A 56059-nucleotide genomic window follows, 5' to 3' on the forward strand; every position below is an offset into this window, starting at 1 on the left:
CTGGATGGACGTGTGCGCGGCTTTCCGCCATCGTCAGACAAACAAAAGATAGCTATCGTCTAATGCCTTCCATCTAATATTACGTGCACAAAGGAGAAAAGTTTCATTCCCGTAAAAAACAATCACCCACAACTTAGCACTCGTAAATGCGGAAAGGGGCGATCACGCCATAAAGGCCTCTCTCCGCATGCCAACAGCCGTTTCCGTTGATCACCCAAAACGGAGTGAACCGACGGTTTCGTCCTCAACTGCTCGGCAGCCGTCACATTTTCCTTGCCATCCGCAACACTTTTTGCTTGTTTTAGTCTTCAAAAAAGAGGCTGTATCGGCCTCTCTCCTTACTTCCGTTCAGCGGGAACAGAAAAACCTTCTTTGTTGAGAATAAACAATTGTTATCTCAAGGGCGATCTTGCCATGCGAATGTACGTATGGCGTTTGCCGCGAATAGCGATGGAATATGCCATAATGTTCTCTGGAACGGCGATGCCATGATAGCCAGCGTCGCCGATATGGTGCATATCCGCTCCGGCCATTTTGCTCGCAAGCGCGATTTGGCGAATCGTATGCTCATCCGCTCCTTCCTGACTTGTGCCAATCGTCAGCATGACAAGCGCTCCATGTTCATGCGCCACCCGAACAAGCTTCTCCGTTTTGTCTAATGTTACCCCTGGCACGGTTCCTGGAGCTGGCATCAAAACGATGTCAGCGCCAGCGCGAATAAATCGCACCACCACTTTTTCCGATACGATACCGCTTCCCGCTTCGTCGGCAACGCCTGCTGCGTGCATTTTCCCGGCAATAATTAGAGCGTCTTCGCCTAAAACAGCCCGCGCCGTTTCGATGGCTTTCACAATCTCATCATTCGTCACGCCTGTTTTCGGGTTTCCGGTCAGACAAATAAAGTCAACTCCTAACCGCTTCGCTTGTTGCAGTGACTCTGCCGTTGCCATTCTCCCTTTTGGCAATGACGCCAACGCCTCGAGCTGCTTCGCGTTCGGGTCAACAGGTTCCAAATTGACGCCAACCGGGCGCCCTGTCAACTGTTTTAACCGCTCCACCATATGATCGGGCTCATTCACGTCCAAACCGTTCACAACTGGACGGAACACATCGAACCAATTCAATAACAGCAAATCCGCCCCAAACGCCGCCGCCAGTTCGGCGTTGGTGATCGCTGGATAAAGCGGCGCAAATTCTCCGATGACTTCGGCAACGATCACTCTACCTTCTGACGCCTGAATCGCTTGTTTCAACTGCTTCCCTTCCATCTTGCGGAAATCGGAGGCGCTGCAATCTAACAATCGTTTCATAAGCGCTCTTCCTTCCTAACGTTCGCATACAAGAACGATCTGTCCATTTCACTTTTGATTATTTTCTCATCGCATTGGCTAAAAATTCGACATCCGTGCCAATGATCACTTGCAAATCCGTTTGGTTGAGACGAAGCACCCCTTTCGCCCCTAAGCGCTTCAATTCAGCTTCGTTGACTTTTGACATGTCTTTTACTTTTAAGCGCAAGCGTGTGACACAATTATCAATTTGTGTGAGGTTTTCTTTTCCTCCCAATGCCTCTATATATTTTACCGCTAGCTCTTCATATTTTACGCCCGACTGCGCCGCTTTGCTGTCGGTAAACTCTCCCCTCTACGTCATCTTCACGTCCCGGCGTTTTTAAATTGAGCTTCGTAATCAGGAAATAGAAAACAACGAAATAGATCACAGCATAGATGAGTCCTTGAACAATTAATAAATACGGTTTTTGTGCAATTCCATAGTTTAAGAAAAAGTCAATCGCACCGGCCGAGAACGTAAACCCGTGATGAATATCAAATGCCGTCGCCACCGCCAGCGATAAGCCGGTTAACACGGCATGAACGACATACAAGAGCGGCGATAAAAACATAAACAAAAATTCGATCGGCTCTGTAATACCGGTTAAAAACGATGTCAACGCTACGCCAAGGAGCGCACCGGCAATCGCTTTGCGCCGTTCCTTCTTCGCCGCGATGATCATCGCCAATGCCGCCGCCGGGAGACCGAACATCATGACCGGGAAGAAGCCAGCCATAAAAATCCCTGCATCCGGGTCACCGGCAAAAAATCGGCTTAAATCACCGGTTTTACCGTCATACTCACCAAACACAAACCAGACGAAACTGTTTAACACATGGTGCAGCCCAACAGGAATGAGCAACCGGTTTAAGAACCCAAAAATCCCAACGCCAACAGCCCCGGCGCCCACGATCCAATGACCGATCGCATTAATGCCGTCTTGAATCGGCGGCCAAATGTATCCGAAAACGAGAGCAAGCACGATCATAACAAGCGATGTTACGATCGGCACAAACCGCCGGCCACCGAAAAAACCGAGCCAGTCCGGCAACTTGATATCATGATAACGATTGTATAAAAGCCCGGCGATCACCCCGGAGATGATACCGCCTAATACAGACATATTGATGTCTTCATCAATCGCGGCTGCGCCTTTCGTCAAAACAAAATAGCCGATCGCCCCAGCGAGCGCGGCAGCACCATTGCCATCTTTTAAAAGCCGATGGCGACACCAATGGCGAAAATCAACGCCAAGTTGGAAAACACCGCATCACCCGCAGCAGCGATAAATGGAATATCTAATAAGTCGTCTTGACCAAGCCGGAGCAACAGTCCAGCCGCCGGCAAAACGGCAATCGGCAGCATAAACGCCTTTCCTAGACGCTGTAAAAATCCTAACATAAACATTCCCCCTTTTTATTTTCTTCGTTCCATTTCAACGATGAATTTGTATCGGTCACCGCGATACACTGATTTCACAACTTCCAGTGGCCGTCCGTCGGTAAGGTATGTGCGGCGTTCGAGCAACAGCACCGGAGCTCCTTCTTTCACTTGCAAGTGTTCGGCTTCCAGCTTACGGGCGACGGACGCTTCAATCACTTGAACGGCAGTGCCGATGGCTAATCCAACTTCCTTTTCCATAAATTCATACACGGAACCGTTTACAATCTCGCGCGTCAAATGAGGCGCCAATGCGCACGGAATATAGAGCGTCTCGAGCGCCATCGGCGAGCCGTCGGCTAAGCGGAGACGGCGAATTTCGTAAAGGGCGTCCCCTTCCTTAACAGCGAGCCATTCGGCCAGTTTCTTTGAAGCCGGCACCGTTTCAAAGCCAAGAACAACGGTGTCCGGCTCCATGCCACGCGCCCGCATATCTTCGGAAAAGCTCGTCAGTCCTTTAAGCGGCTGCTCAATTTTTTTCGCTGCGACAAACGTACCTTTTCCACGCCGGCGAACAAGGTAGCCGTCGTTGACCAAATTGTTGACCGCCTGCCGAACGGTCATCCGGCTAATATCGTACATTTCCGCCAACTCACGCTCAGACGGAATCATCTCCCCTGGCTGCCACTCTCCTTTTTCAATTTTCTCCTTCATATATTGCTCAAGCTGGTAATAAATTGGAACAGGAGATTGTTTATCAATCACGGGATTCCACCTGCCGCTGTTCGTTTGGAATAAGTGACAGCGCCTCTTGGTCGGCGATGATCGTGACATCCGGATGGAGATGAAGCGCCGAAGCCGGCAGCTCAGGTGAAACGATCCCTTCGAACAGCCGGGCGAGCGCCGAAGCTTTTTCCGCTCCTGATGCGAGCAACACGATGCGTCGGCTTCGTAAAATGGTCGCGATCCCCATCGTAATGGCGTGGTGCGGCACGTCATCCAATGACGGGAAAAAGCGAGCGTTCGCCTCACGCGTTGATGCGGCAAGCTCAACGACATGGGTCATCGACGAAAACGGGGTCCCTGGCTCGTTAAAGCCGATATGGCCGTTGCGCCCGATGCCTAAGAGCTGTAAATCAACGCCTCCTAGCCCTTCAATCAGCTGCTCATAGCGGCGGCACTCCTCACCTAAATCAGCGGCCAAGCCGTCCGGCACGTGCGTCTCGTCAAGCGGAATGTCCAGATTCGAAAACAAATGCTCATTCATATAATAGCGATAGCTGTTCGGATGATCCGGACCAAGCCCGACATACTCATCCAAATTGACCGTGCGCACAAACTGGTACGATGTTCCGTGCTGCCGATGGTCGGCAACGAGTTCACGGTACACACCGAGCACCGTCGAACCGGTTGCTAACCCGAGAACGGCATTCGGTTTTTCTTTAACTTGTTGGATGATCATTCTCGCTGCTTGGCGACTCATATCTGCATAGTCCATAGCCTCAATGACTTTCATGACCATCCCTCCCTGCCCCTTGTGGTTCGCTTTGTTGACAGTAAGCAAGTGCGCCGCGGCAAAACGTCATCGCCACCTTGTATTGTTCATCAAGCACGACAACATCGGCGTCTTTCCCCGGACGCAAACTCCCCTTTCGATCAAGGACGCGAAGCTGTTTCGCCGGATTCCAGCTCGCCATACGGATCACTTCTTCAAGGGTGCAGCCAGTGCAATCGAGTACACGGCGAAGAGCATCAGCAAGCTTTAACACGCTTCCTGCCAGCGTGCCGTCGGCAAGACGCGCCTCTCCACCGCGAACAGTCACCTCCTGGCCACCGAGATCGTATTGCCCATCGCCGAGACATTTAGCGCGCATAGCGTCAGTGATTAAGATGAGCCCATCACTCCTTTTGTTCCGGTAAGCAAAACGAACCATCGGCGGCGCAACGTGCAGCCCATCAGCAATCAATTCGCACATCACTTCATCATGCATGAGCACCGCACCAGCAACCCCCGGTTCACGGTGGTGAATGCCGCGCATCCCGTTAAATAAGTGGGTGGCATGCGTCACCCCCGCAGCGACCGCCGCTTTCACCTCCTCGTAAACAGCGTCGGAATGGCCGATCGAGGCGACGACCCCCGTTTTCTTTAAATAAGCGATAAGATCAAGCCCCCCGTCCCGCTCTGGAGCGAGCGTCACAAGGCGGATATTGCCGCCGGCAACTTCTTGCCAACGCTGAAACAGTGAAATGTCCGGGTCAGCGAGGTGGCGTGGGTGCTGTGCCCCAGCGCGCTTCGGCGACAAAAACGGCCCTTCCAAATGAACACCGAGCACTTCAGCCGCCCCAGGATCGTTCTCCCGCTCCATATAACGCGCTACATTCACAAGTGCTGCTTCGATTTGTTCACTCGGCGCCGTCATGGTCGTCGCTAGGAAGCTTGTTGTTCCTTCCGCCGGTAAAGCGTTGGCCATCGCCTGGATCGCCACTGGCGTCGCATCCATCACATCAGCTCCGGCTGCCCCATGAATATGAACATCAATAAATCCGGGCACGATAGCAAATCGCGAGGACAGTTCGATCACTTCCGCCCCGGCATCGGCCGGGCATAACGACATCGGACCGACATCGGCCACTTTCTCTCCTTCGATCAACACATATCCTTGGTCAATTTTCCCTGTTTCTGCATACACGACAGCGTTTTTTAACAGCCACCGTTTCATGTCGATCCCTCTCTTTCTATCACAATCATAACATCATATATTCTAGTTGTCTATACCACTAAACCAAAAAAGAGGCGGCCATCCGCCTCCTTTCACGACGTTACATCTCTTTTGGGCCGTGAGCCGGCAAATAAAATGAAAACGTCGTTCCTTCGTTCAGTTTGCTATGGACGGTAATGCGCCCTTTATGCGTTTCCACGATGTTTTTGGCGATAGCCAAGCCGAGTCCGGTGCCCGAACGGCCGCGCGTCCGCGCTTTATCAGCTTTATAAAACCGTTCAAACACAAACGGCAAATCTTCCTCCGGAATGCCGGAGCCCGAGTCTTGGACGTGGATGGTCACGCCGTCGCCGCTTCGCTCGATAATTAGACGGACCGTACCGCCCGCTTCCGTATGGCGAATGGCATTATCGATTAAGTTGGTTAACACTTGCTCGATCCGGTCTGGATCGAATGCGATTTCGATGTTCTCGTCGCGAAACTCGGCTGTCAGCTCGATCTGCTTTTCTTTCGCCAGCCCGTAAAACTTGCGGATCACCCGTTCCACGTAAGGGACGAGCTCCACTTGCTCATATTGCAGCTCGATATGGCCAGCCTCCATACGCGCGAGATCAAGCAAATCGTTAACAAGGCGGCCCATGCGCAGCGACTCGTCATAAATGACTTTTGCCATCTCTTTCTTCTCTTCCTCACTCGCAGCAATATCATCGATAATCGCCTCGCTGTATCCTTGCAACATAGCAATCGGCGTACGCAGTTCGTGCGAGACGTTGGCGATAAAATCTTTGCGCAGCTTATCAAGCCTCCGCTCCTCAGTCATGTCACGCAAAACAGCGACCGCACCACGCACCATCGTTTTGCCGTATAACGGCGTCATTAAAATGACCCATGTCCGCCCTTGTATCGTCACCTCGGTGGATTGCTCCTTTTCCTCCCGGACGACGCGAGCGAACAGCTCTTTCACTTGCGGCGGCAGCGGCGCCATCGTTTCCGCATCATTTCCTTGTTCGAAATACCATGCCTGTAAAAACCGCTCCGCCGGCGGGTTCGTAATTAATATTTCCCCCTCACGGCTAAATGTAATGACGCCGTCGGCCATGCTGCTTAAAATGCTGGCCAGTTGTTCTTTTTCCTGGTTTAATGCGTTAATGTTAAATTGAAGCCGCCGTCCCATTTGGTTAAACGCCATCGCCAGCCCGCCGATTTCATCATTCGTTAAAATCGGCACTTTAGTGTCAAAATGGCCGCGCGCCACTTCAAACGCGGCTTGGCGCATCTTCCTGAGCGGAGCGGTAATGCGCGTCGACAAGAAAAAGGCAAAAAACGTCGTCATCACAATGGCGATAAAGGCGGCGAGAAAAATGAGCTCTTTTGTATGTTCGGTTGCATCAGCGATCGCCTCGAGCGACTGGTAAATGAAAACGGCACCGCGGCTGCCGTCCGGCATCGACATCGGCACGCCGACGATGATCATATCGTGCTGCGGCTTTCCATTTTGTTCCCACTCCGTCGCATACAGACGCTTTTTCACCGTTTCTTGGTCAGTCAGCACGCGGCGCAAGTCTGAGTCTTCACGGATGGACGACAGTGGCATGTCTTTCAAGTCTGCCTCGCCAGGCGAATACCAATAATGCGACTCATCGGCGACAATGATCGCTTTTGAACGATTGTCGACAAGCGTCCAAGCAATCGAACGGGCAAGCTGCTCGTCACGATAATCGTGCATCACCTCTGCTACTTTCGTCGCCAGACGGGTTAAATCGTTTTCCGCTTCTTGTACATAGTACTCCTCGAAAAATTTAATAAGCAAAATGGTTAAAATAAACAACACGCATGAGACGAGCAGCAAAATGGTAAACCATAGTTTCCCAACGACACTGCGAAACAGCCACATCATTCGCTCACTGCCTCAAACTTGTAGCCGACGCCCCAAACGGTGACGATCATTTTTCCGGCTTGCGGCGACGCCTTATTGAGCTTTTCGCGCAACCGCTTAATATGAGTGTCGACGGTGCGCAAATCGCCAAAAAACTCGTAATGCCATACTTCTTTTAGCAGCTGCTCACGATCAAACACTTTATCTGGCGAGCGCGCTAAAAAGAGAAGCAACTCGTATTCTTTCGGCGTCAAGCTCACTTCTTTTCCATCGACCGTCACCCGATGGGCATCATTGTCAATCGTTAAGTGTGGAAACACCAACACATCTTTCGTCGTCGTCTCCACCGGTGCGTAGGTGGCATTCGCCGCACGGCGCAACAATGCTTTAACGCGCAAGACGACTTCGCGTGGACTGAACGGCTTGACGATGTAATCATCGGTGCCAACTTCAAACCCTTGAACGCGGTTCGATTCTTCTCCTTTCGCCGTCAGCATAATAATCGGTGTCGTTTTGTGCTCGCGAATTTCTTTGCACACCTCAATTCCATCTTTGCCCGGCAGCATTAAATCGAGCAAAATGACGTCATAGTCGTTCGCCAGCGCTTTCTCAAGCGCTACATTGCCGTCGCCAGCTTCATCGATCACATAGTTTTCCCGCTCTAAATACATTTTCAACAGCCGGCGAATCCGTTCTTCATCATCGACAACTAAAATGTGGATTGGTTTTTCTTGTTTTTCCATGTCAAACACCCTTCCTCACAAGATGGAAACAATCCCCACTTTCTAGTTTACTGAAAAAACGGATGCTCGCCAATAGAGCATCCGTTTGCCTTGCGATCAGGTCCCGGCGTACGAGTGCAGCCCGGCGATGACAAGGTTAACCGCCACTAAGTTAAACATGATAATAGCAAAACCGATGACGGCCAGCCACGCGGACTTTTCTCCATGCCAACCTTTTGAAAGCCGGAGATGCAAAAAGGCGGCGTAAAACAACCATGTGATGAGCGCCCACACTTCTTTCGGATCCCAACCCCAAAAGCGTGTCCACGCGATTTGCGCCCAAATCATAGCGAAAATGAGCGCCCCGAGTGTAAACACCGGAAATCCGATCGCTACGGCCCGATAGCCAATTTCGTCGGCCAAATCCAAATTGACGTTTTTCACAAGCGGCTGCAACGCCGCTGCAATACGTTTACGCAATACGAGGCGGAGCGCGATGTACAACACCGCCCCAGCCATCAGTGACCAAATGACGGTGTTCAACTTTTTTGCGTTAATGATCGCCGGCATCTCGACAAGCGGATCCAACCGGTCAGCACTTTCTTTGGCAAGCTCCCCCTTATGCGGTCCGACGAGCGCTGGCATATGATACTCAACTTCCGATGATTGGTTGTTTTTGTCAATCCACGTAAATTTCGCCTCATATCCGGAAAGCCCAAACGCCGTTGAAACGATGACAAAGCCGAGTGTCGTCACTAAGCCAAACATGACGACTTCAAGCCAAAACGTACGCTTGGACGGTTTCGACTGATCAACAACCCGGATTAAATAAATGAGCCCAGCGACAAAGCTGATGGCCAAAATCGCCTCCCCCGCCGCTGCGGTCGTGACGTGAATGTGCAGCCAATCGCTTTGCAAAGCGGGAATCAGCGGCGAGATTTCGCGCGGAAACATACTCGCATAGGCGATAATAAGCAACGCAATCGGAAGCGCAAACAATCCAAGCACGCTCAACCGATAAATGAAATACACGATAATGAAAGCACCAACAAGCATCATGCCAAAAAACGTCGTAAACTCAAACAAATTGCTCACCGGAGCGTGCCCAGCGGCAATCCAGCGCGTCACAAAATAGCCGACTTGGGCAAGAAAGCCAATGATCGTCACGGCAATGCCAAACTGTGACCAGCGGTCTTTTCCTTGCTGCTCCTTCCGCTTATCGCGAATGGCGCCGCCAAAAAGAAACGTGCCGATTAAATATAAAACAAACGAAATATATAGCAATGTGCTGCTAAGCTGTACCATGCGCTTGTCCTCCCTGTCCGGCTTGTTTTCTTTCTTCGAGCCGATCGGCCGGCATCGTTAAGCCGGTGCCATCGAGCAGGCGATGCAGCTCCTTTTTTAAGCCGAACCAGTTTTTGTTCGTATGTGCGGCAATCCATAACTCGCCATTCACTCGTTGCACCCAAATACGGCGATGGTTCCAATACATTCCTTGAACCAACCCGAACATGAAAATCGCGCCACCCACTCCTAAAATCCAAAGCGTGAAATCGCGGCGGACGGTCAAACCAGAGACGTTGCGCGTTTCAAGTTCTGCAAACGCCATTTTATATTTGTTATCGCCAAACGGTTCAAGCGTTTGTTGAATGGCGACGAAACTGACCTCCCCTTCCGGTCGGTCAGGTGCATACATTTTAAAGACGAATGCCGGATTATTCGGCACGCGTGATTTCGTCGACGGATTCCCATCTTCATCAAATTCAAAGTCAGGAAAATAGCTTAATAGCTCAACACGGTATCCGTTCCCAAGATTGTATGTTTCTTTTGGGTCATACAAGTCGATCGCTACCGTGCCCAACGTTTTTCCCGACTGCTTATCCGTCAGCTGGAACGACATCGTTTTCGGCTCGTTCAGCCGAAAATCAACTTGATAAAGCGCGTAATGGTCGAACTTCAGCGGTTCGTTGACGCGAATCGGATATTCTTTCACTTTTTCCAGTTCCGGTTTGGCACCGGCGACCGTTGGGCCGACGCGCTTATACAAGACGACATTCGTCTGATAGTTTTCTGCGATCATTCCATCGCCGACACGGTCGATGGCAGCGTTAAACACTTCATTATCTTCGCCTTTTTTGTACGTATCAAAAATAAACTTTTCGCTTTTTAAAAAATATTGACCGTTAGTTCCGGGGATTTCTTTCGTTTCCCCTTCGCGAACCCACATCACTTCATCAATGTACATGCCCGGCACTGAGCGGAGCATCGCCCCGATTAAGAAAATGATCAGGCCGACATGATTCACATACGGCCCCCAGCGGGAAAAGCGCCCTTTTTCGGCCAACAGATGACCGTCTTCTTCCCGGACGCGGTAGCGCTGCTTAGCCAGCCGCTCTTTTAACAGAGCAACCGCTTGGTCCATATCACTAATGCGCGAGACGCCAAACAGCCGTTGCCGCTCCAAAAAGTGTGGATGTCGTTTCACTCCTTGCCGTTTCAAGGCGCGGTAAAGCGGCACGACGCGGTCTAAGCTGCAAATGACGAGTGAAACGCCGATCAAGGCGATGAGCAAAATGTACCACCATGAGCCGTACAAATTGTTAAAACCGAGCTCGTAATATAGTTTTCCCGCCCAGCCATACTGCTCTTCGTAATAATCAGCCGGATTAACGTTTGGCGGAATATACATTTCTTGCGGAAAAATGGTGCCGATCACCGAAGCGATGAGCGTGATGACGATGAGCGCCACCCCGACTTTGACCGACGAGAAAAACGCCCAAATTTGATCGACAATCGTTCGTTTGTATGTTTGTGACCGGCGCGCGCTTCCTTCGTAGCGCATATCTAAAAGCGATTTTTCTCCCTGTTCCTCAAGCGGCTTACCGCACGATTCGCAAAACACCGTGCCGTGCGGGTTAACGTGGCCGCATTCACATTTCACTTGTTCCATGGCGCAAAACTCCTCACGGTTTAATGCTTTCTAGATGCTGCTTAATATCTTCTTTTGTCATTGTGCCGGTAATGATTTTTTTCACTTTACCGTTTTTGTCAATCAAAAACGTCGTCGGCAGCGGCCCGACGCCATATGCGTTCAACACTTGATCTTGGCGGTCGATGACGATTGGAAACGTTAATCCGAACCGTTCTGCAAACTTTTCGACGTTTAGCTTCGGCTCACCGACATTGACAGCTAAAATTTCGACTCCTTGCTTTTGATAAATCGGGTACAACTCGTTCATGTACGGCATTTCCCGTTCGCACGGTTTGCACCACGTTCCCCAAAAGTTTAAAAAGACGCCTTTGCCTCGATAGTCTGAGAGGCGATGTTCACGCCCTTCAAGGTCAGACAGCACAAAATCGGGCGCTGTTGAACCGACAGCGACCGCCGTTTTCTCAGTGAAAAAGTTGGCGTAAATCGTATAACCGAGTGCGGCCAACAGCAAGAGCAAAATGACTGTTCTCATCACTAAGCGCTGTTGTTTTTTCATCGCTCAAACTCCTTCAGTTTCTCACTCCCCTTACGGTCGATGCCGTAGGGGGTCTACGTGACAGTTCATAATCTTCCATTTTCCATTATAGCAAAGTCTATTTTTACCCTATCCATGAGGATATGAACGTTGTGTGACAAAGTTTGTCACTATTTCTTTCCCCCGGATTGGGCCATCGTCCGCAACAGCTTCACTTCATGCGGTGACAGTTCACGATATTCGCCGGGGCGAAGCCCTTTTAAATCAAGAAACGCATACCGTTCCCGCTTCAGCTTCAGCACTTCACAGCCGATCGCCTCAAACATGCGGCGCACTTGCCGATTCCGTCCTTCATGAATGCTAATCTCGACAATCGCTGTCCGCTTTTTCCGATCAGCTGAGAGCAGCTTCACTTTTGCTGGCGCCGTTATGCCGTCTTCCAACAGCACCCCTTTCTCAAGCTGTTTCAGCTGCTCGCGTGTCGGGATGCCTTTCACTTTAGCGACGTACACCTTCTCAATCTCATAGCGCGGATGCATCAGCAAATTAGCAAAATCGCCGTCATTCGTCAACAAGAGCAGACCGGACGTATCGTAGTCAAGCCGTCCGATCGGGTAAATGCGCTGGTGGATGTCTTTAAAAAAGTCGGTCACCACTTTGCGCCCCTTCTCATCTTTAACGCTCGAGATGACGCCGCGCGGCTTGTAAAGCAAATAATAGACCGGCTCCTCGCGCTCGACCGGAATGCCGTCAACTTCCACATCGTCACGCGGTCCGACTTTGACACCAAGTTCGGTGACGACGCGGCCATTGACCTTCACCCGCCCTTGCAAAATCATTTCTTCCGCCTTGCGCCTTGACGCAATACCGGCGCGGGCAATCACTTTTTGTAACCGTTCCATTTCCTTCTCACCTCTTTCATCATCTTACCCTTTCCGTTCGACAGATACAAGCATGTCGCTTTTATTTTTATCATCCCAAACTGAGAATCCTCGCTTCCAAGCGTGAACACAGATGCGAGAGCGTTCGACAAGATCAGTAGCTCCTTCTCTCCCGGTTGGCAGGAAAACAAAAAAATGAGCGCTGTCAGCGCCCAAATACAAACAAGACGATGAAAAAGGAGACAATAAAGCTAAGAATGTCCGCCAAAATGCCGACTTTTAACGCGTCACCCATTTTTTTGACGCCGACGGCGCCAAAATAGACGGTAAGCACATAAAGCGTCGTCTCGGTGCTGCCTTGGATAGTCGAAGCGAGGCGCCCGATAAACGAGTCAGGGCCGTACGTGGCAATTAAATCGGTCGTCATGCCGAGTGCCGCCGTTCCAGAAATGGTGCGAATCGCGGCAAGCGGAACGACTTCAGCCGGCAATCCAATCGCCTCAACGAGCGGCTTGATCACCTCCATGAGCGCCTCAAGTGCTCCCGACGCACGAAAAATGGCGACCGACACTAACATGCCGACTAAATACGGAATGAGCGAAAACGCAATTTCAATCCCTTCTTTGCCCCCCTCGACAAACGCCTCATATGTAGGCACTTTTTTCGCCGTGCCATAGAGCAAAATAAAGGCGATGAGCCCCGGAATAAGCCAAACTGAAAGAAGTTGGACGATAGCCATTATGGCTTCCTGCCTTTCCGCGTTCGTTTCCAATAATAATACCGATCAATCAACACCGCCCCGATCGTCGAAATCGTTGAAGCGACGACCGTCGTGCCGATAATTTCGCCTGGTGATGCTGAACCGTACGTCATGCGAATCGAAATGACGGTCGCCGGAATAAGCGTAATGCTTGACGTATTAATGGCTAAAAACGTCACCATTGACCGGCTTGCTTCGTCGCCACCGCCGTTGAGTTGCTTCAGCTGCTCCATCGCTTTAATCCCCATCGGCGTCGCCGCATTGCCAAGACCGAACATATTGGCGACCATGTTTGAGACGATATAGCCGAGCGCCGGATGGCCGGGCGGCACTTCCGGGAACAGGCGACGCACAAGCGGCATAAACAGGCGCGCGACTTTATGAAGCAAACCGGCCTGCTCAGCGATGGCCATCAGTCCGAGCCAAAACACTAAAATGCTGATCATACCGATGCTGATCGTCACCGCTTCTTTGGCGCTTTCGAACACCGCCTTATTCACTTCCTCCATCGTGCCATTGGCCGCAGCAAAGACGATACCGATAAGCGCCATCATCACCCAAATGAGGTTAACCATCGCTTCTCACACCTAAAAATCGAAATGCTTGCGAAAAGAGCCCCCGGCTGCGTTCGTCCTTCTCCGGCTCATAGAAAAGCGGCACCGCATCGACCGCCTGTTTGCGCAAATAAAGCACCGCTTTCCCGACTGCCGTCGGAGCGCGGTTTGGGTTTTCCTTCCATTCATCGCGCGGCTTCAGCAAATACACTTTCACCCGCAGCTCTCCCATCTCCTTTTCAGTCACCGGATATCGCAAATCGCGGGCTGCCTGCAACCGCCCCTTGTAAAACGGGTCGGAAATTCTCTTCACGATGCGCTTGCCGCTGACTTTGGCAATACGGTAGTTGGAAAAGCCATACTCATACATGGCGATATGATCGTTCCAGTCATCCGAAGCGTCCAATGTCACAGCGACCAAATCAATCCCGTCTTTCGACGCTGTCGTCACAAGTGTGCGGTGTGCCCGTTTCGTATAGCCGGTTTTGCCGCCGGTGCAATATTCATAAAGGCTTGTCAGCAACTTATTTTTATTCCGCCATACACGCGCTCCGTCTTCGCCCGGCGGGGCAGGGGCGCGGTATACTTTCGTTCCGGAAATGCGGCGAAACTCTTTATTTTTCATTGCATATTGCATCAACAACGCCATGTCGTAAGCGGTCGAATAATGGCTTTCCGCATCGTCCAAGCCGTGCGGATTGGCAAATTCCGTATCGCGCATCCCGATCTCGGCCGCCTTTTCGTTCATTAAAAACACAAACCCCTCGACACTGCCGCCGACATGTTCGGCGATGGCGACTGCGGCGTCATTGCCGGAACGAAGCATCAGTCCGTATACAAGATCGCGCAGTTTCATTTTCTCCCCTTGGCGTAAGTAAATCGATGACCCCTCCGTCCGGACGGCGCGGGCACTAACTGTCACCGTATCATCAAGCTTCCCGGACTCAATCGCCAAAATGGCGGTCATAATTTTCGTAATGCTGGCGATGCGCCGTTTTGTATGAGCATCTTTAGCAAACAAAATCCGTCCGGAATGTTGCTCTATTAAAATCGCGCTTTTTGCGCTCACCCCGTTCATGGCGTGCAGCTTTCCTGGAAGACATGACATGATCCCTGCAGTGAGCGCAATGAGCCAAACGAGTCGCTTCCACCTCTTCATCCGATATCGGCGAGGATCCCCCTCCTTCCGTAAGCAGGGAGGAATCGCCTGTTCCTCCTTTCCAATTAGGCTGAAATGAGCGCAACAGAGGGAACATCGCGACGGAAACAGGCTGGACATGGAGGCCATGCTTTGTACAAGTGTATGCGTCGATCGGACAAATATGATGAAAAATATGGCTACAGAAGCTAGCATAGGCCCCCTATCAATTGCATTATGTTTTCAGCGAAACCTCTCTAGGCAAGGGAGGCGGCTTTTGCCCGCTCAAAAAAAACAGGCGGGGAGACCCCTGCCTGTTTAAAATGGTTGCCAACGCAGCTTTCGTGCCTCGGCGAAGCGCGCTTCGACATTGCGCCAGTTGACGACGTTCCACCAATGTTCGATATACGCTCCCCGATCGTTTTTATATTGCAAGTAGTACGCATGCTCCCACACATCAAGCACAAGAAGTGGAATCGTATCCCATTGCGTCATGAGCTGGTGCTTTTCCGTCTGCAAAATTTCAAGCCGATGAGCCCGCGGCACCCAAACGAGCAACGCCCAGCCAACCCCTTCGACGCTTTTCGCCGCTTCGGTAAAGTGGCGTCGGAATGCAGCAAAGCTGCCGAAGTCGCGTTCAATTTGCGCCCGCAGCTCCCCGCGCGGCTCGCCGCCGCCTTGCGGATGCATGTTATGCCAAAAAATTGTATGCAAATAGTGGCCTGAACCGTTGAACGCCGCCTCTCGCTCCCAATGTTTCAGCAGTTCAAAATTGTTCGTACGGCGCGCCTCTGCCATCATGCGCTCCGCCTTGTTCAGACCGTCGACATAGCTTTGATGATGCTTCGTATGATGGAGACGCATAATTTCTTCGGAAATATGGGGCTCAAGCGCGTCATAGCTGTACGGCAGCGGCGGCAGCACATGCTTGCCAGGCGAAACCGCCCGTTGCCGCTCACCATCGGTCACACCTTCCTCCGTCAGCCGCTCCTTATCTGTCATGTCTGCATTGTGCCGCCATTCTTCGTCCATCGTATCTCCCTCATGCAGCTGTTCGCCATCAGGAGAATCCGTTGATGAGGCTATGAACGGCTCCGCCCGTTCAGCTGCAACGACCGGCTCTTGTTCGCTATCCCCCTTGTGTTCGCCTGACCGTTCAGTTCCCTCGCTCATTTGCTCTCCGTTGCCGCCTTCCTGTTCAGGCAAAGCCGAGACTTCTTCCTGCCGCGTCAAGTCTTCCTCCTGCCCGTCGGATAACGGTTCGACAAGGCGGATGGCTCGAGCGTACACGTCGTCGACAAGGAGTTGCAGTTCATGAATTTCTTCCTCCGTCCACTCGTCGCCGTGTTCTTCAATGCGCGCCAATAAAGAAGAAAGCCCGATATCCTCCGCTGCTCCGCGCATGGATAGAGCGTGTTCTACTTGTTTCCCCCACTCAGCCGCTTCGATGGCATAGTGACGAAGCGCAGCAGCGTACACGTCATCAACAAGGCGCGTGAGCTCACGGACTGCCTCTTCCGTCCACTCCCCGTCATGTTCGGCGATAAACTGCAACAGTGTAGAAGCGCCATCAATGCTTGCCCCGCGCAGTTCCAGCACCTGCTTGACTTGTTCTCCCCATTCGTTCACTTCAGCCGCATACTGGGCAAACAACGTTTGGTCGTCCATTTGGTAAAAACCTCCTCCTGCGCTTTTTTCGCCATATCGTATGCCAGCCTAGGAAAATCGTTCTTGTCCGCATTCACCTAAATTCCCAGCCGCACATACATATAGGAGCGAGGCGCCCAACACGTGTAAAATCGCCGCATTCCTTCACGGGGAGCATTCTGCAAAAAACGAACGGTTGGACCACTTGAGCAAAAAGCGCTTGTTGAACTCCGCTTTTGAATGCAACATTCTTAGCGGCCATTGCCGGTTCATTGTTGAAGCGTTCGCTGAAATGCGCCAAGTGGAAACCGCCACGTGTCCATCCGATCCGCCGCGACTTGCTTTGGCTGCTTGGCGCTGCCGACCCCGCCGAGGCCATTCATAATCGGCTCGACCATTCTGAAAAGCAGCTGAAGTCGCAAAATCGCACGTTTACGAAAAAAACGGGAAGCCACATTTAGTGAAAAGCAATGAAAATGGCCAGCTGCTTGCAGACCAACCTTTACAAGGTTTTATCGCTTCCTTCCTCAAATCGAGTTGGAAATGGCTGTTTTCCAAAGCTTTTTGCACGTGCTTGAGGGAAATGGAATGAAACCGTAAAGTGCTCGATGTGCTGTCTCCCATAGCCGACCATATGGCGCACACGGAATGTTACGATTTACAAAAGCTAACGGAGACAATCGGACAAGTGAAGCCGCCGGCGTGCAATCCAATGAAGACGCGAACGGAATAAACGCCATGAGAAAAAGCGGTTCGTCCAACGGAACCGCTTTAACGGTCGTGCCCGGTAGATGGCGAACAACACCTGTGGACCGCTCTAAAACGGTCTTGTTGAGCGATGCCAGTTTCCTGCCGACATGTAAAAAACGCTATACCTTATGGACGTTTTCTTGTTACGATGGCAACGGAAGGCGGCAAGCACCATTGGCCGCCCATTCGCTAACTACCGATTGCAACATCTTTCCGTCAATAGCAGCGAAATAGCGGCGCAATTCCTCCTCATCATGAATATAGACGCGGCGGCGCTGCCGATAGGCCGGGTTTTGCCATAAACAGACGAGGGCAACGATGTCGCGCAAATGAATGTCACGCCCAGCAACCGTAAATAGCGGGTCGCCTTCATACGGCAGCAGGTCGAATAGCGCCGCCTCAAAGTAGCGCAAATACAAAACAGACAGTGTTCGCTCTTCACCCCCGTCACGATAGGTGACTTCCGAGCGGTTAAAATAGTCTTCAAACGTGTTGGAACGTGATTTTTGCAGCTCTTCACCGTACAAGCGGCAAACGTCCATGAGCGCACCCCTTCCCGATCAGCCGTTTTTTCTTTAGTTTACCATATTACGGCTTCTCGTCGCTCAAATTTTCTGCCAATTTCTCAAAAAACAAATCTGCTTCCCGTTCGAGCTCGCCATCATCCGCCCACTCCGGCAATGGAGGTAGCTCCTCGAGTGTTTTTAGCCCGAAATAGTCAAGAAATTCCGCCGTCGTGCCGTACAAAATCGGCCGCCCAGTTCCTTCGGCGCGCCCGACCTCTTTAATGAGCGCCCGAGCCATCAGCGTTTGCAGCGGCTTGTCGCTTTTCACACCGCGAATTTCCTCGATTTCCGCACGCGTAATCGGCTGACGATAAGCGATGATGGCCAACGTCTCAAGCGCCGCCTGCGACAGTGATGACGCTCCAGGTGCCTCAACGAGCTTTTTTAAATACGAAGCATGCTCTTTTTTTGTTGCCAGCAAAAACACACCCGCCAGCTCCATAAGCTGAATGCCGCGTTCTTCCCGGCTATAATCTTCTTGCAGCGCTGCGATTACCGCTTTCGCCTCCGATTCATCGACATCGAGTACGGCAGCGATTTGAGCGAGCGACAGCCCCTCATCACCAGCAGCAAACAGCAACGCTTCAACGATCGCCTTCGCTGGACGTGCTGAGCTGGCATCATCTTTTTTTACTGTTTCCTGTTGTTCCATCGCGCTTTGCCGCACCAAGCGTTTCTAGCTGGCGCAACCGTTCCTCCTTTCTATCCGTTTCCACCGGCCGCCGGAGCAGCATCGTTCCCCACAACGTCGCGCACCGCCCACCAGATATCCGAAACGGGACATGCGGCGTGCCCTTTACCCAGTTAGCGACGCAACCGGCTCATCACTGCAAAAGGAAAGCGGCTCGCCGCTGCGAACCGCTGCAGCCAAACCGGCGCTGCTTTAGACGGCCGGATGTTTGGCCGCAATAAACAAATCGCTGAAATTTCGCTCTTGTTCAATGATAATTTCATTTTGCTTCATCAATTCCAAAATCGCTAAAAAGGTGACAACAATATACGAACGGTCATAAGAAGGAAATAGCTCATAAAAGTTTTTCCGCTCGTTCGTTTGCCTTAGCTCATGCAAAATTTCCGCCATCCGCTTTTCAACAGAAATGTCTTGGCGAGTGATTTTCGTCCGCATCGGTTTTTGCAGCTTTTTGCGGCGCAACAGTTTCGACAAGGCGCCCAACATATCGTATACGTTGACGTCAAGCGGCGCTGCCTTTTTTTCATCGGCATAGGCACTTAAATCGCTCGGCGGCTTTGTAAATAAAAGCGCCCGCTCTTCTTCACGCCGTTTCAGCTCGCGCGCCGCTTCTTTAAACTTTTTATATTCAAGCAGCCGCTGCATCAACTCTTCGCGCGGATCATCCACCTCGTCAAACTCCATGTCGCCGTCGTCCTCTTCCTCCGGCGCCGGCAACAGCATTTTACTTTTTATGGCCAACAAGGTGGCCGCCATGACCAAGTACTCACTGGCAATATCGAGCTCGAGCTCCTGCATGGCGTGAATGTACGCCATATACTGTTCTGTAATTTGCGCTACCGGAATATCGTAAATATCAATCTCATAGCGATTAATTAAATGCAAAAGCAAATCAAGCGGTCCTTCAAACGCTTCAATTTTCACACTGTATGGCAATTGCACATCCATCCCACCATTTTTTCCACAGCCATCGTCCATGCGTCCCGTCCTCGGTTGCGGTACATTTATTGTACCATAATCAAGCGATGAAGCGAACGGAAACCGGCTGCTTTTTGTCCTCAGAACCACCGCGGCGTATAATGAAGAAGAAGTCCCTCCCCTTCACCGCGACAACCGTTGCCGTCAGACAGAAGGAAGGATAGCAGTCTCCACTTCGCACCGCCGGCAAGGCTGCTTTCCAACCGGTTAGGCCTTTACGAAAGGAACGATGGTCGATGTATCCGAAAGCATATATTGATTATTTAGTTCATTTCCATGGGGACCGTGACTATTTCGAATGCCATGAAGTTTTAGAAGAACAATGGAAACGAGACGGCCGAAAAATAGAATGGCTTGTACTCATCCAAATTGCGGTCGCCTTCTACCATTACCGACGCAACAACACCTCAGGAGCACTGCGGCTTATGAAACGGGCGCGTGTGCTGCTTGAAGAAGCGCGCGGGATGATCCGCCGGCTCGGCCTCGATGATCGAGCGCTCGCTGCCTTGCTTGATGAGACGGCTAGGCGCATCGCCCAAGGTAAGCCATACGAAAGCATCGAACTGCCGATCGCTGACCGCTCACTCTATGCGCAATGCCGAGCCGCCTGCGCCGCCCGACAGCTCGTTTGGGGACAGGCAAGCGATACCACTGATATTGACCTCGTCGACAAACACCGGCGGCGCGACCGCACCGATGTCATCGCCGCCCGCGAACAAAAAAAGCGGGCCAGAGCGGAGGGGAAGTAACCTCCCCCCTCCGCCGCCCGCAAAAGCACGGCGCCGTGCCGATTTTCTTATTCAGCTAGCATGTTTGACATTTATCGAAAAATGAGGCAGTCCACTCATTGGCGCACAACCGACGGTCAGGATACGTCTCTTTTAACGCCTTGACCATCTGTTTTCCAATCCCTTGGTGGCGGTGTGACGGGTTGACGCTAATGTGCTGGATTTGCACAACATCGGGAGCACGCAGCAGGACGCCGATAATGCCGACGATGTCATCCCCTTCTTTCCATAAAAACAGTTGCCAATCGTTGTCGGTTTCGTATTGTTTGATCGTCTGCTGCAGCCGTTTCAAATCTTTTTCCATCGGCATAAACGACAACAGCCCCATGGCAATTTTTTCATAGTTTTTTCGGTAACGGATTAACATAAAAATCCCTCATTATCGACAAGCGCTTTTCCGAAATGGAAAAGTTTTTGTCATTTTCTCTATACGTATTATAAACATTCTCACCGATATTGTGAACCATTTCATGCCTTTTTACACAAATTACGCAAGCCCCCGTAAAACGTTCGCCATTTCGATCGCGGAAACAGCCGCCTCCCATCCTTTATTGCCCGCTTTTGTGCCGGCCCGCTCGATCGCCTGCTCGATCGTATCGGTTGTCAAAACGCCGAAAATAACCGGGACGCCGCTTGTAAGCGCGGCATGGGAGACGCCTTTGGCTGCCTCGCTGCACACGTAGTCAAAATGGCTCGTCGCACCGCGAATGACGGCGCCAAGCGTAATGATAGCGTCAAATTGCTTTGATTCAGCCATTTTTTTCGCCACAAGCGGAATTTCAAACGCCCCCGGCACCCATGTGACGGTGATATCGTTGTCGCTGACGCCATGGCGCGTCAACCCGTCGATTGCACCAGATAAGAGCTTGCTCGTAATAAATTCGTTAAAGCGCGAGACGACGATGCCAATTTTCAACCCGGTGCCGACTAAATTTCCTTCGATGACGTTCATGTTTCTTTCCCCTTTCATTAAAAATGAAGCATATGTCCTAATTTTTCATATTTCGTGCGCAAATATTTTTCGTTTTCCTTCGTCGGTGGCATTTGAAGCGGCACCCGTTCGACGACTTCGAGCCCATGCCCTTTTAAACCCGCGATTTTGCGCGGATTATTCGTTAACAGGCGCATTTTCGTCACGCCAAGATCTTTTAAAATTTGCGCCCCGATGCCATAGTCGCGCAAATCGGCCGGAAAGCCGAGTTTTTCGTTCGCCTCAACGGTATCATACCCTTGCTCCTGCAGCTTGTAGGCGCGCAGTTTGTTCATGAGACCAATGCCGCGCCCTTCTTGGCGCATGTAAAGCAGCACCCCGTTTCCTTCCGCTTCAATTTGCCGCAACGCCGCATGCAACTGCGGACCGCAATCACACCGGTACGAACCGAACACATCACCGGTTAAACATTCGGAATGGACGCGCACGAGTATCGCTTTGCCCGGAACGATCTCACCTTTCACAAGCGCGACATGCTCTTTTCCGTCAAGAATGTTCGTATAGCCGATAGCACGAAACTCACCGAACTCAGTCGGCAGCGAAATTTCCACTTCGCGTTTCACGAGTTTTTCTCTTTGACTTCGGTACGCGATTAAATCTTTAATCGTAATCATTTTTAGTCCGAACTGATCGGCAATGTGCCGTAAATCAGGAACACGCGCCATCGTCCCGTCTTCTTTAATAATCTCACAGATGACGCCAGCCGGCTTCGCCCCGCATAAGCGGGCCAAATCGACTGCCGCCTCCGTATGGCCAGCACGTCGCAAGACACCGCCTTTTTTAGCAATCAATGGAAAAATATGCCCTGGCCGTTTGAAATCGCTCGCTTTTACGTTCGGATCAAGCAGCGCCTGAATGGTCGCTGCTCGCTCGTAAGCACTGATTCCCGTCGTCGTTGTTTTGTAGTCGACGCTTACCGTAAACGCCGTGCCATGCGCATCGGTGTTATGGGCGACCATCGGCTCAAGCTCGAGACGCGCCGCCAATTCTTCTGTAATCGGGACGCAGACGAGCCCGCGGCCATGCGTAATCATAAAATTAATGACATCCGGTGTCGCTTTTTCAGCCAGCGCGACAAAATCCCCCTCATTTTCCCGGTCTTCGTCATCGCAAACGATGATCACTTCTCCGTTTTTCAGTGCGGCCAACGCCGCTTCAATCGTATCAAACATGGCCACTTGCCCCCTTTTCTCGCTTATTTATAGCCGTGTTGCTCCAAAAATTCCATTGTCAATCCCGAAGGCGTCGTTTCCTTTCCTGCGAGAAAGGCAGCGACGTATTTGCCGATCATATCACATTCAATATTGACAAAGTCGCCAGGCCGTTTTTCGCCTAAAATCGTCGCCGCCCGCGTATGCGGGATGAGCGAAACGGTGAACGTGCGCTCGCTCAAGCCGAAAATCGTCAAGCTTGTCCCATCGACGGCTACCGACCCTTTCTCAATCATATACGAACGCAGCGGGGCCGGCACTTCGATTTCATAATAGACAGCGTTCGCTTTCGGCCATTGCCGGACAATGCGTCCGACGCCATCGACGTGTCCGGTAACGAAATGCCCGCCAAACCGCCCGCCAGCCGCCATCGCTCGCTCCAAGTTCACCTTTGTCCCCGGCTTGAGTGTACGCAACGCTGTTGCCTTCACTGTTTCCGGCATGACATCGACCGTAAACTGCCGATCCGTAAATGAAGTAACGGTCAAGCAGACACCGTTAACGGCGATGCTATCACCGAGCTGGACGTCTTCAAGCACCCGCTTGGCGCCAATCGTCATCACAATGGCGCTGCCTGTTTGCCTCATTTGTTCAACCGTGCCGATCTCTTCAATAATACCGGTGAACATCACGACTCCTCCTTCTTGATCGGTTTAGCGACGATCTTGATATCCGGACCGATTTTCTCAATCTGCCGGATGTCAAGCTCCATCGCTTCAGCGAGACGCGAGAAACCGAGACCGCCGACCGGCGTCGGCGCTTCGCGGCCGCCGATTAGTTTCGGAGCCATATAGGCAACGACTTCATTGACCATCCCGGAGCGAAGGAAGCTGTCATGAATTCGCGAGCCTCCCTCAACAAACAATGACGTGATACGCTGCTCACCAAGCAGGCGGAGCACCTCGCGCACATCAATGTGTGCGCTTGTCATCGGCACGATGCGCACCCCAAGGCGCTCATACATCTTCGCTTTTTCCCGGCTGACACCGCTGCCAGTGATGATCCACGTTTCTGCTTCCTTGTCGACGACAACATGGGCGTCGAGCGGTGTATGCAAGTTGGTATCCAAAATGACCCGAAGGGGGTTTTTCCGCTGTTGCCCAATGCGGACCGTCAGCTTCGGGTTATCCGCCATCACGGTGTTAACGCCAACTAAAATAGCGTCATGTTGCGCACGGAGACGATGAACATCCTCACGCGCTGCACTGGATGTGATCCATTTGCTCTCCCCTGTCGCCGTGGCGATTTTGCCGTCGAGGCTGCACGCATATTTGATCGTTACAAACGGCGTTTTCGTCGCAATATAATGGAAAAACATGCGGTTTAACTCATCCGCTTCTTCTTTTAATATTCCAACCTCCACGTCAATGCCCGCCCGACGCAGCTTATTAATTCCTTTCCCAGCAACAAGCGGATTCGGATCGGTCGTCGCAACGACGACACGGCGGACGCCGGCTTCAATGAGCAAATCAGCGCATGGTGGCGTTTTGCCATAATGGCTGCATGGCTCAAGCGTCACATATACCGTTGCCCCGCGCGCCTTTTCACCGGCCATGCGGATCGCATGCACCTCGGCGTGCGGCTCTCCTGCTTTTAAGTGGGCGCCAATTCCGACAATCGTACCGTCGTTGACGACGACGGCACCGACAGCAGGATTGGGGGACGTTTGCCCAACTCCGGCCTTGGCTACATCAAGCGCTAACCGCATGTAATGTTCATCATTGTACACGGTATCCACCTTTTTCCTACAAAATAAAAACCCCGGAAATATTCCGGGGCTCTAAGACGTGAGAGAATGGGTCAGGATGCGCATAACGACAAACAAGAACACTTGTTCGCTAAACAAGGTTATTCCTGTCGTGCGAAACCGAAAACCGTCGCCATACCGAGACGGACGACAGACGCCGCCCGCGCTGATACAGCCCGGCTCAAAACAGTCATGCGCACATCTTCATCCTTCTCCCATCCAGACTATACTGTCGGCTCCGGAATCGCACCGGATCGTGCCTATACGGCTCGCGGGCTGAGAGGCTTCGGCCTCATCACCGCCGGTCGGGAATTTCACCCTGCCCCGAAGGATGTACAGCTATATCATGATATTCCATTATACCACATTGACGGCTTTACATCATCACTTGGCGATCCAAAGCCAATACACGGCTCCCCATATGAAACTAGCCGCCAACAAGATGAAAAACAAAAGCCAATTCGTTCGGCTTGTCCGTTCTCCATCTTCCGTCCGCTGCTTACGGTTCGTCAACCACTTTCACTTCCTTCATCACATCACCGTTTTTCATCGCTTTGACGACATCCATTCCGGACGTGACTTGTCCGAAGACGGTGTGCACCCCGTCTAGATGCGGCTGCGGTTCATGGACGATGAAAAACTGGCAGCTGCCAGTATCGCGGCCGCGGTGCGCCATCGAAATCGCTCCGGTGACATGCCGGTGCGGATTATTGTCTGTCTCGCATGGGATTGTGTAACCAGCATCGCCCGTTCCATTGCCGCGCGGACAACCGCCTTGGCTGACAAAACCAGGGATGACACGGTGAAACGTCAGTCCATTATAAAACCCTTCGTTCGCTAATTTTTCAAAGTTGGCCACCGTCACCGGCGCCTCATTTGGAAACAGTTCAAATTCAATCTTTCCGCCATTTTCCATCAAAATATAGCCTTTTTTCGCCATCGCGCTTCCCCTCCTTTTTCACGCATAAACTGTCTTTATCATACCATGATTGACCAACAGAAAGAAAGCCAAAATGCCTTTTCATCCAAATGTTCCATGTTTTAAACATCATATATTGATATGAAATACCAATGGGCACGCCAGCAATGATCGGCGAAGTGAAACGGTAGAAAGGGGATGATCGTCTTTATTTATGATCATACTAAAATAGCTTTCGGCTCTTGAAATATCCACTACCTCGCTGTTTGCCATTTGCTTGGCCTCTCAACCGATGTATTTCTCGATCGCAATGAGCAGCGGAAGGCAGAACGCCGTTTCGATAGAAAAACAGGAGAGCGTACGGTATAATGATAGTGCATTTTTTATGAACAGGAGGCGAACTGCGTGAAACGAACGATCGCTTCATCGCTGCTAGCAGTCATGCTGCTGGCGTTTCCGGCCATGGTGGCGGCCGATGCTGCACCGGGCGACGTCATTGTAACACTCGGGGAAAACTTAACAAACGAACAAAAACAAAAAGTGCTCGAGGAAATGAAAGCGCCGGACGGAGCTCAGACGGTTACCGTCTCAAACGCTGAAGAGCATAAATATTTGGGTGGGCTCATCCCAAAAGCGCAAATTGGTACGCGCGCCATCTCATCGTCAATGATTACGATCGGCGAACCGGGATCCGGACTGAATGTTGAGACGCATAACATCACATGGGTGACGAAAGAAATGTACACGAACGCCTTAATTACCGCTGGAGTGAAAGATGCCGACATTTATGTCACCGCTCCGTTTCCGGTTTCCGGCACCGCCGCGCTGACCGGATTGATGAAGGCATATGAAATTTCATCTGACCAATCCATCCCGGACGATGTGAAAAAAGTAGCGAACGAAGAAATGGTGCAAACAGCGAAACTTGCTGACTCGATCGGTGCGGATAAGGCGGTCGCCTTGGTGGCAAAAGTCAAAGAAGAAATTGCCAACAATCCGCCGAAAACGGACGCCGATTTGCGCGCCTTGATTGAACGAATCGCCAACGACCTTGGCATTACGCTGAGCGAAGACGAAATCAATAGTCTCATTTCCCTCTTCCATAAAATGCAAAATGCGAATATTAACTGGGATCAAGTGAACGACCAACTCAGCAAAGCAAAAGAACGATTATCAGCCTTTTTGCAGTCAGAAGAAGGAAAAACGTTTATCCAAAACATTATCGACATCTTGAAAGAGATTTGGAATGCCATCAAGTCGGCACTCTCCTCGAATCAATAAAAAAACCCGCTTTATGCGGGCTTTTTTATTTTCTCACCTTCGTCTTAAACGGCAAATCATGCTGGATTAAATCTTCATATGTTTCGCGTTTGACAACGAGCTGAGCGTCGCCGTTTTCAACGAAAACGATCGCCGGACGCGGCAGGCGGTTGTAATTGTTCGCCATTGAATAACCGTAAGCGCCGGTGCAAAAAACAGCCAAATAATCGCCCGGCTTCGTCTCGGGCAGCGCAAGATCCCAAATGAGCATATCGCCCGACTCGCAGCATTTCCCAGCGATCGATACGGTTTCTGTTCGCTCACCTAGCACCCGATTGGCAAGCACTGCTTCATATTTTGCCCCGTACAACGCCGGACGGATGTTGTCGCTCATGCCACCATCAACCGCGAGATACGTACGAATGTTTGGCACGTCTTTGCGCGAACCGATCGTATAAATCGTCGTCCCCGCGTCACCAACGAGCGAACGCCCCGGCTCGATCCAAATTTCCGGCAACGGAAGCTGACACGCTTTAGCCTGCTTTTTCACTTCTTCAACAATGCAATCGACGTATGCGGACACCGGAATCGGATCGTCTTCCTCTGTATAGCGGATGCCAAAGCCTCCGCCAAGATTGATGACTGAAGGGATAAATCCATATGCCTTGTTCCATTCCGCCATCTTTGTAAATACTTTTTGTGCGGCAAGCACAAAGCCGGTCGTTTCAAAAATTTGCGAACCGATATGGCAATGAACGCCAAGCAACTGAAACGCCGACGATGCCATAACACGGCGAAACGCCTCATCTGCTTGGCCGTTGTTTAAGTCAAAGCCAAACTTGGAGTCTTCCTGTCCCGTTAAAATATAATCGTGCGTATGCGCCTCGACGCCCGGTGTGACGCGAAGCAACACCGGAACCACTCGACCGGAAGCGGCCGCCAGTTGTTCAATCAACTCCAGTTCGTAAAAGTTGTCGGCAACAATGCAGCCGATGCCATGTTCGAGCGCCATCGCCAGCTCATCCCGACTTTTGTTGTTGCCGTGAAAATGGATGCGCTCTGGCGGAAATCCAGCAGCAATCGCCGTATACAGTTCCCCGCCCGACACGACGTCAAGCGACAGCCCTTCCTCAGCGGCGAGCTGCACCATGGCAATCGAGGAAAACGCCTTGCTGGCGTAAGCTACTTGCGCCCTCACACCTTGAAGATGGAATGCTTCCTTAAACGCGCGCGCCCGCGCGCGAATCAACGCAACATCATAAATATAAAGCGGCGTTCCGTACATCTTCGCCAACTCGACCGTATCAACGCCGCCGATTTCCAAATGCCCTTTTTCGTTGACGCGGCTCGTCCCATGAAAAAACATGAAAATCCCTCATTCCTCATCAAAATGGCGCAGAAAAAGCAAAAAGACAGTTCGCAACCGGTAACTGCCTTAAAAAACAAAGCCGCAGAGCGAACGGCTCTGCCGCGCAACAGGCTGTCATACAGCCATGCATCCGGGCGCGCCCAAACGGAGCGGACGACCCGCCAATCCTGCACTTTCAACGGTTTGAAGTATCAAGTATAACTTATCACAATTATGCAAAAGTTGCAATAGCGCCATCACGAGAAAAGCGGCCGTCAATATGTGCCATCGGAAACGACCGCTTAAACCGTGATGGAGAAAATAGACGCGATGGACGTCATGACGGCTGCTTTTGCTGGTCTTGTGGATGGACGATGCTCGGCCGCACTTTCGCTCCAGCGGTCGAACGGCGGACGATAATTTGCATAAATGCCGCCGGATCAAAGGGAATGAACGGCCATAAGTACGGTGTGTTCAGCGAGCGGATGCTGGCTAACCAAAGGAAATAAACGGTCGTACCGATAACGAGCCCAGGCACTTTAAATAAGGCAACCAATATAACAAGCGCTAAGCGGCAAATTTTATTGGCTATACTCAGCTCATAGCTTGGCGTTGCAAATGAGCCGATCGCCGCTACTGCGACGTACAAAATGACTTCCGGCACAAACAACCCAACATCGATGGCGATTTGCCCGATTAGGACGGCAGCGATTAAGCCCATTGCCGTCGACAGCGGCGTCGGTGTATGAATAGCTGCCATCCGCAAGAACTCAATCCCGAAATCAGCGATCAAAATTTGGATGACAACTGGAATGTTTGTCTGTTTGTTTGGACCGATAAACGCCCACGAGTCCGGCAAGAGCGACGGCTCGAGCACAAACAGCATCCAAAGCGGCAGCAAAAACAGCGACGACAAAATGCCTAAAAACCGCACCCAACGGACGAACGTCCCGACCCCTGGTGACTGCCGGTACTCTTCCGCATGCTGGACATGGTGGAAGAACGTTGTCGGTGTAATAATGACGCTCGGCGACGTATCAACCATAATAAGTACATGCCCTTCAAGCAAATGCGTCGCCGCGACGTCCGGCCGCTCCGTGTAGCGGACGAGCGGATACGGGTTATACCCTTGCTTGACTAAAAATTCCTCTACCGTTTTGTCGCCCATCGTCAACCCATCAATATTAATCTGTTTCAATTCGTTTTTGACGAGCTCAACAAGCCCTGGGTCGGCGACATCTTGAATATACGCGATGCATATATCGGTTTTCGACCGTTCGCCAACTTGCAAAATTTCAAAGCGAAGCCGTTCATCGCGAATGCGGCGCCGCGTCAATGCTGTATTGACGATAATGTTTTCAACATACCCGTCACGGGCGCCGCGCACGACTTTTTCCGTGTCCGGCTCTTGCGGCTGGCGGCCTGGATAGCTGCGGACGTCAACAGCAAATCCAGTTGATTCTCCTTCAATGAAGATGATGATCAATCCAGACAGCAGCTGATCGACTGCTTCATCAAGACTCGTCACCGGGCTCACTTGCTGATGGACGAGCCGGTTCTCGATAATTTGCCGCGCTTGGGCGGCTTGGCGCTCATCGTCGTTGACGCGCACGATTTGTTTTAACAATTCAATAATGTATTGCGTGTCACATAAACCGTTGCAGTAATAAATATGTACCTCCCGGTTTAGCACATGAATTTTTCGCACGCCCAAGTCAAAGCTTGTGCCGACACCGATTCGGTTTTGCAAAAACTTGGCGTTATCAACGAGTTTCTCCGCGATCGGCACTTTTCCCTTCTTCTCTTTTTCCGGCATAGCCACCACTCCTTTCCAGAATCAACTCGACCGCCTTGCGCGTAATGGGCGCTCCGTTTTTCGCATTGTCGCGATACCCCATTTTGCCGATATCGCCGATGCCGACGACAAGCGGAATATTCAGTTGGTCAAGACAGTAGACGGTATCGCCGTTAATCCGCCCGACATCGAGATCGCGAATGCCTTCTTTATCGACCCCGTATTCCGTAATCAAGCCGTCGCGGTCGATGCTGACGTGCACTTTTGTCCATTCGCGCCGGTGCGTATTGGAAGCGACCGCCAGCGCCCCAAGCACCTCGATTTGCTCGTGCGTCGCTACGTAGCGGAGCGCCTCTTCTCCGGCTCCCTCTCCGATGGCGCCGCAATCATCAAACATAACAAACACCGGATCATGCGGCGTTTTCAAAATGAGTTCCACGAGCTGTTCGCCGCTTAGTTTCGTCGGATTTCCTTGCGAACACGAGATGCAGCGACCGCCGAGATCGGCAGCCACCCGCTCGATCGCTTGGCAGGCGAATTCATCCCCATCTGTCACTAAAATCACCCGTCGTTTTTTCATGATCTCTACCCTTTCGGTTTGCAAATGAGCGAGGCGAAAAACGAGCCAGCCACGATAAAGGCGAACAGAGCACCGGCAAAGCGGAACACTGCCGCTCCGGTTTCGACTAAGCCGTCCGGCCGCGGTTCAACCATCACGCCTTTCGCCAAAAAATAGCCAAATCCGCTTAGCGGCATCGTTGCCCCGGCGCCAGCCCAAGCAACAAACCGGTCGTATACGCCGCTAAACCCAAGAAGAACGCCTAGAATGACAAAGGCGCTGGCGACGTCCGCCGGCGTCCATTTGCCGCGGTCGAGAGCAAGCTGGGCGAGGGCGCATAGCAGCCCACCGGCCAAAAAAGCACGGACGTATTCCATCATTGCATTCCCCCTTGACCAGACCTGAAAGCCCCGTTATGGAAGCGAATCCGGCTCTTGTTTGGCCGCTTCAATGACGACGCCGTGGGCGACGGCCGGAATCGACTGTTTTTGCTGCACCATCGTTTGGCTAAGGAGCGCTCCGGTGGCAACGACAAACAGACGGTGAAACGTGCCACGATCAAGCTCGTGAAACAAATAGCCGTACGTGACGACTGCAGAACAGGCACAGCCGCTGCCGCCGGCAAACACTTTTTGATCGGGGCGGTAAATCATCAGTCCACAGTCGTTATAGACATCGCTAATATCATAGCCCGATTCGGCGAGCAGCTCGCGGACGATGACGCTACCGACGCGCGATAGGTCGCCGGTGACAATCAAGTCATAATCGCTTGGTGATGTACCTAAATCGCGGAAATGCTGCTCGATCGTATCCGCTGCCGCTGGAGCCATCGCCGCCCCCATATCGAGCGGATTCGTGAGCCCTGCATCGATGACTTTGCCGATCGTCGCCGCCCGGATGCGCCAGCGCCCTGGGGTGCGGCCAACGAGCGCGGCGCCAGCGCCCGTGACGGTAAATGTCGCCGTTTTCGGCTTTTGCACGCCAAGTTCAGTCGGATAACGAAACTGCCGTTCCGCAGTCGCGTTATGGCTGCTCGTCGCCACAAGCGCCGTATCGGCGAGCCCACCAGCAACAAAAGCGGCGGCTGCCGCCAGCGTCTGCATCGAGGTAGAACAGGCGCCGAACAAGCATAAAAACGGAATGGGCAGCTCGCGCGCAACATAGTTGGACGTCGCATTTTGGTTCAATAAATCGCCGGCTAAAAACAAATCAACATCGTGGGCAGAAACGCCGGCCTTTTGCAGACAACGTGCCACCGCCTCGCTCATCAACCGCCGCTCGGCCAACTCCCACGTCTCTTCCCCGCAATATAAGTCGCGATGCCAAATGTCAAAATAGCCACCAAGCGGGCCATCGGCCTCAAGCGGACCGACAGCGGTGGCAGCAGCTCTAATATAAATGTCCTCATCAAACACCCACGTCTGTTTTCCGACACGCTTCATGTCCTTCCCTCTTTTCGTCATGGCCAAAAGAGGCCGAGCACATAGGCAACAATGATGCCGTAAAGAATCGTTGCCCCGCCGGCTTTCAACATCTGCCCAGCCACCCCGGCCGTCCATCCTTCGCTCCGATGCTCGATCGCCGCGCTGGCGAGGGCGTTGGCCAGTCCCGTCATGAGCATCATCGCCCCCGCACCGGCAAACTGGCTGAAATCGTCATATTTTCCGGCAGCCGTCAACACGATCGCCAACCCGGACATCACCGTCACCGCCCATAGTTGAGCGGCAAACGGCGAAACAGCAAACAGGCGGCTATGCCACTCAGCAAGCCATTGCGCCAACGTGCAAAGCGCTCCGCCGACAAGAAACGCCTTGATCGCGTTGGCGGCGTATGGGGGAGAAGGCTGAAACGCCTTCACTTCACGGAGGTAATTCGCCTTTAATCCCACGTTTTCTCCCCCCTTTTTCAATGAAAGTAATCGACAAAATAAACCCAATGGAATAATGAACCTGCCACTTTTCCGAAGGCGAGCGCCATCAATAAAATGACAATTTTATCATCAACACCAATGCGCTTCGCTAAAATCGGCCAAACGTTCAATACTTCCGTCAGTGCCGCAGCGAGCATCCCGATAAATATGCCATGTAGCAATCCGATCGGCGCCAGCCAATACTTCGACAACTGCCAGACAGGATGACGCAAACTTATCCAGCCGCCGACGATGGCACCAGCAATGGCGCTCCACTCATACGCGTGGATGCGCTTGACCGTTTTCGTTAGCTGCGTCAGACGCGGAATGACGCCAAGCACGACTAAAAAAGCGACAAATCCCGTTCCAACCGCCAGCCCTCCAGCGAAGCCGACGAACACTACCAGCAAAATCTCAAGCGTCGTCAAGCTGTCTCATACTTTCTTTGTTTTCATGCAAAATGACGTATTGATCAATGGCTTGCTGGTAGTTGAACATTTCGACTTCAAGAGGGCTAGGCTCTTCATTAATCCGCTTGCGGAACCAATGGTTGAAAAATAACACCATTCCAATGCCAAGCCCGAACGAATACGGAATTTGCAAAAGCAACGGTTTGTCGACCGATTGGCCGGTCATGACTTCATACAGATAGCGATGCACTTTTTGCATGCTCACATCTTCGTGAAAGTTCATAATGGCCATCGCTGAACCAACAAATAAAAGAAGCCAAACAAGAATAAAAGCAACCGTCGAAAACCGCCGTTTTTCATACAAGACTTCCACGATCGTCTGCGACGGGCCGACCATCTGCACATCGAGCGAATCGTCGACATCGAGGACAGCACGAACGACTTGCATCATATCGATAATGACGATATTTTTATCGCTCGGTTGAACGCGATAGAGTGGAATCGCCTTCAACCGCCGAATGAGCCCGCCATCTGTCGCGGCAATTTGTGCCACCTGCCCCAAGGTGACGAGCGCCTCCGGTTTCACTTGCACACGATGGCGCAGTTTAATAAACACGGTATTTGCCATCTGTCCCACACCTTTATCCCCATTTTGTTTTTCTTTAGTTTGTTTGGATGAAAAAAGGATCATGCAGCTTGCTGATATTCACCATCGATTTCATAAAAATAGAAAAGAATGGGCCTCACAATACCCATTCTTTTAAAAAAAATGTTTTCAGTTGTTCCGTGACGCGAAAAAGCGGGCTATCTGCCCGCTTTTTCCCGCCTAGGTGCGGAAAAATGGACTACCCATCCATTTTTTCCTTTATGTGCTGCAATATTTTCTTTTCCAGCCGGGATACTTGCACTTGAGAGATGCCGAGTCTTGCTGCCACTTCGGACTGGGTTTGGTCTTTGTAATAACGCAAATAGACGATGAGCCTTTCGCGCTCATCGAGCTCTTCAATCGCTTTTTTTAAGGCAATTTTCTCAAACCATGATGCCTCGTCAGCATCGGCGATTTGATCGAGCAGCGTGATCGGATCGCCGTCGTTTTCATACACTGTTTCATGGATCGACGCCGGCGAGCGAACCGCCTCTTGGGCGAGAACGACTTCTTCCGGCGAAACACCCAAATGGTCGGCGATTTCGGTGATCGTCGGGGCCCGCCCGCGCGTCTTGGACAGTTCGTCCTTCGCTTTGCGGATTTTATTGCCCATCTCTTTCAGCGAGCGGCTGACTTTCACCGTGCCGTCATCGCGGAGAAATCGCTGAATCTCCCCGATGATCATCGGCACGGCGTACGTCGAAAACTTGACGTCATACGATAAGTCAAACTTATCGACTGATTTTAACAAGCCGATGCAGCCGATTTGGAACAAATCATCCGCTTCATAGCCACGATTTAAGAAACGCTGGACGACCGACCAGACGAGGCGCATATTTTTTTCAATAATTTCATCGCGGGCTTCTTGGTCGCCTTCCTGACTGCGGCGGATCAGCTCCTTCATCTCCTGGTCTTTGATTGGCGACTGATCTTGCTTGACATCGACATCCATAGGCATGTCTCCCTTAGTTACATAACGCTTTGCTTTTGGCAATATGCTTTTTCAAATAAACGGTCGTCCCTTTGTTCACTTCCGACTCGACAACGACTTCATCCATGAAGTTTTCCATAATGGTAAAGCCCATCCCTGACCGTTCGAGCTCCGGCTTTGTTGTAAACAGCGGCTGGCGTGCCTCGTCGATGTTAGCGATGCCGACTCCTTCGTCTCTCACCGTCAAGTGGACGATACCGTCTTCAATGACGACGGAAATGAAGACGATGCCGTTCGGGTCGTTGTTGTAGCCGTGAATGATAGCGTTTGTCACCGCCTCCGAGACGACCGTTTTAATTTCCGTCAGCTCATCTATCGTCGGGTCGAGCTGGGCGACAAACGCCGCCACCGTCACACGGGCAAACGACTCGTTTTCGCTGCGGGCGGAAAATTGGAGGTGCATTTCATTGCGCATTTATGCCACCCCCAGTGCCTGCAAAGCAAATTGTTCATCTGCTTCAAAGCGGATGATTTTAAACAGCCCTGACATGTCAAACAGACGCTTGACCGTCGGTGACACAGCGCAAACGACCATTTGCCCGCCGACGTTTTTAATTTGTTTATAGCGCCCCAAAATGACGCCGAGACCGGAACTGTCCATAAATGTCAATTGCCCTAAATTAAGTACAATATGGCGCACAGTCCGGTTTTCAAGCACGTCCGTCACTTTCTCGCGCAATTCCTCCGCTGTATGGTGGTCAAGCTCTCCAGAGAGGCGAACGATGAGCACGTCTTGCTTCACTTCCAAGTTGATCGCGAGACTCACAGCGCGTTCCTCCTTGTCCATTTCAGGATACGGAGAAGTTTCGCTGTCGCCCTCCGGAAATCCTGCCGCCCGACAAAACTAGTGACCGTTCGCCAAAGAGAGTGAAAAGATCACAAAAATTGACATTACCCAGCCTGAACGAAACGGCCGAACACTCGCTTAAACAAATCCCAAAAGCTGGCCTCTGCCACCGTTTGTTTGGCAACAAGCGGGCTGCGCAAAATCTCTTTTCCATCCTGCTTCAAAATAAGGACGCCAAGCTCATCGCCTTTTCGAACCGGCGCTTTCACGCCATCTTTCACTTTAACCACTTTCTCGATTTGCTCGACTGACTGCCCTTTTTTCGTCAGCACCGACACCGGCTCCGACGTTACGGCTGCGACCGACTTTTGTTTCCCCTTGCTGACATCGACACGGGCGACTGTTTCATTGCGCTTGTATACCGGATGGGCTTGATAGTGATGAAACGCGTAATCGAGCATTTTGGTAATTTGCGCGTTGCGCGATTTTGGTGTCGGCGCTCCAAACACAACGGCAATGACGCGCATGCCGTTCTTTTTCGCCGTCGCCGTCAAACAATATCCTGCTTCGCTTGTAAAGCCGGTTTTCAGCCCGTCAACGCCTGGATAAAACTTGACAAGCCGGTTAGTATTCACAAGCCAAAACTTTTTATCGGTGTTTTCGCGCAAATAGTCTTCGTACTTGCTTGTATATTTTGTAATTCCCTCGTATTTCAACAGTTCGCGCGCCATGATGGCCATGTCATAGGCGCTGCTGTAATGCCCTTCAGCCGGCAGGCCGGTCGTATTGGCGAATTTCGTTTCCTTTAAACCAAGTTCTTTCGCCTTTTCGTTCATCATTTCAACAAACGCTTCTTCCGATCCGGCAATCCGCTCAGCCATGGCGACAGAAGCGTCATTCGCTGAACCGATGGCGATGGCACGCAGCAATTCATCAACCGTCATTTCCTCGCCTGGCTCGAGAAAAATTTGCGATCCGCCCATCGAAGCAGCGTATTCGCTTGTCCGTACTTTCTCATCGTAGGAGAGCTTTCCTTCGTCGATCGCCTCCATGATCAACAACATCGTCATAATTTTTGTCATGCTCGCCGGCGGCAGTTTTTCATGAGGATTTTTTTCATATAGAACCTTGCCGGTGTCGCGTTCAATCAAGATGGCCGACTTCGCCTCATCAGCCAACTCAGTCTTTGTCCCCTTTGTTTCTTTCTCCTCAGCATATACAGAAAGGGGAAGGAAAAGAAGAAGCGGCAATAAAAGCAGACGGATGACTGTCGTTTTCATCTCCCAAACCTCCATTCTTTATACATGCCATTTTTTCCAATGGAGATATTTTTATACAAATGAACCAAAATAAAAAACGCTCGAAACGAATGTTTCGAGCGTTTTTCCTTGAACGACGCCTTCTTTAATTTGTACATCAGCCACGGTCTTGTCTTTATACAATCGTCTCATAAATGAGCGGCGGCGGAGCGACTGGCTGCGGTGAGATCCGAATGGCAGTTGCAAGTTTTTCTTCCACTGTGCGCACATCTTGCCGGTTGCTGTGGATGGTAGCAAGCGCCTCCCCTTTCCGCACACGGTCGCCAACCTTCTTATGGAGCACGATTCCGACCGCCAAGTCAATCTCGTCCTCTTTTTTTGCTCGTCCGGCACCAAGCCACATGGCAGCAGTACCGATTTCATCTGCAACAATCTCAGCAACATAACCGTCCTCGCTAGCTGCAACGTCAAACGTATACGCTGCTTGCGGCAGTTTGTCCGGGTCATCGACGACCGACGGATCGCCACCTTGGGCCGCCAAAAACGTTTTGAACGCTGCGATGGCGGATCCATCATGCATCGCCTCTTCAAGCAGGCGGCGCGCCTCATCAAGCGACGACGCCTTCTTCGCCAAGTAAACCATATGGCTGCCAAGCGTCAAACAAAGTTCTGTCAAATCGCGCGGGCCGTTTCCTTTCAGCGTAGCGATCGCCTCTTTCACTTCCAAAGCGTTGCCGACCGCATAGCCGAGCGGCTGGCTCATATCGGAAATAACGGCCATCGTCTGTCGGCCAACACGCTTGCCGATATCGACCATCGCCCGGGCCAGTTCGCGTGCCCTGTCGAGTTCCTTCATAAACGCCCCGGCGCCGGTTTTCACATCTAAGACGATGGCATCAGCCCCGGCAGCGATTTTTTTGCTCATGATTGAGGAAGCGATAAGCGGAATGCTGTTGACAGTCGCTGTCACGTCGCGGAGCGCATACAGCTTTTTGTCAGCTGGTGTCAAGTCGCCAGTTTGGCCAATAATGGCGATCTTATTCTCATTGACGAGCCGGAGAAATTCATCTTTGCTGATTTCTACGTGAAATCCAGGCACGGACTCGAGCTTGTCAATCGTTCCGCCCGTATGACCGAGGCCGCGCCCAGACATTTTCGCCACCGGCACGCCAACGGAGGCGACAAGCGGGCCTAAAACGAGCGTCGTCGTATCGCCGACCCCGCCTGTTGAATGTTTGTCAACTTTCATGCCACGAATGCCTGACAAATCGATGACTTCGCCGGAGTGCACCATGGCCATCGTCAACACCGCCGTTTCTTCGTCCGTCATGCCGCGAAAATATACCGCCATCGCCAGTGCGCTCATTTGGTAATCTGGAATGTCTCCGTTTGTATAACCGCGGATGATCCATTCAATTTCTTCTTTCGTCAGCGCCTGCCCATCTCGTTTTTTGGCAATCAAATCGACCATTCTCATCCCGATCACCTTTTCTCCTTATTTCGCCAGCTCGGCGACAACCGCTTTAATAAGCCGCAAAAAGTCGGCTTTCACCCGTTCGGCTGTTTCGACGACTTCGTCATGATGAAGCGGGGCGTCGGTCATACCGGCCGCTAGATTGGAAATGCACGAAATGCCAAGCACTTCGATGCCGGCATGGCGAGCAACAATGACTTCCGGAACGGTGGACATGCCAACCGCATCACCGCCAAGCACACGGATCATACGAATTTCCGCCGGCGTTTCGTACGAAGGCCCCGTGTTGGCGACGTACACTCCTTCACGCACACAAACGCCGAGCTTTGCCGCCGCTTCCTTGGCGAGCTGACGCAGGCGTCGGCTGTACGCTTCGGTCATGTCCGGAAAACGAGGGCCGATCTCCGGGTCGTTCGGACCGATGAGCGGGTTCGTACCAAGCAAATTGATATGATCGGAAATAATCATCAAATCGCCAGGGCGAAACTGTTCATTCACACCGCCGGCAGCGTTTGTCACGATCAATTGGCGGATGCCAAGCTCCTTCATCACCTGAACAGGGAACGTCACTTCGCGAAGTGAGTATCCTTCATAATAATGAAACCGTCCTTGCATAGCGACGACTGTCGCCCCTTCAAGCTGGCCATACACGAGCCGACCGGCGTGCCCTTCAACTGTTGACACTGGAAATCCAGGAATATCTTCATACGGAATGCGAATCGCCTCTTCGATTTCATCGGCGAGCACACCGAGCCCCGAACCGAGAATCAAGCCAATGACGGGCGGAGCCGGCATACGCTGGCGCAAATAATCAGCTGCTTTTTTAATCGCTTGTCGATCCATTCCTTTTCCCCCTCACAACATGTTCTCATCATAGACGGCTGTTCACTGCTGCGCCAATTCCGCTAAAAAGCTTGTTCCGTAGGGCGGCATATGGACGCGGAAATTATCGGCGATCGTTGCCCCGACATCGGCGAATGTCTCGCGGATCGGGAGAGGCTTTCCACCTTGAAAACGCGGACTGTACACTAAAAGCGGCACATATTCGCGCGTATGGTCCGTCCCGTGGTGCACCGGATCGTTGCCGTGATCAGCCGTGATGATCAGCAAATCATCCGTTGTCAACCGCGGCAGCACCTCAGCGAGCCGTGCGTCAAACTCTTCAAGCGCATCGCCGTATCCTTGCGGGTCGCGGCGATGGCCGTACTTAGCGTCAAAGTCAACAAGATTGACGAAGCTGAGCCCGGTAAAGTCCATGCTGAGCGTGTCGATGAGCTTATCCATGCCGTCCATATTCGACGCCGTCCGCAACGACTGCGTCACCCCTTCATTATCGTAAATATCGGCGATTTTTCCAATGGCGATGACATCATACCCGGCGTCTTTCAGCTCGTTCATCACCGTGCGGCCGAACGGCTTGAGCGCATAGTCGTGCCGGTTTGGCGTCCGCTCAAAGCGGCCCGGCATTCCGACAAACGGCCGGGCGATGACGCGTCCAACCATGTACGGCTCATCGCGCGTCAGCTCGCGGGCGATTTCACAAATACGATACAGCTCATCAAGTGGCACGACCTCTTCATGGGCAGCGATTTGCAAGACGGAGTCAGCTGATGTATAGACGATGAGCGCCCCCGTTTTCATATGTTCCTCGCCCAACTCTTCGATGATCGCCGTCCCACTCGCTGGTTTGTTGCCAATCACTTTCCGTCCCGTACGCCGTTCGAGTTCGGCGATCAGTTCGTCTGGAAACCCGTCTGGGAAAACGCGGAACGGCTTGTCGATGCGAAGGCCCATCAGCTCCCAATGGCCGGTCATCGTGTCTTTGCCGGCGGATGCCTCTTTCATTTTTGTATAATAAGCGAGCGGATGATCGACTTTCGGCACCCCTTGAATCTCGCGAATATGACTGAGTCCAAGCTTTGCCATATTCGGCATGTGCAAGCCGCCGCGATGTTCGGCAATATGGCCGAGCGTGTCCGCCCCTTTATCGTTATATTTCTCAGCATCAGGCGCTTCACCAATGCCGACCGAATCGAGCACAATTAAAAATACGCGCCGATATGTTGTGTTCACAATTCATTCCTCCCGCCTGCAGTGAAAATAGATTCTCTTCCTATCGTTCCCATATTTCCGGTAAAACACGCCCTTATTGTATTGGTCAGAAGTCTGACAACTAGATCAATAGAAGTGTGCCTAGCATCAGCGGTGCGCCGTGACTAGGCACGAGGATGATACTGTTTATACACGTCTTTCAGGCGCGTTTTCGTTACGTGCGTATACATCTGCGTCGTCGAAATATCAGCGTGCCCAAGCAGTTCTTGGACAGCGCGCAAATCGGCTCCGTTCTCAAGCAGATGAGTCGCAAATGAATGACGGAGCGTGTGAGGCGTCAACTCTTTTTCAATGCCCGCTTCTTTGGAAAGACGTTTTAAAATTTTCCAAAACCCTTGTCGCGTCAGGCGCTGGCCGTAATGGTTCAAAAACAATGCCTCCGTTGCCCGCTTGCGCGGATTTACAAGCTGCGGGCGCCCATACTCCAAATAGCGGGCAAGTGCTTCAAGCGCCATCCGTCCGATCGGGACAATCCGCTCTTTCCGCCCTTTCCCATAGCAGCGGACAAACCCCATTGTCAAATGCACGTCACCTAAGTTGAGCTGTACAAGCTCGCTGACGCGCATGCCGGTCGCATATAGCACCTCAAGCATCGCCTTGTCACGCAAGCCGAACGGCGTATTCGTCTGTGGCGCCGCCAGGAGCGCTTCGACTTCTTCGACGGACAGCACTTTTGGCAGCGTCCGCTCAAACTGCGGCGTTTCGATATGGACCGTCGGGTCTTGCGCCGCCATTTTCTCCCGCAGCAAAAACTGATGAAACGAACGAATCGACGCCAAATGTCGAGCAATCGTCCTTGCTGACTGCCCTTGCTCGCTTAAAAACTTTAAAAAATGAAGAATATGCAGACGCTCGACTTCGCCCCACGCCTCAAGCTGCTCGACCTCGCGCAAGTAGTGGACATATTTCTTTAAATCCCGTTCATACGAAATAATCGTATTGTGCGCCAAGTTCCGCTCTACCGTCAAATAATGCAAGAAATCCTTTAATTCATGTTCCAATGTTCTCTACTCCCCATCGCGATAAAAAAATAATAGCCGGTTGAGCCAGTCCGGAGGCGTGTGTTCGATCGTCGATACTTTCACCGCCGATCCTTCCGGTTCATCGTATCGGTGATAATACTCGTACTCGCGATTAAACCATACAAGACTATAATAAAATAAAATGGTGCATCCCGTAAACAAAAGAAATACTTTCACCATTTGCCAAACTGTTTTCATGGCACCCTCCCCATCGGCTGCTTGCCCATTTGCTAGTATGAGGATATGCCATTTGTTTCCCTATTTATACGCAAAAAAACCTTTCCCGTTGGAAAAGGTTTTTACTTTTCTTCATGTTTTTGCTGGCAGCGGTGGCAAATGCCGTGAAACGTCAAGCGGTGATCTTTAATTTTAAACTTCCATTCCCGTTCAACAATCGCTTCGACGTCCTCAAGCAAATCTTCTTCAATTTCCGCCACCGATCCGCACTCGAGGCAGACAAGATGGTGATGGAAATGCGCCGCCCCTTCTTTGCGAAGGTCATAGCGCGATACCCCGTCCCCGAAATTGATTTTATCAACGATTTTCAGCTCGGTTAGCAGTTCAAGCGTCCGATAAACGGTCGCCAGCCCGATCTCTGGAGATTTTTCTTTTACGAGGAGGTAGACGTCTTCAGCGCTTAAATGGTCTTCTTCATGTTCAAGCAGGACTCTTACCGTCGCTTCCCGCTGCGGCGTCAGCTTGTAGCCGGCCGAGTGCAGCTGCTTCTTAATTCGTTCCACACGATCTTCCATTTTTTCATTCCTCCCTCGCCATTCACCTCCCATTATAGCAAATGTATAAGGTAAGTATCAAAGTAAAATGACTATTATAAGATAAAAATAATGATTATTATATAATAATATTTATTAAATTAACCACCCATTTGACCGTCTGTTTCATCAATACCGGTGAGAGGTACGCTTCCACCACCGAGGAAACGAGCAACCCTGCAGCGATCGCCACCATCGCTGCCGCATAGCGCATGATCATCGGGAATACCGGCTCGTGCGGCCGCTTCATAAACTGGTTGCGCACCATTTGCAAGGAAAACGAAATCGAAATCACACCCATTACAATCATGAGCGGAATGACGATCAAGTTTTGCGGCATGACAGATACAAACGACAATAAAAATCCTTGCCAGCTCATTTGGTTGACCAAAAAGCCGACCGTGAAGCCGACGACAATCCCTTTTAAGAACAGTAAAATAAAAATGATTGGCAGGCCGATGACGGAAATGCCAAGCACCCACATGAGGGCAATGTATTTGACGTTATGCATATAGCTTTGACGGAACATATCATGGGCGCTTGCCAAATTGTCTTTCGATACTTGTCCAAAAAATTGCGTCAAGTAATAGTACAAGTCTTGCTTTTGGCTAAATCCGAGGCTGTTGACGACAATGGCCCCAAAAATCACACCCATTAAAAATAGGACGATAACAAATACGTATAGTGAGGCGTGTTCGCGCAAATGAACGGCGATGGCCGATTTCAACGGATGGGTTCTCATCGTACTTCGTCCTCCTATTTGGCTCTTAGTAGATTGTATGTCCATCCGTTTCGTATATGACTGTTTTTCAAAAAAACGGGATTGCCCGTCGGCAACCCCGTTTTCAATAACCATCACTCCGCCTGTGCACGGCCATCGTTCGCTCCTTTGTGGGTCCCCTGCCCTCGGCGTTTTCTCACCCGTCATTTTTCCTGCACTTTTCCGTATTTCCCGCCGCCGCCAGCTTCGATGGCGAGCGCGCCGCTGCGGGCGAGAACGATCAGTCGTGCGAGCTTTTGGCCGACCGTCTCGGCTATCTCTTCTTCTGTCGCCTCATGCAGCACGCGCATTTCCGTGCCAAAACGGCTGAGCAGCTTTTCGTACGACTTCAAGCCGAGTCCAGGGATAAATTCAAGCGGCACCTGATATACATACGGCGGCCGTTTCGGTCCGTGCTCCGCCGTTTTTAACTCCTTGAGCCGGTCTGACACCCCTTTAATAAAGCGATGGTGGCCGCACGCTGGGCAGCGCTCAGCCTCAGGCGAAACCGGCGTCAGGCACCCCTCGCACACCGTTCGGTGGTATTTACCAAGCTTTGGATTTAAGCCATAATTGGCGATGATTGTGCGCCCGTCCTCGTTGCGGAACGCTTTTTCCAGCTCAGCAAACGTCGGGGCGGCAAGCTGCACTTGTTCATATTCCCGGGCAATTTTTCGCAATGAATGGGCATCCGAGTTTGTCAAATACGGATAGCGGTGTAATTCGGCGATTTGGTCAGCCATTGACGTATCGGCGCTCAATCCAAGCTCAATGGCGTCGATTTGATCGGGGTCGAACACTTCCGTCAAACTGCGTTCGACTCCTTTTCCGTACAAACTTTTAAACGGAGTGAACGCATGCGCCGGGATAAACCAGCCACCCCACTCTTTTACCGCTGCTTGCAGCTCGCGCCCTGAAGCATAAATGCGCTGCGAGCTGAGTGATACGTTTTTCACCCGCTTGCCAAGCCAAGCGGAAAATGCGCGCATCGCTTGAACAGTCGGCAAAAAAGCGAGGACATGAATCGGTCCGTGGCAACGGTCGTCATACACTTCGATTTCGCTGCCTAAAAGCAAGGTCACTTTCCCGGTACTAATGCCGCCCTCACGATGTTCGCACCATCCATGTTCATCCATGGCCCGTTCGAGCTCATCAAGCACTTCCGGCACATGACTGTCAATGACACCGACCAAATCGATTCCTTTCACATGCGCCGCTTCATGCAAAATGTTCGCAAGCGTCAACGTCCGTGCCCCAGTAATTTTCACCGGACGGCCGGAAGCGGTGCGGCCGATATGAATATGTAAATCAGCGTAATAGCGGCCGAGGACGCCATCGTTTTTTCCGTTAGTCATCGTTTCTCAAGCGCGCGGCGCAGCTGCAAATATTGCAAGGCATACGCCGTTTTAGCATCATAAATGTCACGTCGTTCAAGCATATCCAGCGCCTCCTCTAACGTCACTTCCAGCAGTTCAACAAATTCATCTTCATCTAAACCGGCACCATCTTCGACTTTTTCCAACCCCTCGGCGACGTACAAATGGATGAGCTCGTCGGCAAATCCGGGCGATGTATAAAACGAAATGAGGTGGTGCATCGATTGGGCGCGGTAGCCGGTTTCTTCTTCAAGTTCGCGGTGTGCGGAAGCGAGCGGCTCTTCCCCATGTTCTAGCTTGCCCGCCGGAATTTCAACCAATGCGCGCTCGAGCGCTTTTCGATACTGACGGACGAGGATGATCTTCCCATCGGGCAAGAGCGGCAACACCGCTACCGCCCCCGGATGTTTAATCACCTCGCGCCGACTCGTTTTCCCGTTTGGCAGCTCCACCTCTTCAACATACAGTTCGATGATGCGTCCGCTGAATAATTTTTCTTGGCGGATCGTTTTTTCATACAACTGATCCATTCTTATTCTCCCCTATCCATTGATAAATTCTTTTCCATTGTACTACATATTTGGCCATTTTTTCGCCCCTGTTGTACAATGATCATTAAGAAGGGAGCGTAACGCAATGAACAAACGACGCATCGGTACATCGGATTTGTATGTGAGCGAAATCGGACTCGGCTGCATGTCGCTTGGCACCGATGAACGCGAGGCGATCCGCCTCATTCACGAAGCGCTTGATCGCGGCATCAACTATTTGGATACAGCCGACTTGTACGACCGTGGCCTGAACGAAGAATTTGTCGGCAAAGCGGTGAAAGGAAAACGCGATCAAGTGATTATCGCCACCAAAGTAGGCAACCGTTGGCGACCGGACGGAAGCGGTTGGGATTGGGATCCGTCCAAAGCATATATCAAGCAAGCCGTCAAAGACAGCCTGCGCCGCCTGCAAACAGACTACATTGACTTATACCAGCTCCACGGTGGCACGATTGACGACCCGATCGACGAGACGATTGCGGCATTTGAAGAGTTAAAGCAAGAAGGAGTCATTCGTTGGTACGGCATTTCCTCGATCCGTCCCAACGTCATTCGCGAATATGTGAAGCGTTCAAATATCGTCAGCGTCATGATGCAATATAGCCTGCTTGACCGCCGTCCGGAAGAGTGGTTCCCTCTCTTGCGCGAGCATAACATCAGCGTCATCGCCCGCGGTCCGGTCGCTAAAGGCTTGCTTACTGACCGCCCGCTCGAAGCGGCAGGAGCGGCGGTGAAAGAACACGGCTATCTCGACTACTCGTACAGTGAACTGCAAGCACTCATCCCGAGGCTGAAAGAGAAAACCGGGGAACGCCGTTCGTTAACTGCGACCGCGCTCCAGTTTTGCTTGTATGATCCGGTCGTTGCCGCCGTCATTCCAGGTGCGAGCCGGCTTGAGCAGCTGGCGGAAAACATCGCTGCCGCATCCGCGCTGCCGCTTGACGCTGATGAATACGAATGGTTAAAACAAGCGACGAAGCGCTCGGTGTACGAAATGCACCGATAAGCACAGACGACGACATAAGAAACCACCCAACTTAGCTCACGGGAAACAGATTGGCATCACGTTGCCTGCAAAACGAATCGTACCCCAATACGAAATGTCCGCACGGGCGCAGCATAATCGTGCCAAAAATAGCTGCCGAGCCGATGAACGACCGCCAGCATCGCAGCTAAACAAAAAGAAGAGCCCAAGGCGCCAGCACGGCCGCTTACGGGCTCTTTTTTCTGCCTATATGAGTCAGGCGATACGTCTTGTTTCGCCCCTCCCACTACACAACATCATCATCCACATACTTGTCCTTTGCCGCCCCCAAACCGAACACCATCATGGCGGCACAGACAATCAACAGTAAAACGAGGGAGGGGATGAAATGGCCGGCCTTATCGTACAACGCCCCAAACAACGGTGGACCGGCCGCCGCCAGTAAGTAACCGACGAACTGGGCCATAGCAGAAAGTTGGGCAGCCTCTAGCGGGCGGCGCGTCCGCAGCGTAAACAGCATCATCGCAAGGGAAAACGACATGCCAGCACCGACACCGGCAAAGAACGCCCCCGTCCACAGCCACCATCCTTGGCCAACTAACAACGCGACGATCCCAGCCACTTTCAACAGCACCGATGAACCGATCAACACTTTTTGATCTTTCATCCGCTCGGCCAACATCGGAGATAAAAACATCATCGGCAGCTGGGCAAATTGGAAGAAAAACAATAACCAGCCGGCCGTATCGGCCGCCATTCCTTTGCCTTGCCCAAGCTCTGGCAGCCACGTAATCACGCAATAAAAGAAAAATGATTGCATTCCCATAAATAACGTCACTTGCCAAGCAAGCCATGAACGCCAAAATGACGAACGTCGTTTTCCCGATGGAGCGCTAGCGGATTTCCATCGATAAATTTGCGGCAGCCAGACTACAATTGCGACCAGAGTAAGCAACGCCCAAAAGCGAAACGCTCCTTCCCAGCCAATCCCCCACCCGTCAGCAAGCGGAACAGCAAGACCGGAAGCAAAGGCGGCACTGACGTTCATCGTCACCGTATAAACCCCCATCATTAAGCCAACACGCATAGGAAACGCGTCTTTAACAAGCGCTGGCATGAGGACATTGTTGACAGCGATCGCCGCACCGATGAGCGCTGTACCGGCAAACAGCCAGAAACTGCCTGCCAGCGGACGGATGAGTTCGCCTACGAGCAAGACGACGAGTGAACAAAACAGCGTTCGCTCCATCCCGATCCGGCGGGCAAACGTAGCCGCCGCCGGCGCCAACAAAGCAAACGCCAACAGCGGAATCGTCGTTAGCGCCCCGGCAGCGGCGTAGGAAAGGCCAAGCTCCCGCTGCAGTTCAGGAACGAGCGGGCCGACCGTAGTGATCGGTGCGCGCAAGTTGGCAGCTAAGACGACGACTGCGGCCACCATGAATACCGAAGAAGTCGCTGTACTCGCCGCCGCACTTTTTTGCCTCATCTATCTTTTCCCCCTTCATTTAAACTTGCGCCAATCAAGTTCACTTTCTTCAAGCAGCTCAGCAAACGACTTCTGCTCATCGCGTCGGCGCGCTTCCTCGCGGCGTCGCGCTTCTTCCGCTGCCCGCCGCCGCTGTTCTTCCTCGGCAAGCGCCCGCTTTTTCGCGAGCAACTTCGCTTCGACGTCCGCGCCGACTCGATCGGCAAGCGTCACCGTCTGCTGCTCTTGCCTCTTTTTCCGCCCCGCATGCTTCTTCACCATTTTCACCCCCTTGCATAACGGCCGCCCATTTGTCAAACGATACAACTAAACAACATCGAAAAGGAGAGATGACCAGTGGCCAAAAACCGCGCCCAAAAAGGAAAGCCGTCTGCCGATACAGTCAAACCAATGATCGCCAAAGAAGATCTAGAAAAAGCGATCCATCCGACAAAACGGCAAAACAGCCCGCAATAATAGGCGGACGATAGAAAAACCGTAACCGACCGGGTTACGGTTTTTACAGCACTTCAGTAATATGCGGCATATGCTCGCCAAGCCAAGCAATCGCGTCATCAAGCGTCGCAAACTCTTTCGTCTCAAATGTCATCTCATTTTGCAAAAGCCAGACGTCTTTTTTGTCGTGGTACGGACCGGCGACCGACCAATGAAGCAAGCTGTACGGGTCGTTTTCATGGGTGAATGACACCCATGTTTTTTGCTTCGCCGTCTCCGCCAGCTGCCGAAGTTTACCGTTCATCGCCAGATCCCACCTTCACAAGCGGCATATGCCCATTCAGCATTTGCCCGGGGCTTTTTAGCTGAAAGACGGTCGTCCCCGGCTTAACATCAATCGTCATCGTCTCATCAAAAAAGATGAGACGCGACCGCTCTAAAAGCACCGGAACGAAATTCGTCTCAACGGCAAGATCGTCCTCATCGGCCTCGTCAACGAGCCATAACGCCGGCACGCCGTCGACTAAACAGCCGCAGCCGTTCGTGTCATATTTGAGCTTTAACTGCCGCCCCGATTCGGCTACAATAGGGGTAAGCATTTCTTTTGCTGCATCAGTAAACGTGATGTTCACGCTCATCGTTGCTCCTTTTTCCGTTTGTTTCTTTATTATTCTACCTGTTGGCACATAACACTGTCAAAATGAAAAGGAGGAAAACCTGATGGCAAAAGTGCAAATCAAAGTCAATGACAACGGCTCGCTCCGCATCACCGGCGATGTCGAGCTCTTAGACGGCGAAGGAAAGCCGTTTGTAACAAAACAAACGTTTTCCCTCTGCCGCTGTGGGCTGTCGAACAACAAGCCGTTTTGCGACGGCTCGCATAAAGGGCGCTTTCAGTCGATCGTCCGCGCCCCTTCGCCGGAAACGGATGAACAGTAAGAAGCGCCCGTTCCCTCTCATTCCGAAAAGCAATCACTTCCTTATGCGAGTTTCGTAACGGACGGTGGAGTCAATGGATAAACGATGGCTGCAAAAACAAGTGCGCAACTGCTTGCGTCACTACGGCTATGACGATGAGATGATGCCGCTTAGCGAAGACGAGTGGCGCGACCTTTGCGCCCATATCGCCGCCGCCAAAGAAAAACAGCAAAACACTAACATGTACGAGCTTGTTCATGACGCTGTTTACCGATTTATTACGAGCGCATGATTGAGACCGACAACTCTTCCATAAAAATGAAACGGCTGGCTCTGTACTAAGGGCAGCCGTTTACTTTTGGAAAAATGCCCGTTTCGCCACCTTTTCCACAAGACCCGGGGCGAGCCGGTACAACCGGCTGCCCACATCCATCCAGCCCGGCATGTTCACTTCGCGCGTTGGAGTCATCATCACTGCTACGACGCGCTTTGCCACCGCTTCCGGTCGAAGCATCCAGCGCGACACGTTGCGCACATAATCGCCTGTCTCATCCGCTAAATCAAAAAATCGAGTTTCGACCGGTCCGGGATTGACAGCGGTGACAAACACGCCAAACCGGCTCGCTTCGAGGCGCAAACTGTCAGTAAACCCGATGACAGCATGTTTTGTCGCCGAGTAAACGCTAGACTTTGGCGTTGCGATTTTGCCCGCTTGCGAGGCGATGTTGATAATATGGCCGCTTCCCCGCTCTTTCATATGGGAATACACCGACTTCGTGCAAGCAATAACACCGAAGACGTTGACGGCAAACATTGCTTCCATCTCAGCCAAATCAATGTCTTCGATGTAGCGGAAAACGCCAAAGCCAGCGTTATTGACAAGCACATCGATGCCACCAAGCTCCTTAAGCAGCTGAGAAAATACCGCCTCGACCATCTCACGGTCGCTCACATCAAGCTCCATGTGCAGCGCGGATACGCCGTATTGCGCTTTGATGCGGGCGCTTATTTCCTTAAGCCGCTCAACATTTCGCGCCAACAGCACCGGCACCGCCCCTTGTCGCGCCGCTTCATAGGCGATTTGCTCACCAATGCCTCCTGACGCTCCAGTAATGACAACATGACGGCCCTTCAACCGCACACCGACACCCCCGCCGCTTCATAAATGTAATGACCATCTTCCTGCTTTTTCCGCACATAACCGTTTACTTCCAAATAGTCAAGCTGGCCGATCGTCTCAGACATCGTCAGCATCAGTTGGCGTTCATAAGCAGTAGGAAACAGTTTTCGGCACACGTCAAACACGGTATGCGGACGTTCTTTCACCATGTCGAGCACCCGCTCGGCGCGCTGGCGTTGCTTAGCAAGCCGTTCGTGGACCAGACCGGGAATGTCAGTCGTATCGTCACCGTGGCCGTTTAGCGAGCGGTCGATATCATACTGTAACATTTTTTCAAGCGATTCGTTATATTGCAACAATGGTTTCGGCCGCTCCGTTTCCCCTTCAGCTGGCGGCTCCATCATCGGGTTCGGGGAGATATGCAAAAGCAAATGGTCGCCGCCGATCAGCAATCCGTCATCCTCGCGATAGAGCGCGATATGGCTTTGTGCATGCCCCGGTGTTTCGATGACACGCCAGTGCGGCAATCCCGGCACCGATTCCCCTTCCGTGACAGCGATATCGATCGCCCGTCGGCTTGCATAGCGAAGTGATCCGCCTTCTTTAGACAGTTGGCTGAACAAGCGGCGGTCGACACCGCATTCAGAGAAAAATTCCTCAAAGAATTGAACGTACCGCTCTACAAACGCGCGTTCACGGCGCAAAAACGGATCGGCTTTTGGATGGCCGATGATCGGCGCATGCGGAAAATAATCAAGCAGACCAACATGGTCCGGATGATGATGAGTAATGACGATTTGCTCGATATCTTCCGGCCGATAACCGATCTCACTCAGACGCTGCACAAACTGCTGCCACGCTTCCTCTGTTTTCACCCCGGCATCGACCAACGTCAACCGATCGCCGGCAATCACGTACATATGCACATCCCCGACCGGAAACGGCGTCGGCACCGTGATCCGATGCACTCGCTCCTTGTTCATCACATTCCCTTCTTTCCCTTAAGTTCATAAATGCTCCCGCTCAAACTTAATCAAAATGAATGGCTATTCATTATATTGTAGTTTACAACGATTTCGTTCGTTTGTCATGCCTTTTTCTTCCGTGTGCTGAAATTGCAAAAAAATTCACTCTCCTCTCTTGACAATCATGCCTGTCCCGCGGCATAATGACAAATAAAATCACGATACAGCCAAACCGGCGATGAACAGGGCCAGTAAACCGGAAACGGCAGCCAGAGAGCGAAGCCCGCGGCTGGAAGGCTTCGCTGCCCTCTTTGCGGTTGAACCTACCCTAGGAGCTGTTAGGCCAACCTAAACGCTTCCCCTGCGTTATCGGGGCAAAGTTGGGCTCGTTTGGCGCAGGCCAAATCAGCCAAAAAAGGTGGTACCGCGGAAACGAAGGTTTTCCGTCCTTTTGCAGGACGGGAAACCTTTTTCTTTTGCTGGACAACAAGGAAAGGAAGTGAATGCGATGACAACAACTCGGTCCATCGCCTTCATCGGTGCCGGCTCGATGGCGGAAGCGCTCATCGCCGGCATGACGAAAACGTTTTGCCATCCGACGCAAATCGTCGTGACAAACCGACAAAACCGCGCCCGGCTTGAAGAACTCAAGCGCACATACGGCGTCCATGCCGCCCAAGACGCACAACGTGCTGTCCAACATGCAGACATCGTTATTTTGGCCATGAAACCGAAAGATGTTGCCGAAGCGATGGCCGCTGTTGCGCCGGCCATTCGTCCGAACCAGCTCATTCTCTCATTACTTGCCGGCGTCACAACCGAGACGATCGAACAGCTCGCTAGACGTGATGTCGCCGTCGTGCGCGCCATGCCAAACACATCCGCAGCCGTCGGCTTATCGGCCACCGCGATCGCCGGGGGGCGTTTCGCCTCGGAGCAGCATCTTGAAACGGCAAAACAGCTGTTTGAAACGGTCGGCATTGTGACCATCGTGCCGGAGCGCGATTTGCATGCGGTCACCGGCCTATCGGGAAGCGGACCAGCGTACGTCTACTACTTGGTTGAAGCGATGGAAAAGGCGGCCGCCGACATCGGCCTCGAGCGCGATGTGGCGAAAACGCTCATTTTACAGACGATCATCGGCGCAGCGGAAATGTTAAAAGCGTCCGACAAACACCCGTCCGTCCTGCGCCGTGAGGTTACAAGCCCGGGTGGCACGACCGAAGCCGGCATCAAAATGCTTGAGCAATACCGGTTTCAAGAGGCTATCGCCGCCTGCATCCGCCGGGCGACCGCCCGTTCCGAAGAACTCGGCAACGCCTTGCTCACTGCGATCGCTGAATCATAACCGAACACACCGTTAAACGCCGAGGCTGTTTGTATCGAGTTGGGCAAATCATCGGACCGTTTCATTTTGTTTTTTGACCGGCAGCATGCTATCATTCAGTCATGAACCGTTCATTCGCATAGAAAGGAGTGGATTGTCATGAACACGGTATTGTTTTCGCCATATACAACTCGCGGGCTAACGTTGAAAAACCGGATCGTTATGTCGCCGATGTGCATGTACTCGTGCGACACGAAAGACGGCACGGTACGCACATGGCATAAAATCCACTACCCGGCACGCGCGATCGGCCAAGTCGGCCTCATCATTGTCGAGGCGACCGGCGTTACGCCACAAGGCCGCATTTCTGAACACGACCTAGGCATCTGGGACGATGATCATATCCATGGGCTTCACGAACTCGTTGGACTCGTGAAAGAGCATGGAGCTGCTATCGGCATCCAACTCGCTCACGCCGGAAGAAAGTCGGAAGTGCCGGGAGAAATCATCGCCCCGTCCGCCATTCCGTTCAATGAATCATCGCCAACACCGAAAGAAATGACGAAAGCCGACATCGAAGAGACGGTGCAGGCGTTCCAAGACGGCGCGCGGCGGGCGAAAAAAGCCGGGTTTGACGTAATTGAAATCCACGCCGCCCACGGCTACCTTATTAACGAATTTCTATCGCCGCTGTCCAACCGGCGTCAAGACGAATACGGCGGCTCGCCGGAAAACCGGTACCGCTTTTTGGGCGAGGTGATCGACGCTGTCCGTGAAGTGTGGGACGGACCGCTGTTCGTCCGCATCTCGGCATCTGACTACCATCCGGACGGACTAACGGTGAAAGACTATGTCCCGTACGTCAAGCGGATGAAAGAACAAGGGGTCGACCTTGTCGACGTCAGCTCCGGCGCTGTTGTACCGGCGCGCATTGACGTCTATCCTGGCTACCAAGTGCCGTTTGCTGAATTCATCCGACGCGAAGCAGGCATTCCGACCGGCGCCGTCGGCCTGATCACTTCCGGCTGGCAGGCCGAAGAAGTGTTGCATAACGGCCGCGCCGACCTTGTCTTTTTAGGACGTGAACTGCTGCGCAACCCGTATTGGCCGTATGCTGCCGCTAAAGAACTTGGCGTAAAAATTGAAGCGCCGGTGCAATACGAGCGCGGCTGGCGATTTTAACGCGGAATCGAAAATGAAGCAAAATCGGCGGCGAGCTCGGTGTTCGGAAACACGCGGCGCGCCTCCTCCAATAACTTGAGCGCCGCTTCACCTTGGTAGCGCGAGCTGATGTGAGTTAAAATGAGCCGCTTCGCTCCGGCTCGTTTCGCCACTTCGGCCGCGTCCGTAGTCGTTGAATGGAAATAATCGCGGGCAAGCCGCTGTTCCGCCGCGGCAAACGTCGCCTCGTGGATGACGACATCGGCCTCATGCGCCAGTTCGATTGCCGCTTCGCAAAAGCGGGTGTCACCTAAAACGGCAACGATCCTTCCTTTTTGCGGCGGGCCGACAAACTCGCGCCCGTCAAGCACGGTGCCGTCCTCAAGTACGACCGTTTTGCCTTGCTTAATTTGTTGGTAAATCGGGCCCGGGCGGACGCCGAGCGCCTTTAACCGGTCGACAAGAAGCGGCCCGGGCAAATCTTTTTCTGCGACGCGAAATCCGTATGACGGCATGCCGTGGTCGAGCCGCTTCGCGGTCACGGAAAACCGTTCATCGTCAAAGATGACACCTTCGTCGATCTCAGCGATGTTCAATTCATACCGAAGCCTTGTCCCGCTGACGGTGAGCGCGGTTTCGACAAACTGGCGGATGCCCTTTGGACCGAAGACGGTCAGCGGCGTCTCACCACTTTGAAACGAGCGGCTGCCGAGCAGGCCGGGCAATCCAAATAAATGATCACCGTGCAAATGAGTAATGAAAATATGCTCGATGCGGCGCGGGCGAATGGCGGTATGCAAAATTTGGTGCTGCGTCGCTTCGCCGCAGTCAAACAGCCATGTCGCCCCCCGTTCTTCGAGCAGCTGCAAAGCGATGGATGACACGTTGCGCTCTTTCGCCGGCACGCCGGCGCCGGTGCCTAAAAACAACAATTCCAAGCTCATTCACTCCTTGTCTCGGTCATCATTGCCTGTTGTTAGCGTACAATGTTGCCGAGCGCTTTTCAACTTTCTTTTACACAAAGAAGCGGTAAAATGTTTGCGTTCCAGCCGGCAAATCTCTACAATGATTTAGTTGAAGAGACAAAATTGGCTAAAGCGAGGTACATATGGTGGATAACATGAACCCGAAATCGATCATCGTCATTTTTGGGGCGACGGGAGATTTGGCAAAACGGAAATTGTTTCCGTCCCTTTACCGCCTGTATGAAAAAGGGCATTTGAACGAGCGATTTGCCGTCGTCGGCGTCGCGCGCCGCCCGCTGTCGGCCGATGAGTTCCGCCATTACGTGCGCGACTCAGTCGAAACAGCACTCAACCAAGAGCTTACTGACGGCAACTTCATCTCCCATTTTTATTATCACCCGTTTGATGTGACCGAAGCTGAGTCCTATCAGCGCTTAAAAGCGTTGCTTGAACAGCTCGATGAGACGTATCAAACGGAGGGCAACCGCATCTTTTATTTGGCGATGGCACCGGAATTTTTCGGCACGGTTACATCGCGCCTACAGTCGGAGCGGCTGACCGATACGCGCGGCTTTAAACGGCTTGTCATTGAAAAGCCGTTCGGCCATGACTTAGTGAGCGCCCAAAAGCTGAATGAAGAAATCCGCCGTGTCTTTTCTGAACGGGAAATTTACCGGATCGACCATTACCTTGGCAAAGAAATGGTGCAAAATATCGAAGTGATTCGCTTCTCGAACGCCATTTTCGAGCCGCTTTGGAACAACCGCTTTATTTCGAACATTCAAATTACCTCAAGCGAAACGCTTGGCGTTGAGGACCGCGGCCGCTATTACGACCATTCCGGAGCGCTGCGCGACATGGTGCAAAACCATATGCTGCAAATGGTCGCCCTGTTGGCCATGGAGCCGCCGATTAAACTGACGACCGATGACATCCGCCATGAAAAAGTGAAAGTGTTGCGCGCATTGCGTCCGGTTGCGCATGACGAAGTCGACCAGTATTTCGTGCGCGGCCAATACGGGCGTGGGGTGATCCGCGGCCAAGCCGTACCAGCGTACCGCGAAGAGCCGAACGTCGATCCGAATTCAAACACGGAAACGTTTGTCGCTGGAAAACTGATGATCGACAACTTCCGCTGGGCCGGCGTACCATTTTACATCCGCACCGGCAAACGAATGGCGGAAAAATCGACGAAAATCGTCGTTCAATTTAAAGATGTGCCGATGAACTTATACTACCGGACGAACGAGACGATCGCTCCGAATTTGCTCGTCATTCACATTCAGCCCGATGAAGGCATCACCCTTCATTTAAACGGCAAAAAAACCGGGGAATCGTCGACAATAACCGCCCCGTTTAAACTCGATTATTGCAACAACTGCATCGACGGCATCAACACACCGGAAGCATACGAAAAGCTGCTGTACGACTGCATGCGCGGCGATGCGACGAACTTCACCCATTGGGATGAAGTAGCAGCGTCATGGCAGTTTGTCGATCCGATTTCTGACGTTTGGGCGAACACAAAAGCCGACGACTTCCCGAACTATGAAGCAGGCTCGATGGGCCCGGCAGCAGCCGATGAACTGTTGCGAAAAGACGGTTTCCATTGGTGGCCGATTGAGCATCCGAAACCATAACAAGCAAGGCGGCGCCAACCATTGTTTTCTTTTTTGACTACCTAGCCCTTGACAATCGATCACTCACGGGGCCGAACCGGCCCTTTCTATCCTTGAATGAAAAGGAGCGGAAAAACGATGAACATGTACGATGTCACTGCCCCCATTTACGAAGGCATGCCGGTCTACAAAAACAAACCGGAAAAACAGCCGAAACGCACGACGGTTACGAACGGCTATGTGACGGAATCGCGCATTGACATGGACGTGCATACCGGCACGCACATTGACGCCCCTCTCCATATGGTCGAAGGCGGCGCCACATTTGAAACGATCCCGCTTGACCACCTCGTCGGCCCGTGCAAACTATTTGATTTGACACATGTCAACGATCGGATCACAAAAAACGACATCGCCCATCTTGACATTCAAGAAGGCGACTTCGTCTTGTTCAAAACGAAAAACTCGCTCGAGGATGCCTTTAACTTTGAGTTTATTTTCGTCGCTGAAGATGCCGCCCGCTATTTAGCGGACAAACAAATCCGCGGCGTCGGCATCGATGCGCTCGGCATCGAACGGGCGCAAGAAGGCCATCCGACCCATAAAACGCTCTTTTCGGCTGGCGTCATCGTCATCGAAGGGCTGCGGTTAAAAGACGTCCCAGAAGGCCCGTACTTCATGGTCGCCGCCCCGCTCAAACTCGTCGGCACAGATGCCGCCCCGGCGCGCGTTTTACTGTTTGACCGCGAACCGTAAAAAGCCGATCCCATTAAGGGATCGGCTTTTTACGGTTCGTTCTCATATCGCTTTCGTTACATTCAACAGGCACTTTAAGATTGTAGCGAGAACAATATGGATTTGATTGATGCGTAGATCGCTGCTCATCAAGGCGAATCCAGCTGAGGATATTGTTGAGACAACCATTTTCCAC

At 52.1% G+C, this 56059-nt stretch carries 63 protein-coding genes, 1 pseudogene and 1 riboswitch; of the genes and pseudogenes, 11 read left to right on the top strand and 53 right to left on the bottom strand.

Translation table 11 applies throughout. The annotated features are described in order from the left end of the window. Window positions 1–392 precede the first annotated feature (392 nt). The 15 genes and pseudogenes from NSQ22_RS11985 to NSQ22_RS12055 all read right to left on the bottom strand — a co-directional run bounded on the left by NSQ22_RS11985 (window position 393) and on the right by NSQ22_RS12055 (window position 16498). Complete coding sequence (locus NSQ22_RS11985) at window positions 393–1310, bottom strand: PEP phosphonomutase (protein ID WP_011887716.1); 918 nt, start codon at window positions 1308–1310, stop codon at window positions 393–395. A gap of 58 nt (window positions 1311–1368) precedes the next feature. After that, a pseudogene (gene nagE, locus NSQ22_RS11990) lies at window positions 1369–2733 on the bottom strand (N-acetylglucosamine-specific PTS transporter subunit IIBC). Between the two features lie 15 nt (window positions 2734–2748). Further along, window positions 2749–3477: a phosphonate metabolism transcriptional regulator PhnF gene (gene phnF, locus NSQ22_RS11995; RefSeq protein WP_029761006.1), complete on the bottom strand. Its 729-nt coding sequence runs from the start codon at window positions 3475–3477 to the stop codon at window positions 2749–2751. Next, entirely contained in the window at window positions 3470–4234 is a 765-nt protein-coding gene (gene nagB, locus NSQ22_RS12000) for a glucosamine-6-phosphate deaminase (RefSeq protein WP_078172640.1), read from the bottom strand. The genes phnF and nagB overlap by 8 nt, the downstream gene beginning before the upstream one ends. Further along, on the bottom strand, window positions 4215–5432 hold the full coding sequence (nagA, locus tag NSQ22_RS12005; RefSeq protein ID WP_327054536.1) for an N-acetylglucosamine-6-phosphate deacetylase: 1218 nt from the start codon (window positions 5430–5432) through the stop codon (window positions 4215–4217). Before nagA ends, nagB begins: the two co-directional genes overlap by 20 nt. Window positions 5433–5532: 100 nt before the next feature. Then, window positions 5533–7326, bottom strand: a complete 1794-nt coding sequence (locus NSQ22_RS12010) for an ATP-binding protein (RefSeq protein WP_029761008.1) — start codon at window positions 7324–7326, stop codon at window positions 5533–5535. After that, the gene (locus NSQ22_RS12015) at window positions 7326–8051 is read right to left on the bottom strand and encodes a response regulator transcription factor (RefSeq protein ID WP_008879688.1); all 726 of its coding nucleotides are present in this window, start codon (window positions 8049–8051) and stop codon (window positions 7326–7328) included. The genes NSQ22_RS12010 and NSQ22_RS12015 overlap by 1 nt, the downstream gene beginning before the upstream one ends. Before the next feature lie 96 nt (window positions 8052–8147). Beyond that, window positions 8148–9335, bottom strand: a complete 1188-nt coding sequence (gene ccsB, locus NSQ22_RS12020) for a c-type cytochrome biogenesis protein CcsB (protein WP_011887721.1) — start codon at window positions 9333–9335, stop codon at window positions 8148–8150. Beyond that, entirely contained in the window at window positions 9322–10980 is a 1659-nt protein-coding gene (locus NSQ22_RS12025) for a cytochrome c biogenesis protein ResB (RefSeq protein WP_029761010.1), read from the bottom strand. The genes ccsB and NSQ22_RS12025 overlap by 14 nt, the downstream gene beginning before the upstream one ends. A 13-nt stretch (window positions 10981–10993) precedes the next feature. Next, the gene (locus NSQ22_RS12030) at window positions 10994–11518 is read right to left on the bottom strand and encodes a thiol-disulfide oxidoreductase ResA (protein WP_008879692.1); all 525 of its coding nucleotides are present in this window, start codon (window positions 11516–11518) and stop codon (window positions 10994–10996) included. A gap of 149 nt (window positions 11519–11667) precedes the next feature. Further along, complete coding sequence (locus tag NSQ22_RS12035; protein WP_008879693.1) at window positions 11668–12399, bottom strand: pseudouridine synthase; 732 nt, start codon at window positions 12397–12399, stop codon at window positions 11668–11670. Between the two features lie 184 nt (window positions 12400–12583). Then, entirely contained in the window at window positions 12584–13117 is a 534-nt protein-coding gene (locus tag NSQ22_RS12040; RefSeq protein WP_008879694.1) for a spore maturation protein, read from the bottom strand. Continuing rightward, window positions 13117–13713, bottom strand: a complete 597-nt coding sequence (locus tag NSQ22_RS12045; RefSeq protein ID WP_008879695.1) for a nucleoside recognition domain-containing protein — start codon at window positions 13711–13713, stop codon at window positions 13117–13119. Before NSQ22_RS12045 ends, NSQ22_RS12040 begins: the two co-directional genes overlap by 1 nt. Beyond that, on the bottom strand, window positions 13706–14851 hold the full coding sequence (locus tag NSQ22_RS12050) for a D-alanyl-D-alanine carboxypeptidase family protein (RefSeq protein WP_041264543.1): 1146 nt from the start codon (window positions 14849–14851) through the stop codon (window positions 13706–13708). Before NSQ22_RS12050 ends, NSQ22_RS12045 begins: the two co-directional genes overlap by 8 nt. Window positions 14852–15148: 297 nt before the next feature. Beyond that, a complete protein-coding gene (locus NSQ22_RS12055) occupies window positions 15149–16498 on the bottom strand; it encodes a superoxide dismutase (RefSeq protein WP_099233381.1) in 1350 nt (449 codons plus the stop codon). A 215-nt stretch (window positions 16499–16713) separates the two neighbouring features. Here NSQ22_RS12055 and NSQ22_RS12060 point away from each other — a divergent pair, with 215 nt between their 5' ends. Then, window positions 16714–16938 (top strand): hypothetical protein, encoded by a 225-nt coding sequence (locus NSQ22_RS12060; RefSeq protein ID WP_011887727.1) that lies wholly within the window; start codon window positions 16714–16716, stop codon window positions 16936–16938. Between the two features lie 432 nt (window positions 16939–17370). Here NSQ22_RS12060 and NSQ22_RS12065 read toward each other — a convergent pair whose 3' ends face one another. The 3 genes from NSQ22_RS12065 to NSQ22_RS12075 all read right to left on the bottom strand — a co-directional run bounded on the left by NSQ22_RS12065 (window position 17371) and on the right by NSQ22_RS12075 (window position 19462). Next, the gene (locus NSQ22_RS12065; RefSeq protein WP_029761016.1) at window positions 17371–17769 is read right to left on the bottom strand and encodes a hypothetical protein; all 399 of its coding nucleotides are present in this window, start codon (window positions 17767–17769) and stop codon (window positions 17371–17373) included. Between the two features lie 46 nt (window positions 17770–17815). Continuing rightward, window positions 17816–18445 carry an SMC-Scp complex subunit ScpB gene (scpB, locus tag NSQ22_RS12070; RefSeq protein WP_008879699.1) on the bottom strand — a complete coding sequence of 210 codons (630 nt, stop codon included), beginning with the start codon at window positions 18443–18445 and terminating at the stop codon, window positions 17816–17818. 231 nt (window positions 18446–18676) lie between these two features. After that, window positions 18677–19462: a segregation/condensation protein A gene (locus NSQ22_RS12075; protein ID WP_008879700.1), complete on the bottom strand. Its 786-nt coding sequence runs from the start codon at window positions 19460–19462 to the stop codon at window positions 18677–18679. Window positions 19463–19698: 236 nt separating this feature from the next. Here NSQ22_RS12075 and NSQ22_RS12080 point away from each other — a divergent pair, with 236 nt between their 5' ends. Continuing rightward, window positions 19699–20211, top strand: coding sequence for a DUF309 domain-containing protein (locus tag NSQ22_RS12080; RefSeq protein WP_008879701.1), 513 nt, complete (start codon window positions 19699–19701; stop codon window positions 20209–20211). Window positions 20212–20266: 55 nt separating this feature from the next. On the opposite strand, the gene NSQ22_RS12085 is transcribed toward NSQ22_RS12080, so the two are convergent. From NSQ22_RS12085 to NSQ22_RS12115, 7 genes are all read right to left on the bottom strand, one after another. After that, entirely contained in the window at window positions 20267–20617 is a 351-nt protein-coding gene (locus tag NSQ22_RS12085; protein WP_008879702.1) for a GNAT family N-acetyltransferase, read from the bottom strand. A gap of 120 nt (window positions 20618–20737) precedes the next feature. Continuing rightward, window positions 20738–21202 (bottom strand): 6,7-dimethyl-8-ribityllumazine synthase, encoded by a 465-nt coding sequence (ribE, locus tag NSQ22_RS12090; RefSeq protein WP_011887731.1) that lies wholly within the window; start codon window positions 21200–21202, stop codon window positions 20738–20740. 17 nt (window positions 21203–21219) lie between these two features. Beyond that, window positions 21220–22413, bottom strand: a complete 1194-nt coding sequence (locus tag NSQ22_RS12095; protein ID WP_008879704.1) for a bifunctional 3,4-dihydroxy-2-butanone-4-phosphate synthase/GTP cyclohydrolase II — start codon at window positions 22411–22413, stop codon at window positions 21220–21222. Window positions 22414–22436: 23 nt separating this feature from the next. After that, window positions 22437–23081 carry a riboflavin synthase gene (gene ribE, locus NSQ22_RS12100; protein WP_011887733.1) on the bottom strand — a complete coding sequence of 215 codons (645 nt, stop codon included), beginning with the start codon at window positions 23079–23081 and terminating at the stop codon, window positions 22437–22439. Further along, a complete protein-coding gene (gene ribD / locus NSQ22_RS12105; protein ID WP_008879706.1) occupies window positions 23081–24181 on the bottom strand; it encodes a bifunctional diaminohydroxyphosphoribosylaminopyrimidine deaminase/5-amino-6-(5-phosphoribosylamino)uracil reductase RibD in 1101 nt (366 codons plus the stop codon). The genes ribE (NSQ22_RS12100) and ribD overlap by 1 nt, the downstream gene beginning before the upstream one ends. 221 nt (window positions 24182–24402) lie before the next feature. Then, a riboswitch (FMN riboswitch) is annotated at window positions 24403–24535 on the bottom strand. Between the two features lie 48 nt (window positions 24536–24583). Then, complete coding sequence (locus NSQ22_RS12110; protein WP_255350175.1) at window positions 24584–24712, bottom strand: hypothetical protein; 129 nt, start codon at window positions 24710–24712, stop codon at window positions 24584–24586. Continuing rightward, complete coding sequence (locus NSQ22_RS12115; protein WP_008879707.1) at window positions 24699–25139, bottom strand: peptidylprolyl isomerase; 441 nt, start codon at window positions 25137–25139, stop codon at window positions 24699–24701. The genes NSQ22_RS12110 and NSQ22_RS12115 overlap by 14 nt, the downstream gene beginning before the upstream one ends. Window positions 25140–25523: 384 nt before the next feature. Between NSQ22_RS12115 and NSQ22_RS12120 the strand changes: the two genes are divergently transcribed. Beyond that, entirely contained in the window at window positions 25524–26399 is an 876-nt protein-coding gene (locus NSQ22_RS12120) for a DUF1002 domain-containing protein (protein ID WP_008879708.1), read from the top strand. A gap of 25 nt (window positions 26400–26424) precedes the next feature. On the opposite strand, the gene lysA is transcribed toward NSQ22_RS12120, so the two are convergent. Next, window positions 26425–27744 (bottom strand): diaminopimelate decarboxylase, encoded by a 1320-nt coding sequence (lysA, locus tag NSQ22_RS12125; protein ID WP_029761019.1) that lies wholly within the window; start codon window positions 27742–27744, stop codon window positions 26425–26427. On the opposite strand from lysA, the gene NSQ22_RS12130 reads away from it, so the two are divergent. Beyond that, window positions 27733–27948 (top strand): hypothetical protein, encoded by a 216-nt coding sequence (locus tag NSQ22_RS12130; RefSeq protein ID WP_029761020.1) that lies wholly within the window; start codon window positions 27733–27735, stop codon window positions 27946–27948. The two genes, lysA and NSQ22_RS12130, sit on opposite strands and share 12 nt — an antisense overlap. Window positions 27949–28063: 115 nt before the next feature. Here NSQ22_RS12130 and NSQ22_RS12135 read toward each other — a convergent pair whose 3' ends face one another. The 20 genes from NSQ22_RS12135 to NSQ22_RS12230 form a co-directional block, all read right to left on the bottom strand. Continuing rightward, complete coding sequence (locus tag NSQ22_RS12135; protein ID WP_008879710.1) at window positions 28064–29542, bottom strand: spore germination protein; 1479 nt, start codon at window positions 29540–29542, stop codon at window positions 28064–28066. After that, window positions 29490–30101, bottom strand: coding sequence for a stage V sporulation protein AE (locus NSQ22_RS12140; protein WP_029761021.1), 612 nt, complete (start codon window positions 30099–30101; stop codon window positions 29490–29492). The genes NSQ22_RS12135 and NSQ22_RS12140 overlap by 53 nt, the downstream gene beginning before the upstream one ends. A 5-nt stretch (window positions 30102–30106) precedes the next feature. Then, on the bottom strand, window positions 30107–30457 hold the full coding sequence (locus NSQ22_RS12145; protein WP_035499242.1) for a SpoVA/SpoVAEb family sporulation membrane protein: 351 nt from the start codon (window positions 30455–30457) through the stop codon (window positions 30107–30109). Between the two features lie 36 nt (window positions 30458–30493). After that, on the bottom strand, window positions 30494–31522 hold the full coding sequence (gene spoVAD / locus NSQ22_RS12150; RefSeq protein ID WP_008879713.1) for a stage V sporulation protein AD: 1029 nt from the start codon (window positions 31520–31522) through the stop codon (window positions 30494–30496). Window positions 31523–31539: 17 nt separating this feature from the next. Beyond that, window positions 31540–31968: a SpoVA/SpoVAEb family sporulation membrane protein gene (locus tag NSQ22_RS12155; protein ID WP_008879714.1), complete on the bottom strand. Its 429-nt coding sequence runs from the start codon at window positions 31966–31968 to the stop codon at window positions 31540–31542. A 17-nt stretch (window positions 31969–31985) separates the two neighbouring features. Beyond that, window positions 31986–32417, bottom strand: a complete 432-nt coding sequence (locus NSQ22_RS12160; protein ID WP_008879715.1) for a stage V sporulation protein AB — start codon at window positions 32415–32417, stop codon at window positions 31986–31988. Next, window positions 32404–33027, bottom strand: a complete 624-nt coding sequence (locus tag NSQ22_RS12165) for a stage V sporulation protein AA (protein ID WP_008879716.1) — start codon at window positions 33025–33027, stop codon at window positions 32404–32406. Before NSQ22_RS12165 ends, NSQ22_RS12160 begins: the two co-directional genes overlap by 14 nt. Before the next feature lie 217 nt (window positions 33028–33244). Further along, window positions 33245–33997 (bottom strand): RNA polymerase sporulation sigma factor SigF, encoded by a 753-nt coding sequence (gene sigF / locus NSQ22_RS12170; protein ID WP_008879717.1) that lies wholly within the window; start codon window positions 33995–33997, stop codon window positions 33245–33247. A gap of 13 nt (window positions 33998–34010) precedes the next feature. Further along, window positions 34011–34451, bottom strand: coding sequence for an anti-sigma F factor (gene spoIIAB, locus NSQ22_RS12175; RefSeq protein ID WP_008879718.1), 441 nt, complete (start codon window positions 34449–34451; stop codon window positions 34011–34013). Further along, window positions 34452–34802 (bottom strand): anti-sigma F factor antagonist, encoded by a 351-nt coding sequence (gene spoIIAA, locus NSQ22_RS12180; RefSeq protein ID WP_008879719.1) that lies wholly within the window; start codon window positions 34800–34802, stop codon window positions 34452–34454. Between the two features lie 125 nt (window positions 34803–34927). Beyond that, on the bottom strand, window positions 34928–36103 hold the full coding sequence (locus NSQ22_RS12185) for a D-alanyl-D-alanine carboxypeptidase family protein (RefSeq protein ID WP_008879720.1): 1176 nt from the start codon (window positions 36101–36103) through the stop codon (window positions 34928–34930). Window positions 36104–36257: 154 nt separating this feature from the next. Then, window positions 36258–37559 (bottom strand): pyrimidine-nucleoside phosphorylase, encoded by a 1302-nt coding sequence (locus NSQ22_RS12190; RefSeq protein ID WP_011887742.1) that lies wholly within the window; start codon window positions 37557–37559, stop codon window positions 36258–36260. 18 nt (window positions 37560–37577) lie between these two features. Then, the gene (locus NSQ22_RS12195; protein ID WP_008879723.1) at window positions 37578–38399 is read right to left on the bottom strand and encodes a purine-nucleoside phosphorylase; all 822 of its coding nucleotides are present in this window, start codon (window positions 38397–38399) and stop codon (window positions 37578–37580) included. A 42-nt stretch (window positions 38400–38441) separates the two neighbouring features. After that, entirely contained in the window at window positions 38442–39629 is a 1188-nt protein-coding gene (gene deoB, locus NSQ22_RS12200; protein WP_008879724.1) for a phosphopentomutase, read from the bottom strand. Between the two features lie 143 nt (window positions 39630–39772). Continuing rightward, complete coding sequence (xerD, locus tag NSQ22_RS12205; RefSeq protein ID WP_008879725.1) at window positions 39773–40669, bottom strand: site-specific tyrosine recombinase XerD; 897 nt, start codon at window positions 40667–40669, stop codon at window positions 39773–39775. Window positions 40670–40675: 6 nt separating this feature from the next. Beyond that, window positions 40676–40888, bottom strand: a complete 213-nt coding sequence (locus NSQ22_RS12210; RefSeq protein ID WP_008879726.1) for a YqzK family protein — start codon at window positions 40886–40888, stop codon at window positions 40676–40678. Window positions 40889–40989: 101 nt separating this feature from the next. Next, a complete protein-coding gene (locus NSQ22_RS12215) occupies window positions 40990–41442 on the bottom strand; it encodes a Fur family transcriptional regulator (RefSeq protein ID WP_008879727.1) in 453 nt (150 codons plus the stop codon). A 97-nt stretch (window positions 41443–41539) separates the two neighbouring features. Continuing rightward, the gene (gene spoIIM / locus NSQ22_RS12220; RefSeq protein WP_008879728.1) at window positions 41540–42202 is read right to left on the bottom strand and encodes a stage II sporulation protein M; all 663 of its coding nucleotides are present in this window, start codon (window positions 42200–42202) and stop codon (window positions 41540–41542) included. A 182-nt stretch (window positions 42203–42384) separates the two neighbouring features. Beyond that, the gene (locus tag NSQ22_RS12225) at window positions 42385–43575 is read right to left on the bottom strand and encodes an endonuclease Q family protein (protein WP_008879729.1); all 1191 of its coding nucleotides are present in this window, start codon (window positions 43573–43575) and stop codon (window positions 42385–42387) included. Then, window positions 43572–44126, bottom strand: a complete 555-nt coding sequence (locus NSQ22_RS12230; protein WP_339263546.1) for an NUDIX hydrolase — start codon at window positions 44124–44126, stop codon at window positions 43572–43574. Before NSQ22_RS12230 ends, NSQ22_RS12225 begins: the two co-directional genes overlap by 4 nt. A gap of 106 nt (window positions 44127–44232) precedes the next feature. On the opposite strand from NSQ22_RS12230, the gene NSQ22_RS12235 reads away from it, so the two are divergent. Further along, window positions 44233–45153, top strand: a complete 921-nt coding sequence (locus tag NSQ22_RS12235) for an aldo/keto reductase (RefSeq protein WP_029761027.1) — start codon at window positions 44233–44235, stop codon at window positions 45151–45153. 265 nt (window positions 45154–45418) lie between these two features. Here NSQ22_RS12235 and NSQ22_RS12240 read toward each other — a convergent pair whose 3' ends face one another. The 4 genes from NSQ22_RS12240 to NSQ22_RS12255 all read right to left on the bottom strand — a co-directional run bounded on the left by NSQ22_RS12240 (window position 45419) and on the right by NSQ22_RS12255 (window position 47691). Then, a complete protein-coding gene (locus tag NSQ22_RS12240) occupies window positions 45419–46618 on the bottom strand; it encodes an MFS transporter (protein ID WP_008879732.1) in 1200 nt (399 codons plus the stop codon). Window positions 46619–46633: 15 nt separating this feature from the next. Beyond that, window positions 46634–46879 (bottom strand): YqkE family protein, encoded by a 246-nt coding sequence (locus NSQ22_RS12245; protein WP_008879733.1) that lies wholly within the window; start codon window positions 46877–46879, stop codon window positions 46634–46636. A gap of 238 nt (window positions 46880–47117) precedes the next feature. Beyond that, window positions 47118–47357 (bottom strand): YqkC family protein, encoded by a 240-nt coding sequence (locus NSQ22_RS12250; RefSeq protein WP_008879735.1) that lies wholly within the window; start codon window positions 47355–47357, stop codon window positions 47118–47120. After that, on the bottom strand, window positions 47347–47691 hold the full coding sequence (locus NSQ22_RS12255; RefSeq protein WP_008879736.1) for an iron-sulfur cluster biosynthesis family protein: 345 nt from the start codon (window positions 47689–47691) through the stop codon (window positions 47347–47349). Before NSQ22_RS12255 ends, NSQ22_RS12250 begins: the two co-directional genes overlap by 11 nt. 82 nt (window positions 47692–47773) lie before the next feature. Here NSQ22_RS12255 and NSQ22_RS12260 point away from each other — a divergent pair, with 82 nt between their 5' ends. Together NSQ22_RS12260 and NSQ22_RS12265 are read left to right on the top strand one after the other, a co-directional pair. Beyond that, a complete protein-coding gene (locus NSQ22_RS12260) occupies window positions 47774–47992 on the top strand; it encodes a CDGSH iron-sulfur domain-containing protein (protein WP_008879737.1) in 219 nt (72 codons plus the stop codon). 73 nt (window positions 47993–48065) lie between these two features. After that, window positions 48066–48263, top strand: coding sequence for a YqzH family protein (locus NSQ22_RS12265; protein WP_008879738.1), 198 nt, complete (start codon window positions 48066–48068; stop codon window positions 48261–48263). A 60-nt stretch (window positions 48264–48323) separates the two neighbouring features. On the opposite strand, the gene NSQ22_RS12270 is transcribed toward NSQ22_RS12265, so the two are convergent. Both NSQ22_RS12270 and NSQ22_RS12275 read right to left on the bottom strand, forming a co-directional pair. Further along, window positions 48324–49112, bottom strand: coding sequence for an SDR family oxidoreductase (locus NSQ22_RS12270; RefSeq protein WP_099233373.1), 789 nt, complete (start codon window positions 49110–49112; stop codon window positions 48324–48326). Further along, window positions 49103–50074, bottom strand: a complete 972-nt coding sequence (locus NSQ22_RS12275) for an MBL fold metallo-hydrolase (protein WP_029761030.1) — start codon at window positions 50072–50074, stop codon at window positions 49103–49105. The genes NSQ22_RS12270 and NSQ22_RS12275 overlap by 10 nt, the downstream gene beginning before the upstream one ends. A 490-nt stretch (window positions 50075–50564) precedes the next feature. Between NSQ22_RS12275 and proI the strand changes: the two genes are divergently transcribed. Both proI and namA read left to right on the top strand, forming a co-directional pair. After that, window positions 50565–51404: a pyrroline-5-carboxylate reductase ProI gene (proI, locus tag NSQ22_RS12280; RefSeq protein ID WP_099233611.1), complete on the top strand. Its 840-nt coding sequence runs from the start codon at window positions 50565–50567 to the stop codon at window positions 51402–51404. Between the two features lie 138 nt (window positions 51405–51542). Beyond that, complete coding sequence (gene namA, locus NSQ22_RS12285; RefSeq protein ID WP_008879742.1) at window positions 51543–52565, top strand: NADPH dehydrogenase NamA; 1023 nt, start codon at window positions 51543–51545, stop codon at window positions 52563–52565. Here namA and rnz read toward each other — a convergent pair. Then, entirely contained in the window at window positions 52562–53482 is a 921-nt protein-coding gene (gene rnz, locus NSQ22_RS12290) for a ribonuclease Z (protein ID WP_008879743.1), read from the bottom strand. The two genes, namA and rnz, sit on opposite strands and share 4 nt — an antisense overlap. A gap of 173 nt (window positions 53483–53655) precedes the next feature. Here rnz and zwf point away from each other — a divergent pair, with 173 nt between their 5' ends. Both zwf and NSQ22_RS12300 read left to right on the top strand, forming a co-directional pair. Beyond that, on the top strand, window positions 53656–55149 hold the full coding sequence (gene zwf / locus NSQ22_RS12295) for a glucose-6-phosphate dehydrogenase (RefSeq protein ID WP_029761031.1): 1494 nt from the start codon (window positions 53656–53658) through the stop codon (window positions 55147–55149). Window positions 55150–55266: 117 nt separating this feature from the next. Next, complete coding sequence (locus NSQ22_RS12300) at window positions 55267–55884, top strand: cyclase family protein (protein ID WP_008879745.1); 618 nt, start codon at window positions 55267–55269, stop codon at window positions 55882–55884. Window positions 55885–56059: the final 175 nt, after the last annotated feature.

This window comes from Geobacillus sp. FSL K6-3411 (genome assembly GCF_037965715.1).
Taxonomy (GTDB): Bacteria; Bacillota; Bacilli; order Bacillales; family Anoxybacillaceae; genus Geobacillus; species Geobacillus thermodenitrificans.

Bases quoted from the DNA above. Each gene is read 5' to 3' on its own strand.
- sigF (WP_008879717.1), bottom strand. From the start codon at position 33,997: ATGGATGTCGATGTCAAGCAAGATCAGTCGCCAATCAAAGACCAGGAG.
- NSQ22_RS12210 (WP_008879726.1), bottom strand. From the start codon at position 40,888: ATGAAAACAGTTTGGCAAATGGTGAAAGTATTTCTTTTGTTTACGGGA.
- spoVAD (WP_008879713.1), bottom strand. From the start codon at position 31,522: ATGAAGCGTGTCGGAAAACAGACGTGGGTGTTTGATGAGGACATTTAT.
- NSQ22_RS12080 (WP_008879701.1), top strand. From the start codon at position 19,699: ATGTATCCGAAAGCATATATTGATTATTTAGTTCATTTCCATGGGGAC.
- NSQ22_RS12250 (WP_008879735.1), bottom strand. From the start codon at position 47,357: ATGAACGGTAAACTTCGGCAGCTGGCGGAGACGGCGAAGCAAAAAACA.
- ribE (WP_011887731.1), bottom strand. From the start codon at position 21,202: ATGAACGTCATCGAAGGAAATTTAGTCGGCACCGGGTTGAAAATTGGC.
- NSQ22_RS12040 (WP_008879694.1), bottom strand. From the start codon at position 13,117: ATGGCTATCGTCCAACTTCTTTCAGTTTGGCTTATTCCGGGGCTCATC.
- NSQ22_RS12130 (WP_029761020.1), top strand. From the start codon at position 27,733: ATGAAAAAACATGAAAATCCCTCATTCCTCATCAAAATGGCGCAGAAA.
- NSQ22_RS12075 (WP_008879700.1), bottom strand. From the start codon at position 19,462: ATGGACGATGGCTGTGGAAAAAATGGTGGGATGGATGTGCAATTGCCA.
- NSQ22_RS12055 (WP_099233381.1), bottom strand. From the start codon at position 16,498: ATGGACGACCAAACGTTGTTTGCCCAGTATGCGGCTGAAGTGAACGAA.
- NSQ22_RS12095 (WP_008879704.1), bottom strand. From the start codon at position 22,413: ATGTTTGATACGATTGAAGCGGCGTTGGCCGCACTGAAAAACGGAGAA.
- NSQ22_RS12235 (WP_029761027.1), top strand. From the start codon at position 44,233: ATGAACAAACGACGCATCGGTACATCGGATTTGTATGTGAGCGAAATC.
- NSQ22_RS12140 (WP_029761021.1), bottom strand. From the start codon at position 30,101: ATGAAAAAACGACGGGTGATTTTAGTGACAGATGGGGATGAATTCGCC.
- NSQ22_RS12145 (WP_035499242.1), bottom strand. From the start codon at position 30,457: ATGGAATACGTCCGTGCTTTTTTGGCCGGTGGGCTGCTATGCGCCCTC.
- NSQ22_RS12265 (WP_008879738.1), top strand. From the start codon at position 48,066: ATGGATAAACGATGGCTGCAAAAACAAGTGCGCAACTGCTTGCGTCAC.
- NSQ22_RS12115 (WP_008879707.1), bottom strand. From the start codon at position 25,139: ATGGCGAAAAAAGGCTATATTTTGATGGAAAATGGCGGAAAGATTGAA.
- NSQ22_RS12015 (WP_008879688.1), bottom strand. From the start codon at position 8,051: ATGGAAAAACAAGAAAAACCAATCCACATTTTAGTTGTCGATGATGAA.
- nagB (WP_078172640.1), bottom strand. From the start codon at position 4,234: ATGGTCATGAAAGTCATTGAGGCTATGGACTATGCAGATATGAGTCGC.
- NSQ22_RS12300 (WP_008879745.1), top strand. From the start codon at position 55,267: ATGAACATGTACGATGTCACTGCCCCCATTTACGAAGGCATGCCGGTC.
- NSQ22_RS12085 (WP_008879702.1), bottom strand. From the start codon at position 20,617: ATGTTAATCCGTTACCGAAAAAACTATGAAAAAATTGCCATGGGGCTG.
- NSQ22_RS12275 (WP_029761030.1), bottom strand. From the start codon at position 50,074: ATGAACAAGGAGCGAGTGCATCGGATCACGGTGCCGACGCCGTTTCCG.
- lysA (WP_029761019.1), bottom strand. From the start codon at position 27,744: ATGTTTTTTCATGGGACGAGCCGCGTCAACGAAAAAGGGCATTTGGAA.
- spoIIM (WP_008879728.1), bottom strand. From the start codon at position 42,202: ATGAGAACCCATCCGTTGAAATCGGCCATCGCCGTTCATTTGCGCGAA.
- NSQ22_RS12190 (WP_011887742.1), bottom strand. From the start codon at position 37,559: ATGAGAATGGTCGATTTGATTGCCAAAAAACGAGATGGGCAGGCGCTG.
- NSQ22_RS11985 (WP_011887716.1), bottom strand. From the start codon at position 1,310: ATGAAACGATTGTTAGATTGCAGCGCCTCCGATTTCCGCAAGATGGAA.
- NSQ22_RS12230 (WP_339263546.1), bottom strand. From the start codon at position 44,126: ATGGATCAGTTGTATGAAAAAACGATCCGCCAAGAAAAATTATTCAGC.
- spoIIAB (WP_008879718.1), bottom strand. From the start codon at position 34,451: ATGCGCAATGAAATGCACCTCCAATTTTCCGCCCGCAGCGAAAACGAG.
- NSQ22_RS12215 (WP_008879727.1), bottom strand. From the start codon at position 41,442: ATGGAAGATCGTGTGGAACGAATTAAGAAGCAGCTGCACTCGGCCGGC.
- proI (WP_099233611.1), top strand. From the start codon at position 50,565: ATGACAACAACTCGGTCCATCGCCTTCATCGGTGCCGGCTCGATGGCG.
- ribE (WP_011887733.1), bottom strand. From the start codon at position 23,081: ATGTTCACCGGTATTATTGAAGAGATCGGCACGGTTGAACAAATGAGG.
- NSQ22_RS12010 (WP_029761008.1), bottom strand. From the start codon at position 7,326: ATGTGGCTGTTTCGCAGTGTCGTTGGGAAACTATGGTTTACCATTTTG.
- namA (WP_008879742.1), top strand. From the start codon at position 51,543: ATGAACACGGTATTGTTTTCGCCATATACAACTCGCGGGCTAACGTTG.
- nagA (WP_327054536.1), bottom strand. From the start codon at position 5,432: ATGAAACGGTGGCTGTTAAAAAACGCTGTCGTGTATGCAGAAACAGGG.
- NSQ22_RS12260 (WP_008879737.1), top strand. From the start codon at position 47,774: ATGGCAAAAGTGCAAATCAAAGTCAATGACAACGGCTCGCTCCGCATC.
- NSQ22_RS12185 (WP_008879720.1), bottom strand. From the start codon at position 36,103: ATGAAAACGACAGTCATCCGTCTGCTTTTATTGCCGCTTCTTCTTTTC.
- NSQ22_RS12225 (WP_008879729.1), bottom strand. From the start codon at position 43,575: ATGACTAACGGAAAAAACGATGGCGTCCTCGGCCGCTATTACGCTGAT.
- NSQ22_RS12165 (WP_008879716.1), bottom strand. From the start codon at position 33,027: ATGGCAAATACCGTGTTTATTAAACTGCGCCATCGTGTGCAAGTGAAA.
- ccsB (WP_011887721.1), bottom strand. From the start codon at position 9,335: ATGGTACAGCTTAGCAGCACATTGCTATATATTTCGTTTGTTTTATAT.
- NSQ22_RS12240 (WP_008879732.1), bottom strand. From the start codon at position 46,618: ATGAGGCAAAAAAGTGCGGCGGCGAGTACAGCGACTTCTTCGGTATTC.
- NSQ22_RS12255 (WP_008879736.1), bottom strand. From the start codon at position 47,691: ATGAGCGTGAACATCACGTTTACTGATGCAGCAAAAGAAATGCTTACC.
- NSQ22_RS12245 (WP_008879733.1), bottom strand. From the start codon at position 46,879: ATGGTGAAGAAGCATGCGGGGCGGAAAAAGAGGCAAGAGCAGCAGACG.
- NSQ22_RS12135 (WP_008879710.1), bottom strand. From the start codon at position 29,542: ATGCCGGAAAAAGAGAAGAAGGGAAAAGTGCCGATCGCGGAGAAACTC.
- NSQ22_RS12045 (WP_008879695.1), bottom strand. From the start codon at position 13,713: ATGGTTAACCTCATTTGGGTGATGATGGCGCTTATCGGTATCGTCTTT.
- NSQ22_RS12065 (WP_029761016.1), bottom strand. From the start codon at position 17,769: ATGGACGTTTGCCGCTTGTACGGTGAAGAGCTGCAAAAATCACGTTCC.
- NSQ22_RS12050 (WP_041264543.1), bottom strand. From the start codon at position 14,851: ATGAAGAGGTGGAAGCGACTCGTTTGGCTCATTGCGCTCACTGCAGGG.
- NSQ22_RS12035 (WP_008879693.1), bottom strand. From the start codon at position 12,399: ATGGAACGGTTACAAAAAGTGATTGCCCGCGCCGGTATTGCGTCAAGG.
- NSQ22_RS12195 (WP_008879723.1), bottom strand. From the start codon at position 38,399: ATGGATCGACAAGCGATTAAAAAAGCAGCTGATTATTTGCGCCAGCGT.
- NSQ22_RS12025 (WP_029761010.1), bottom strand. From the start codon at position 10,980: ATGGAACAAGTGAAATGTGAATGCGGCCACGTTAACCCGCACGGCACG.
- NSQ22_RS12030 (WP_008879692.1), bottom strand. From the start codon at position 11,518: ATGAAAAAACAACAGCGCTTAGTGATGAGAACAGTCATTTTGCTCTTG.
- scpB (WP_008879699.1), bottom strand. From the start codon at position 18,445: ATGGAACAACAGGAAACAGTAAAAAAAGATGATGCCAGCTCAGCACGT.